Annotated in this window: 51 protein-coding genes (1 of these 51 running past the window's edge); 40 read left to right on the top strand and 11 right to left on the bottom strand. The window is 68.4% G+C overall.

Features of this window, described 5'->3' with window-relative positions:
- The 6 genes from VGC47_10635 to VGC47_10610 all read left to right on the top strand — a co-directional run.
- A protein-coding gene (locus VGC47_10635; protein HEX9855763.1) for a hypothetical protein crosses the window boundary here: on the top strand, positions 1 to 2,204 show its 3' portion. The gene continues 1,558 nt to the left of window position 1, outside the view; the window shows 2,204 of its 3,762 coding nt (coding positions 1,559-3,762); its start codon lies beyond the left edge, outside the window; its stop codon occupies positions 2,202 to 2,204.
- A gap of 2 nt (positions 2,205 to 2,206) precedes the next feature.
- Positions 2,207 to 6,700: a hypothetical protein gene (locus tag VGC47_10630; protein HEX9855762.1), complete on the top strand. Its 4,494-nt coding sequence runs from the start codon at positions 2,207 to 2,209 to the stop codon at positions 6,698 to 6,700.
- 219 nt (positions 6,701 to 6,919) lie between these two features.
- On the top strand, positions 6,920 to 8,707 hold the full coding sequence (locus VGC47_10625; GenBank protein ID HEX9855761.1) for an ABC transporter substrate-binding protein: 1,788 nt from the start codon (positions 6,920 to 6,922) through the stop codon (positions 8,705 to 8,707).
- 63 nt (positions 8,708 to 8,770) lie between these two features.
- Complete coding sequence (locus VGC47_10620; protein HEX9855760.1) at positions 8,771 to 9,724, top strand: ABC transporter permease; 954 nt, start codon at positions 8,771 to 8,773, stop codon at positions 9,722 to 9,724.
- Positions 9,721 to 10,569 (top strand): ABC transporter permease, encoded by an 849-nt coding sequence (locus VGC47_10615; protein HEX9855759.1) that lies wholly within the window; start codon positions 9,721 to 9,723, stop codon positions 10,567 to 10,569. Before VGC47_10620 ends, VGC47_10615 begins: the two co-directional genes overlap by 4 nt.
- A 7-nt stretch (positions 10,570 to 10,576) precedes the next feature.
- Positions 10,577 to 12,604 carry an ABC transporter ATP-binding protein gene (locus tag VGC47_10610; GenBank protein HEX9855758.1) on the top strand — a complete coding sequence of 676 codons (2,028 nt, stop codon included), beginning with the start codon at positions 10,577 to 10,579 and terminating at the stop codon, positions 12,602 to 12,604.
- 36 nt (positions 12,605 to 12,640) lie between these two features.
- On the opposite strand, the gene VGC47_10605 is transcribed toward VGC47_10610, so the two are convergent.
- The 3 genes from VGC47_10605 to VGC47_10595 all read right to left on the bottom strand — a co-directional run bounded on the left by VGC47_10605 (position 12,641) and on the right by VGC47_10595 (position 16,284).
- Complete coding sequence (locus VGC47_10605) at positions 12,641 to 14,182, bottom strand: trimethylamine methyltransferase family protein (protein ID HEX9855757.1); 1,542 nt, start codon at positions 14,180 to 14,182, stop codon at positions 12,641 to 12,643.
- A gap of 177 nt (positions 14,183 to 14,359) precedes the next feature.
- Positions 14,360 to 15,814, bottom strand: a complete 1,455-nt coding sequence (locus tag VGC47_10600; protein HEX9855756.1) for a DUF4349 domain-containing protein — start codon at positions 15,812 to 15,814, stop codon at positions 14,360 to 14,362.
- Entirely contained in the window at positions 15,811 to 16,284 is a 474-nt protein-coding gene (locus VGC47_10595) for a sigma-70 family RNA polymerase sigma factor (protein ID HEX9855755.1), read from the bottom strand. Before VGC47_10595 ends, VGC47_10600 begins: the two co-directional genes overlap by 4 nt.
- Before the next feature lie 226 nt (positions 16,285 to 16,510).
- Here VGC47_10595 and VGC47_10590 point away from each other — a divergent pair, with 226 nt between their 5' ends.
- From VGC47_10590 to VGC47_10575, 4 genes are all read left to right on the top strand, one after another.
- Positions 16,511 to 17,353 carry an extradiol ring-cleavage dioxygenase gene (locus VGC47_10590; GenBank protein ID HEX9855754.1) on the top strand — a complete coding sequence of 281 codons (843 nt, stop codon included), beginning with the start codon at positions 16,511 to 16,513 and terminating at the stop codon, positions 17,351 to 17,353.
- Positions 17,350 to 17,691 (top strand): hypothetical protein, encoded by a 342-nt coding sequence (locus VGC47_10585; GenBank protein ID HEX9855753.1) that lies wholly within the window; start codon positions 17,350 to 17,352, stop codon positions 17,689 to 17,691. Before VGC47_10590 ends, VGC47_10585 begins: the two co-directional genes overlap by 4 nt.
- Positions 17,692 to 17,790: 99 nt before the next feature.
- The gene (locus tag VGC47_10580; GenBank protein ID HEX9855752.1) at positions 17,791 to 18,093 is read left to right on the top strand and encodes a hypothetical protein; all 303 of its coding nucleotides are present in this window, start codon (positions 17,791 to 17,793) and stop codon (positions 18,091 to 18,093) included.
- Between the two features lie 146 nt (positions 18,094 to 18,239).
- The gene (locus VGC47_10575) at positions 18,240 to 18,944 is read left to right on the top strand and encodes a GNAT family protein (GenBank protein ID HEX9855751.1); all 705 of its coding nucleotides are present in this window, start codon (positions 18,240 to 18,242) and stop codon (positions 18,942 to 18,944) included.
- Positions 18,945 to 18,950: 6 nt separating this feature from the next.
- Here the strand turns inward: VGC47_10575 and VGC47_10570 are convergent, their stop codons facing one another.
- Entirely contained in the window at positions 18,951 to 19,916 is a 966-nt protein-coding gene (locus VGC47_10570; GenBank protein ID HEX9855750.1) for a pirin family protein, read from the bottom strand.
- A 25-nt stretch (positions 19,917 to 19,941) separates the two neighbouring features.
- Positions 19,942 to 20,337, bottom strand: a complete 396-nt coding sequence (locus VGC47_10565; GenBank protein HEX9855749.1) for a TIGR03618 family F420-dependent PPOX class oxidoreductase — start codon at positions 20,335 to 20,337, stop codon at positions 19,942 to 19,944.
- Between the two features lie 170 nt (positions 20,338 to 20,507).
- Here VGC47_10565 and VGC47_10560 point away from each other — a divergent pair, with 170 nt between their 5' ends.
- Positions 20,508 to 21,410: an acyl-CoA thioester hydrolase/BAAT C-terminal domain-containing protein gene (locus VGC47_10560; GenBank protein ID HEX9855748.1), complete on the top strand. Its 903-nt coding sequence runs from the start codon at positions 20,508 to 20,510 to the stop codon at positions 21,408 to 21,410.
- A 44-nt stretch (positions 21,411 to 21,454) separates the two neighbouring features.
- Here the strand turns inward: VGC47_10560 and VGC47_10555 are convergent, their stop codons facing one another.
- Entirely contained in the window at positions 21,455 to 22,564 is a 1,110-nt protein-coding gene (locus VGC47_10555; protein HEX9855747.1) for an acyltransferase, read from the bottom strand.
- Positions 22,565 to 22,647: 83 nt separating this feature from the next.
- On the opposite strand from VGC47_10555, the gene VGC47_10550 reads away from it, so the two are divergent.
- The gene (locus VGC47_10550; GenBank protein HEX9855746.1) at positions 22,648 to 23,805 is read left to right on the top strand and encodes a hypothetical protein; all 1,158 of its coding nucleotides are present in this window, start codon (positions 22,648 to 22,650) and stop codon (positions 23,803 to 23,805) included.
- Between the two features lie 94 nt (positions 23,806 to 23,899).
- Positions 23,900 to 25,261: a TrpB-like pyridoxal phosphate-dependent enzyme gene (locus VGC47_10545; GenBank protein HEX9855745.1), complete on the top strand. Its 1,362-nt coding sequence runs from the start codon at positions 23,900 to 23,902 to the stop codon at positions 25,259 to 25,261.
- 37 nt (positions 25,262 to 25,298) lie between these two features.
- Here the strand turns inward: VGC47_10545 and VGC47_10540 are convergent, their stop codons facing one another.
- On the bottom strand, positions 25,299 to 25,484 hold the full coding sequence (locus VGC47_10540; protein ID HEX9855744.1) for a Flp family type IVb pilin: 186 nt from the start codon (positions 25,482 to 25,484) through the stop codon (positions 25,299 to 25,301).
- A gap of 269 nt (positions 25,485 to 25,753) precedes the next feature.
- Here VGC47_10540 and VGC47_10535 point away from each other — a divergent pair, with 269 nt between their 5' ends.
- The gene (locus VGC47_10535) at positions 25,754 to 26,473 is read left to right on the top strand and encodes a DivIVA domain-containing protein (protein HEX9855743.1); all 720 of its coding nucleotides are present in this window, start codon (positions 25,754 to 25,756) and stop codon (positions 26,471 to 26,473) included.
- A 2-nt stretch (positions 26,474 to 26,475) separates the two neighbouring features.
- On the opposite strand, the gene VGC47_10530 is transcribed toward VGC47_10535, so the two are convergent.
- Positions 26,476 to 27,432, bottom strand: coding sequence for a patatin-like phospholipase family protein (locus VGC47_10530; protein HEX9855742.1), 957 nt, complete (start codon positions 27,430 to 27,432; stop codon positions 26,476 to 26,478).
- A 164-nt stretch (positions 27,433 to 27,596) separates the two neighbouring features.
- Between VGC47_10530 and mshD the strand changes: the two genes are divergently transcribed.
- Entirely contained in the window at positions 27,597 to 28,466 is an 870-nt protein-coding gene (mshD, locus tag VGC47_10525; protein HEX9855741.1) for a mycothiol synthase, read from the top strand.
- 37 nt (positions 28,467 to 28,503) lie between these two features.
- Here mshD and VGC47_10520 read toward each other — a convergent pair whose 3' ends face one another.
- On the bottom strand, positions 28,504 to 28,701 hold the full coding sequence (locus VGC47_10520; protein HEX9855740.1) for a hypothetical protein: 198 nt from the start codon (positions 28,699 to 28,701) through the stop codon (positions 28,504 to 28,506).
- A gap of 89 nt (positions 28,702 to 28,790) precedes the next feature.
- The gene (locus VGC47_10515; protein HEX9855739.1) at positions 28,791 to 29,651 is read right to left on the bottom strand and encodes an aminoglycoside phosphotransferase family protein; all 861 of its coding nucleotides are present in this window, start codon (positions 29,649 to 29,651) and stop codon (positions 28,791 to 28,793) included.
- Positions 29,652 to 29,835: 184 nt separating this feature from the next.
- On the opposite strand from VGC47_10515, the gene thrS reads away from it, so the two are divergent.
- The 3 genes from thrS (at position 29,836) to VGC47_10500 (ending at position 35,052) form a co-directional block, all read left to right on the top strand.
- Positions 29,836 to 31,764 carry a threonine--tRNA ligase gene (gene thrS, locus VGC47_10510; GenBank protein ID HEX9855738.1) on the top strand — a complete coding sequence of 643 codons (1,929 nt, stop codon included), beginning with the start codon at positions 29,836 to 29,838 and terminating at the stop codon, positions 31,762 to 31,764.
- 67 nt (positions 31,765 to 31,831) lie between these two features.
- Positions 31,832 to 34,558, top strand: coding sequence for an MMPL family transporter (locus VGC47_10505; protein ID HEX9855737.1), 2,727 nt, complete (start codon positions 31,832 to 31,834; stop codon positions 34,556 to 34,558).
- Entirely contained in the window at positions 34,555 to 35,052 is a 498-nt protein-coding gene (locus VGC47_10500) for a hypothetical protein (protein ID HEX9855736.1), read from the top strand. The genes VGC47_10505 and VGC47_10500 overlap by 4 nt, the downstream gene beginning before the upstream one ends.
- A gap of 13 nt (positions 35,053 to 35,065) precedes the next feature.
- On the opposite strand, the gene VGC47_10495 is transcribed toward VGC47_10500, so the two are convergent.
- Complete coding sequence (locus VGC47_10495; GenBank protein ID HEX9855735.1) at positions 35,066 to 36,358, bottom strand: citrate synthase; 1,293 nt, start codon at positions 36,356 to 36,358, stop codon at positions 35,066 to 35,068.
- A gap of 164 nt (positions 36,359 to 36,522) precedes the next feature.
- Here VGC47_10495 and VGC47_10490 point away from each other — a divergent pair, with 164 nt between their 5' ends.
- The 22 genes from VGC47_10490 to VGC47_10385 form a co-directional block, all read left to right on the top strand.
- Positions 36,523 to 37,110 carry a CDP-alcohol phosphatidyltransferase family protein gene (locus tag VGC47_10490; protein HEX9855734.1) on the top strand — a complete coding sequence of 196 codons (588 nt, stop codon included), beginning with the start codon at positions 36,523 to 36,525 and terminating at the stop codon, positions 37,108 to 37,110.
- Entirely contained in the window at positions 37,107 to 37,991 is an 885-nt protein-coding gene (locus VGC47_10485; GenBank protein ID HEX9855733.1) for a phosphatidylinositol mannoside acyltransferase, read from the top strand. The genes VGC47_10490 and VGC47_10485 overlap by 4 nt, the downstream gene beginning before the upstream one ends.
- Positions 37,988 to 39,022 carry a glycosyltransferase family 4 protein gene (locus VGC47_10480; protein HEX9855732.1) on the top strand — a complete coding sequence of 345 codons (1,035 nt, stop codon included), beginning with the start codon at positions 37,988 to 37,990 and terminating at the stop codon, positions 39,020 to 39,022. The genes VGC47_10485 and VGC47_10480 overlap by 4 nt, the downstream gene beginning before the upstream one ends.
- A 56-nt stretch (positions 39,023 to 39,078) precedes the next feature.
- Complete coding sequence (locus VGC47_10475) at positions 39,079 to 39,855, top strand: enoyl-CoA hydratase (GenBank protein ID HEX9855731.1); 777 nt, start codon at positions 39,079 to 39,081, stop codon at positions 39,853 to 39,855.
- Positions 39,856 to 39,930: 75 nt separating this feature from the next.
- On the top strand, positions 39,931 to 40,824 hold the full coding sequence (gene pdxS / locus VGC47_10470) for a pyridoxal 5'-phosphate synthase lyase subunit PdxS (GenBank protein ID HEX9855730.1): 894 nt from the start codon (positions 39,931 to 39,933) through the stop codon (positions 40,822 to 40,824).
- Positions 40,814 to 41,410, top strand: a complete 597-nt coding sequence (gene pdxT / locus VGC47_10465) for a pyridoxal 5'-phosphate synthase glutaminase subunit PdxT (GenBank protein HEX9855729.1) — start codon at positions 40,814 to 40,816, stop codon at positions 41,408 to 41,410. Before pdxS ends, pdxT begins: the two co-directional genes overlap by 11 nt.
- Before the next feature lie 2 nt (positions 41,411 to 41,412).
- Positions 41,413 to 42,150, top strand: coding sequence for a YebC/PmpR family DNA-binding transcriptional regulator (locus VGC47_10460; GenBank protein HEX9855728.1), 738 nt, complete (start codon positions 41,413 to 41,415; stop codon positions 42,148 to 42,150).
- Between the two features lie 188 nt (positions 42,151 to 42,338).
- A complete protein-coding gene (locus VGC47_10455) occupies positions 42,339 to 44,363 on the top strand; it encodes a response regulator (protein HEX9855727.1) in 2,025 nt (674 codons plus the stop codon).
- Positions 44,364 to 44,447: 84 nt separating this feature from the next.
- Entirely contained in the window at positions 44,448 to 44,945 is a 498-nt protein-coding gene (ruvC, locus tag VGC47_10450; GenBank protein ID HEX9855726.1) for a crossover junction endodeoxyribonuclease RuvC, read from the top strand.
- Positions 44,942 to 45,526 (top strand): Holliday junction branch migration protein RuvA, encoded by a 585-nt coding sequence (gene ruvA, locus VGC47_10445; protein ID HEX9855725.1) that lies wholly within the window; start codon positions 44,942 to 44,944, stop codon positions 45,524 to 45,526. The genes ruvC and ruvA overlap by 4 nt, the downstream gene beginning before the upstream one ends.
- Positions 45,523 to 46,551: a Holliday junction branch migration DNA helicase RuvB gene (ruvB, locus tag VGC47_10440; protein HEX9855724.1), complete on the top strand. Its 1,029-nt coding sequence runs from the start codon at positions 45,523 to 45,525 to the stop codon at positions 46,549 to 46,551. Before ruvA ends, ruvB begins: the two co-directional genes overlap by 4 nt.
- 54 nt (positions 46,552 to 46,605) lie before the next feature.
- Entirely contained in the window at positions 46,606 to 47,649 is a 1,044-nt protein-coding gene (gene queA, locus VGC47_10435) for a tRNA preQ1(34) S-adenosylmethionine ribosyltransferase-isomerase QueA (protein HEX9855723.1), read from the top strand.
- Positions 47,646 to 48,770, top strand: a complete 1,125-nt coding sequence (gene tgt / locus VGC47_10430; protein ID HEX9855722.1) for a tRNA guanosine(34) transglycosylase Tgt — start codon at positions 47,646 to 47,648, stop codon at positions 48,768 to 48,770. Before queA ends, tgt begins: the two co-directional genes overlap by 4 nt.
- A 47-nt stretch (positions 48,771 to 48,817) precedes the next feature.
- Positions 48,818 to 49,138, top strand: coding sequence for a preprotein translocase subunit YajC (yajC, locus tag VGC47_10425; protein HEX9855721.1), 321 nt, complete (start codon positions 48,818 to 48,820; stop codon positions 49,136 to 49,138).
- Positions 49,135 to 50,856 carry a protein translocase subunit SecD gene (gene secD / locus VGC47_10420; GenBank protein ID HEX9855720.1) on the top strand — a complete coding sequence of 574 codons (1,722 nt, stop codon included), beginning with the start codon at positions 49,135 to 49,137 and terminating at the stop codon, positions 50,854 to 50,856. The genes yajC and secD overlap by 4 nt, the downstream gene beginning before the upstream one ends.
- Entirely contained in the window at positions 50,853 to 51,926 is a 1,074-nt protein-coding gene (gene secF / locus VGC47_10415; GenBank protein ID HEX9855719.1) for a protein translocase subunit SecF, read from the top strand. The genes secD and secF overlap by 4 nt, the downstream gene beginning before the upstream one ends.
- Positions 51,927 to 52,022: 96 nt before the next feature.
- On the top strand, positions 52,023 to 52,550 hold the full coding sequence (locus VGC47_10410; protein HEX9855718.1) for an adenine phosphoribosyltransferase: 528 nt from the start codon (positions 52,023 to 52,025) through the stop codon (positions 52,548 to 52,550).
- Entirely contained in the window at positions 52,537 to 54,723 is a 2,187-nt protein-coding gene (locus tag VGC47_10405) for a bifunctional (p)ppGpp synthetase/guanosine-3',5'-bis(diphosphate) 3'-pyrophosphohydrolase (protein ID HEX9855717.1), read from the top strand. Before VGC47_10410 ends, VGC47_10405 begins: the two co-directional genes overlap by 14 nt.
- Positions 54,724 to 54,829: 106 nt before the next feature.
- Complete coding sequence (locus tag VGC47_10400) at positions 54,830 to 55,393, top strand: type II secretion system protein (protein HEX9855716.1); 564 nt, start codon at positions 54,830 to 54,832, stop codon at positions 55,391 to 55,393.
- Positions 55,390 to 55,911, top strand: coding sequence for a hypothetical protein (locus tag VGC47_10395; GenBank protein ID HEX9855715.1), 522 nt, complete (start codon positions 55,390 to 55,392; stop codon positions 55,909 to 55,911). Before VGC47_10400 ends, VGC47_10395 begins: the two co-directional genes overlap by 4 nt.
- Entirely contained in the window at positions 55,908 to 57,305 is a 1,398-nt protein-coding gene (locus tag VGC47_10390; GenBank protein HEX9855714.1) for a hypothetical protein, read from the top strand. Before VGC47_10395 ends, VGC47_10390 begins: the two co-directional genes overlap by 4 nt.
- Positions 57,306 to 57,314: 9 nt before the next feature.
- On the top strand, positions 57,315 to 57,671 hold a 357-nt coding region (locus tag VGC47_10385), incomplete at its 3' end, for an MBL fold metallo-hydrolase (protein HEX9855713.1).

The following is a 57,671-nucleotide window of genomic DNA, read 5'->3' as shown; positions in this document are numbered from 1 at the left end:
CGCTGGTCACACCGACCCTGTTCCCCGATCCCGGAGCGGGGCAGAACAAGCACTTCTTCCCGATGGTCGCCAACCAGCGCTTCCACTTCGTGCTCCACTGCACCGACTGGGAAGGACGCAAGGTGCGGCTGCGCGCCCAGCTCATGTGGGTGTCCGACTCGTACCACGACTACGCCGACATCGACGGGACCTACGCGACGGACCCGGCTCGATTCGTCGCCGCCAGTGGACAGGACGTCGCATACGCCGAGCCGACGAAGAGCGGAGACACGACCGTCCCGACGAACCAGATCCAGCTCGGAGGCGCCGCCAGGAACCACGGCTCCAACCCGAAGCTCGTCGACGCCGTCGTCGAACTGCCTGCCGTCCAGCAACTCTCGGCGGTCGGTCCCGTGACGATCAAGTACCCGGACGCCTTCACCGGGTTCGGAGGAGGCAACGTCGGCGAGGTGTGGGCCGAGGTGAAGGACGCCGGCAAGGAGCTGGCGTTCGGCGGCAACGGGGCCGGGTCCGACAAGGCCGGCGGGTTCATCCAGCCGAACCTCAAGATCGGCGGCTTGTCGCGGGTCAAGGGTGTCATCGGCGATCCCGTTCAGGCGGCGCTGGGCGCCTTCGATCCAACCGACATCCTGGCGAGCATCGCCCTCCCGAAGCTGTTCGGCATCGTCGAGCTCACCGACATCCTCGAGGCCGTCGGTCTCGACGGCGCCCCCTCGGTCGTCTCCGAGGCGCTCGACAGGATCGAGTCCTTCATGCTCGACCTCGAGCGCCTCGAGCAGGTCGTCCAGGACGCCGTGGACGAGGCGATCGCCGAGGTGGAGCGGGCTCAGGCGAAGGTCGTGGACGGGGTCGGCCAGGAGCTGGTCGATGCGGCAGAGCAAGCCCGCGCCCAGGTAGAGGCCCTCCAGCAGCTCGTCGCCGGCAACCCTCCGGGGTCCGGAGCGGCCGGGGCGGTGATCGCCGCCATCGAGTCGCTCACGGCGTCGAGCGAGATCGCCGACGTGATCGACGCTCTCGATCAGCCGACCACCGACTTGTCGGCCGCGGCGGCACAGATCAAGACCGTTGCCCCGCTCCTCCCACCCCTCGTCCGCCAGCAACTCCTCTCGATGGCGGCCGTCCTGGATGAGCTGGCAACCGCAGTCGACCTGTTCGAGGACGTTCTGGCATTCGTCAAGGGGTTCGCCACCAGCGGGATCCAGGCGACGTACCGCTTCGAGTGGAAGCCGGAGATGAAGTCGTGGCCGAGCAACGCCACGCCCATCCTCCAGTTGGAGAAGGACAGCTTCGTGCTCGCCGTCGAGGGCAGGGCGGCGGGCAACGACGGGATGAAGGTCGACGTGCTGGCGGAGCTGCGCGACTTCGAGCTCCTGCTGCTCCCCGACGAGCCGCTCGTCCGCTTCCGTTTCGACCACATCTCGTTCCACGCCGGGTCGAGCGGCAAGCCGGAGGTCGACGTCGTCCTCCAGGACATCGAGTTCCTCGGGATCCTCGGCTTCATCGAGAGGCTCAAGGACCTCATCCCGTTCGACGGGTTCTCCGACCCGCCGTACCTCGACGTGTCGGCCGAGGGCATCACGGCCGGGTTCACCTTGGCACTCCCGAGCGTCGCCGTCGGGGTGTTCAACCTGTCGAACATCTCGCTCGGGGCGGACGTCAGGGTGCCGTTCCTCGGAGAGGCCGTCACTGTCGGTTTCAACTTCTGCACGAGGGAGCGCCCCTTCACCCTGGCAGTGCTGTTCATCGGTGGCGGCGGATGGTGCATGCTCCGTCTCTCCCCCGACGGGCTCGACCTGCTCGAGGTCGGCCTCGAGGCAGGGGCGGTGCTTTCCGTCGACTTCGGTGTCGCCTCCGGGTCCGTGTCGGCGATGCTCGGCATCTACATGCGCCTCGAAGGCGACGGCGGTTCTCTCGCCGGGTACTTCCGGCTGCGCGGCGAGGTCGACGTGCTCGGCCTCATCTCGGCGTCCATCGAGCTGTACCTGGAGCTGCTCTACGACTTCGCGACCGGGAAGATGGTCGGCAGCGCCTCGCTGACCGTCAAGGTCGAGGTGTTCATGTTCTCGATGTCCGTGACGATCCGTACCGAGCGCCGATTCGCCGGCTCGAACGGCGACCCCGACTTCGTCGACGTGATGGGCCTCGAGGCGGACGGCTCGTCGCCCGCCTGGTCCGAGTACTGCCTCGCATTCGCTGGAGCGTGACCATGGCAACCGAGATCTACACCGTGCTCGCCCTCCCGCACTCGCGAGCCCCCGGCGACGATTTCCACGTGTCGCTGTTCGTGGCGCCTGCCCTCACGCCCGACGGGGGAGAGGGACCCCTCAAGGCCTTCACGCTGTTCCCGCACTGGGCGGCTGGGCTGCTCGACGGCGCCGCCTTCGAGCTCGCCGACCAAGCCGGCACCGTCGAAGCCGACCCGATCCTCGATCCGATCGAGCCGGACACTTGGGACGCCGCCTTCCCGCCTGCGACGCCGGTGCGCGCTCCGAGCGGCCCGGCGTGGTCCGATCGGCATTGGCGGACGTTCAGGGCGAGGACGGTCCACGACGCAGGGAAGCTCCTGCACGTGGCGGCGATATTCGCTTCGCCGACTTCGCCTCCTGCGCCGAGCATGCACCCGCTCGGGCCGCTGATGCGCCGCCTCTCCGGGGGGTTCGACGACGTGCAGTGGAGCGAGGCCACGATGACACGCAGCCTCGACGCCCAGCTCGGAGAGAGCGGTTCGACCGGCGAGCCGGGCATGAGCCTGGCCGAGATCGAGAAGCGGATCGCGTCACAGCAGGACCCGTTCTCGCAGTTCACGCTGGAGCTCCATCGAGCCAGGCGCTTCTACGAGCGGCCCGAGTCGGCGAGGGCCTACGAGCGGCGGCCGGTGGAGGGCGCCGTTGCCGACGAGCTGCCGCGCCCTGCCCCGGACTTCCACGAGCGCTGCAGCCTGGCGGCGGACCACCCGACCTTGCAGCGGCGCCTGGGATTGGTCGTCGATCTGGTCGTCCGTGATCCGGCCCGGCTCGGCTCGAGCCAATGGCTCACCGGGTCGATCGTCGTCAACGGTGATACCGCAGCCTGCCGGACCGGGCGCGTGCTGTGTGCCACGGCCGGCGACCACCTCGTCACGGTCCCGAGCACCGAAGCCTGGCACGACGGGGCATTGCGGCTCGGGGACGCCGACCGCTTCGACGTGCTCGACATGGACCCGGACGGCACCGCCCTGAAGCTCGATCGCTACCTCTGGTCGTTCCCGCGTCTGCTGCACGTGGAGGACAACGGCGACGCCGTCCACGCTGCACCGACGGCGTTGCGCTCGATCGGCTTCACCGTGGTGCGCGACCAGAAGGGGATGGCGACCCAGGACCGCCTGGCGAGACAGGAGGGCCTCCTCGAGGAGCTCGATCAGGGGAAGACTCCGGAGCTCACGACGGAGGACGTGACCCAGGGCATGCGTGTCGACGTCTTCGACGACACCGCCGGCGGGTGGTTCAGCCTGCACGCCAGACGAATCGACGTCGAGGTCGACGGCCACGGCACCGTCGCCGACGACCTCCCGGAAGAGGGCTTCATCCAAGGCACGACCGCGACCGAGTCTGCGGGCGTCGAAGACGGGCCGGTGCACGTCCACGAGGCGCTCTTCGGCTGGGACGGTTGGAGCCTGGCTGCACCCCGCCCGGGCAAGCGAGTCCGGCACGTGAACGGCGACGAGGTGGTCGAGGACCCGAACGTCGATCCCGACCATGTGACCCCCATCGTCGTGGAGAACAAGGTCGAGCCCGGCTCACTCCCGAGACTGCGCTACGGCCGCTCGTACGCCTTTCGGGCCTGGGGGGTCGACCTGGCAGGCAACAGCAGGACCCGGCCTCTGGGGGCGTCTCCTGCAGGGCCGGAGGCCGAGTCGGCCGCGGCGGCCGGCCCGGCCGCCCCGGCCGGCCCGACGAGCCGGCTGGCAGCCATGCTGCGGGCCGAGACGGCCGCCGCGGTGATGCGAAGACGTCAAGAGCCGGCGACCACCCGGGCGCGCTTGTTCGACGCCCGGGACGCCGGGAACATCCCGGAAGATGTACTCGGGAGACTCCGCTCGCGGCGGCCGGACCGCTCCGGGAGGCGGCCGGTCGACCGTGCCGACATCGTTGGTCGCGCCTTCGGGGACGTCGCCCTCGACGACTCGCAGCCGTTCCTCGTCACGACTGCCGTCCGGGACGCCGCCACCCTCGCCCGCCTCATCGCCACCCCGGACGGTCCTCCGATGGGCGAGCTCGCCGACATCGTCACCGCCCTGCGGCCGTTCCTCCGGTGGGATCCGGTTCAGCCGCCGGCGGTCGTTGCGCGGCGTCGATTCACGGCTGGTGAGTCACTGCGCCATCTCGTCATCCGTTCCGGGGTCGAGCAGGACAGAGACACCCTGGCGATCACGGTCACGCCTCCCGACGACTACGCGGCAGGCTCGGTGCTCGGCTACCGGCCCACGTCGCAACGCCACCTGGCACCACCCAAGACGAGCCAGTCCGAGGCGGAGTTGTTCGGAGCGTTCGACAGGGCGATCGGCTCGACGAGCCAGGCACGTCACGACGCCATGCTGGCAGTTGCCGTGCGCGAGGCGGGGACGTGGTTCGACGTCGCCGTCCCTCGCCTCGACGACCCGAACGTGCTCGAGCCGCAAGAGAGCATTGCGCTCGAACACGACCCAGGTGTGCCCGCTTCGGCGCTCCAGGCCCTTCCGTTGGCACCGGGCGAGGCCCCGGCTCCGGGCCAATACGTCGTCCACGACGTCGACGAGCCCGTGGTTCCATATCTCCCCGACGTTGCCGCCCGAGGGATCTCCGTCGTGTTTCCCGAGGCGGGCGGCGACCGCTTCATCGTGTTCCCCTTCGGTGTCGAGGGCTTCACCGCCCGCTACCGGGGGCGGTGGCCGGGGCGCCGCCCGTTCCGGCTCGTCCTCGGGGGCGGAGACATCCTCGACGGGCGTCTGCGAGGCACGACCCTGCGCCTCCTGCTTCCTCCGGGAGACGTCCAGAGGTTCCGTCTTGCCTCGTCCCTCGCCAGGGACGACCTGGAGCGGTTCGGACTGTGGCGCATCCTGCCGCCCGTCCTACGCGACAACGAGGACGTCGTCGAGGCGGCCGTGGACGGCTGGCTGTGGGCACTGACCCCCTTCGACGAGGTGACGCTGGTGCATGCCGTGCCTCGCCCTCTCGAGGCTCCGCGTCCGACAGAGCTCGCCGTCGTGCGAGGAGGGGAAGGCTCGACGGACGCCTGGTTCTGGGGTGCGGTCGACGTCCACGGTCCGAGCACCGAGCAGCTCACGGCGGAGGCGAGGTGGTCCGACCCGATCGACGACTTGGCCAGCGACGGCCCGTCGACCGTGTCGGTGCGAGCCGTGGCGTTCACGACGTCGGTTCGCCAAGCCGAGGACCTCTCCGTCCTGTGGGGGCCGCTACCCGACACCGAAGTCGACGTCGAGGGCTTCGGCTCCGTCTGGGCGCACCGGGCGATCCACCCGATCGGCGACACCAGGCACCACACCATCGGCTATCGCTTTCGGGCGGCGACCCGCTTCCGGGAGTACTTCGACGCCTCCGAGCTGCAGCCGTCGGACCCCGTCGAAGGCCTGCCGGACGACGACGGCCAGAGCGTCGTCGGGCCCGAGATCACGAGATCCATCCCGAGCTCGGCACGGCCCGCCGCCCCGGTCGTCCACTCCGTCGTCCCCCTCTTCCGATGGGACGAGGGCACCGAACCGGAGCAGCCGGTCGCGGTGCGGAGGAGCCGGAGGGCGGGGGCGCGCATCTATCTGGAGCGGCCGTGGTACTCGTCGGGCGAGGGCGAGTTGCTCGGCGTGCTGATCGCGCCGTTCGGGGACGACGGGAACGTCGACGGCAAGGTCAGCCAATGGGGCGCCGATCCTGTCTGGGTTTCGGCGCCGGTCGAGAAGAGGGCGATGTCGTTGGAGCTCGACAACCTGCTGCACGCCTCGGGGCTCGACGACCGGCCGGGGGACGCCCGGCCCGAGACCCCCCCGACGATGCGGAGGCTCCCGGACGGCTCGACCGTCACGGTGCTGGGCTACCAGCCGAAGTACAACGCCACCCGAAAGCTCTGGTACGTCGACGTGGCCATCGATCCCGGCAACGCCTTCTGGCCGTTCGTGCGGCTGGCGGTTGCCCGCTACCAGCCGGACAGCATCGGCGAGCTTCACCTCTCGCCCCAGGTGCTGTGCGATTACGTGCAGCTCCCGGCCGAGCGCACCACGAGCGTGAGCCGCACGGACGTTCGCCACGTCCGGGTGGTGGTGAGCGGACCGGTCGGCATTCGCACCTTCGTGCAAGGAGGACCGCTCGAAGCGTATGCCGAGTCGATCACCGCCAACAGGCTGGTGTTCGCCAGGTTGCAGCGGCGTGACCGGGAGATCCCCACCGATCTCGGATGGGAGACGGTGGACGTGGCCCAGCTCGAGGTTCGTGGGACCGGGCGGGACGCCGGCTCGGGGCTGCCGGACATCGCCCAGGCAGCCTGGGTCGGCACGCTCGAGTCGCCTCGCAACATCGGCCTGCGGCGCCCCGGACACATCGCCAACTGGCGGGTGACCGTCGAGGAATGGGAGCGGCTCCCCGGTGATCCGGCGGACCTGGGCGCCATCGGCCTCGCTGCTCCGCCCCCCGTCTGGGAACAGCGCCTCGTGTACGCCGACGAGTTCGGCCTCTGACCGAGCGCGTAGTGGAGACGGCTCGCAGGGCAACCCTCGGCTCGGTCCCTGGCGGGATGCTCGGGCACCCTCTCGGCTGGCGGCGTGTCAGGGACCGGGGCGACCGCCGGGATGGGGTCGGGGTGCTTCCAACGAGAGCCTGTCCGTTGCAGCCTTCAGGGACGCGGTTCTATCGTGGACGAGCAGGCCCCGACGGTGGGCCGGGAAGGCAGTCCCCCAATGAACGACAAGCAGAGGCGGGTCGACGCGATCCGTCGGCGTTCGAGCCACATCGAGAATCACATCATCGACGAGTACTCCGCCGGCAAGATCAGCCGGCGGGACTTCATCCGGCGGGGCACGATCATCGGCATGAGCCTGCCTGCTCTCGGATTCTTGGCGGCGGCGTGCGGAGGCGACGGAGAAGGAACCACCACCGTTGCTCCCGGAACCACGGGGGCGCCCGGAACGACGGGGGCGCCCGGAACCACGGGGGCGCCGGGCACCACGGCGGCACCAACCACGGCGCCGCCCGCGGGTCCCGCAACGGTGCGCATCGGAGTGGCCCCGGGACCTGCTGTCGGTATCGACCCGGTGCTCATCAACGACGAAGCGGGCCTCTCGCTGCTGGGCCAGACGGCCCAGTACCTGACGTTCTCCGACTCCGAGCTCAACGTGGTTCCCGTCCTCGCCGAGAGCTGGGAGTCCAACGACACGCTCGACGTGTGGACGTTCACGCTCCGTGAAGGGGTGACATTCCACGACGGCACGCCGCTCACGGCGGCCGACGTCGCTGCCACGTTCAACGGTCCCATCGGCACCGGGAATGCCGGCTCGGCCTACGAGACGTACGGGGTGGAGGCCGAGAACGCGGCAGTGGTCGTGGACGATCGCACGGTCCAGTTCACGCTTGCCAGGCCAAACGGTGCTTTCCCGTTCTTCGTCAGCTCCGACAACTACAACGCGGTCATCCTCCCGGCATCGTTCTGGGAGACGTACGACGCGGGTACCTACGAGCAGAGTTTCATCGGGACCGGCCCATGGCTGAACGAGAGCTACGAGCCCGGGGTCTCAGCGGTGTACACCAAGAACCCGAACTACTGGGGTGACAACTCGAACCAGCCCGATCGCATGGAAGTGGCCTTCTTCGGGGACGAGTCCGCCATGATCACCCAGTTCCAGGGTGGGCTCCTCGACGTGCTCTACCGGGTCAGCTTCTCGAACGCGGAGACCCTCGAGTCGGGCGGCGCCACCACCCAAAGCGTGCCGACAGCTCAGCATCGCCAGATCTACATGGATGCGAGCCAACCGCCGTTCGGTGACAAGCGGGTACGGCAGGCGATGGCACTCATGCTCGACCGTCCGCTGCTCGTCCAGGGCCTGCTCGGTGGGTTCGGCATCGTGGGCAACGACCATCCCATCTGGGAGGTCTTCCCGATGTTCGACCCTGCGGCGGTCACGCAGAGAGAAGCCGACCTCGCCACGGCGCAGTCGCTGCTGGAGGCGGCTGGTGTGGGCGGAGGGTTCAGCGCCGCACTGGACACCCTCCAGTTCGCCGAGATGGAGGACCTCGCCCAGCTCGTCCAGGCGTCGGCGGCTCAGCTCAACGTGGACCTCACGGTGGGGGTCTACGACAGCGGAACGTACTACCAGGACTACTGGTGCAGCTTCCCGTACGAGGGCCCGTGCACACCCGGTGGCGTGCAGTCGATGGGCATCGTGAACTACGGCCATCGAGGGGTTCCCAATGTGTACATGGGGGCGCCGCTCCTGAGCGATGGGCAGTGGAACGCGTCGCATTGGGTGAACAGCGACTACGACCAGCTGTTCGCCGATTTCACCGCGGCTCCCGATCTGGACGTCCAGCGTCAGCTGGCCGGCCAGATCCAGGCGATGCTGTGGGACGAAGTGCCGTTCATCGTGCCGTACTTCATCGACTTCATCTCGGTGACCGTGCCCAACTTCCAAGGGCTCCAGGTCACGGGGATGGGCCACTATGACATCACGAACGCGGGGTTCACTGGCTGATCCCACCGACGCCGGGCGGCCCGGGTTTCGAGCGGAGCTCGAGACCCGGCTTGCCTCCGCCTGATGCCGAGGTACGTCGTTCGTCGAATCGGCCTGGCTCTGATCACGCTGGTCCTGATCAGCCTCCTCGTCTTCGCGGGGACCCAGATGCTTCCAGGTGACGTGGCGCGTCGAATCCTCGGTCCGTTCGCCACGCAGGAGGCGATCGACGCGCTCGCCGCCCGGCTCGGCACCGACCAGCCCCTGTACGTGCAGTACTGGTCGTGGATCTCCAACGCCGTCACCGGCGACCTCGGCACGTCGGTCAGCCTGTCGCGACCGGTGTCGGAGCTGCTCGGGAGGGCCCTCGTCAACTCGGCGAAGCTGGCTTCCGTGGCCTTCGTGATCGTGGTGCCGATCTCGATCCTCGGTGGCGTGATGGCGGCCCTGCGGCGCGGCCAGCTCACCGACAGGATCATCACGGTCGGTGGTCTGTCCGCCACGGTGATCCCGGAGTTCGTCTCGGGAATCGTGTTGATCCTCGTGTTCGCGATCTGGCTCGGCTGGCTACCCGGGACGGCGGCGGCCCCGCCAGGATCGGGGCTCCTGACGCAGCTGCGCTACCTCATCCTCCCGGCAATACCGCTCGTCCTCGTGCTGTTCGGGTACATCGCCAAGATCACGAGAGCAGGCGTCGTCGAAGCACTCGACGCCGACTACACCCGAACCGCGATCCTCAAAGGGCTACCCCGCCGCCAGGTGATCCGGCGCGAGGTGCTGCGTAACGCCTTGCTGCCGACGATCGCGGTCATCGCCTCGCAGATCGGCTACCTCATCGGCGGCCTTGTCGTCGTCGAGGTGCTGTTCAACTACCAGGGCATCGGACGGCTGCTGTTCGACGCCGCCCAGAAGGCCGACTTCCCGCTGCTCGCCGGTGGGGTCCTCGTCGTGGCGACCGCTTTCCAAGTGGCGATGCTGCTCGCCGACCTGGCGTATTCGTGGCTCAACCCCCGCATCCGCCTCGGAGGGGAAGCATGACGACTCAGACGGTGCCGAGGTCGGAACAGTGGAAGGTGCTGCGGGGCTCGGCGACGTTCTGGGTCGGGGGGACCATAACGGTCATGTGGATCTTCTTCGCCGTCTTCGGCTCGAGCGTCGCCCCGTTCGATCCGCTGGGGACGCCCCAGGACGTCCTGAATCGCCTCCAGCCACCATCGGCGGCGAACTGGTTCGGCACCGACGAGTTGGGCAGGGACGTGCTCTCGAGGGTCTTGGCCGGATCGAGGCAGGTGCTCACGGTGTCGCTCTCGGCCACCGTGCTCGGCACCGTGCTCGGCACGGCCGTCGGGCTCGTCGTCGGCTACTTCGGAGGAATCGTCGATGACATCGTCGGCAGGATCCTGGACGCCTTCTTGTCGATCCCGCTCGTCATCACGGGCATGCTTGCCCTGGCGGCGCTCGGGCCGACCACGTTCGGTGTCATCATCGTCATCGGGCTCGTCTTCATGCCGCTCATCGCCAAGACGGTGCGGGCCGCGGTGCTCGCCGAACGTCAGCTCGACTATGTGACGGCCGCCCGACTGCGGCGCGAGAACGTCTTCTACACCTTGTTCGTCGAGATACTGCCGAACGTCAGCAGCGTCATCACAGTCGAGTTCACGGTGCGGCTCGGGTATGCCATATTCACGGTGCTGGCACTGTCGTTTCTCGGCTTCGGCGTCGAGCCCTCCGTCCCGGACTGGGGACTGGCGATCTCGCAGCACTACGGCTATCTCACAGGTGATGTGTGGTGGCCCGTGCTCTTCCCCGCCCTGGCGATCGCGTCGCTCGTCGTCGGGGTGAACCTCCTGGCGGACGGCATCTCACAGGCACTCGAGTCGTAGGGGGAAGATGGCAACGGACCACGCGCTCGAGGTCGAGAACCTGTCGATCGACTACCGGATGGGCACGAGGTGGAAGACGGCCGTGCTCGACGTCAACTTCGTGATCCCGCGCGGCGAGTCGTTTGGGCTCGTCGGTGAGTCGGGGTGCGGCAAGACGACCATCGCCATGGCGATCATGCGCTACCTGCCTCGCAACGGCCGTGTCAGCGGGGGCGCAATCAAGCTCGATGGGCGCGACATCACGACGCTGTCGAGCCGCGAGCTCCGCGAGCTGAGAGTCCGCCGCCTATCGATGGTGTACCAGAACCCGGCGACGGCATTGAACCCTTCGATCAGGGTCGGCCGCCAGGTCGCAGACGTGTTCGAGCTCATGGGGGTACCCGGCGACGAGATCGACGGCCGAGTCATCGACGTTCTCCAGAGGGTCAAGATCGCCGATCCGGGGCGTGTCGTGCGCCGCTACCCGCACCAACTCTCGGGCGGGATGCTGCAGCGGGTCGTCATCGCCATGGCGATCGCCTCCGAGCCGGACCTTCTCGTCCTGGATGAGCCGACGACGGGCCTCGACGCCACCGTAGAAGCCGAGGTGCTCGACCTCGTCTCGGGGCTACGCGAGGAGATGGGCACGTCTGTGCTCTTCATCAGCCACAGCCTGGCGGTGATCAGGCAGATGTGCGACAGGGTCGGCGTGCTCTACGCCGGGCGTCTCGTCGCCGAGGGCAAGGCCGAGGACGTGTTCACCAACCCGATGCACCCGTACACGGTCGGGCTGCTGCGGTGCCTGCCGACCGGCCAGACCAGCCGCGCCCGGGCGAAGCTGGACACGATCCCCGGCTTCCTCCCGCCGCTCGGCGCCGACATCGCCGGCTGCGTCTACGCCGACCGATGCGGGATCGCCCAGGACATCTGCCATACCGTCCCACCACCCCGTCAGATCCTCGAAGGTGATCGCCAGTCGCTGTGCCACTTTCCCGAACAGTCACAAGGAATGCCACGGACGGTCGCCCCCGACCCGGCGGCCCGAAGGACGGACGAGGCTCTCCTGCTCGAGATCAAGGGCGCCTCGAAGACGTTCCAGCAGGACGGGCATCCCGTGTTCGCCTTGGCCGACGTCGATCTGTCGATACGTTCGGGCGAGACGGTTGGGCTCGTCGGCGAGTCCGGTTCGGGGAAGAGCACGCTCGCAAGGCTCATCCTCGGCATCCACTCCCCGGATGAGGGCTCTGTCGTCGAGTTGGGCGGGGAGGCGCTCGGGGAGCGCGTCACGGATCGTGCCGTCGAGCAGGTGAGGGCGATTCAAATGGTGTTCCAGGACCCGGACAGCGCCCTCAATCGCCGCCACAGCGTCCGCAGGATCGTGAGCCGGGCAGTGGAGCGGCTCCTCGACCTGGGCAGGAAAGAGGTCGCGGCGCGAACCAGGCGGCTGATCACCGAGGTGAGGATGGGTGAGCAGCACCTGTCGTCCAAGCCGAGGCATCTCTCCGGCGGCCTCAAGCAACGCGTCGCCGTTGCCAGGGCGTTCGCCGGCTCGCCGAAGCTCGTCGTCTGTGACGAGCCGACGTCGGCGCTCGACGTCTCGGTGCAGGCGGCGATCATCAACCTGCTCGCCGATCTCCAGGCCGAAGAGGGGGTCGCCTACCTGTTCATCTCGCACGATCTCAGCGTCGTGCGGTACCTCGCAGATCGGGTCGCCGTCATGTACCTCGGCAGGCTCATGGAAGTCGGGACCGGCGAGCGCGTGTTCGGAGGACCGCATCACCCGTATACGGAGGCGCTGCTGTCTGCCGCCCCTTCCGTCGAGGGGGAGACGCGAGTGAGGATCAGACTCACCGGAGAGATCCCGAGCCCGTCGAACCCGCCGTCCGGGTGTGTGTTCCACACCAGGTGCCATCGGTTCATCCCGGGGACATGCGACGTGACGGAGCCTCCGCTCGTCGAGGCAGAACCCGGCTACCAGCTTCGGTGCCACATCCCCGTCGCCGAGCTCGGCGCTCTGCAGCGCGCCGAGGCATCCGATGCGGCGGCGACCGGGTAGCGGGCACATCCCTTCGGGCTGCCGGGAGTCGCCTCGTCAGACGTCCGAGTCCGGGAAGGACCCCTTCCGCACCGCGATCCACTCACGGAGCTCTTCGTCCTTGGCGTCGTCGAATGCCGGCATCTCGTAGTCGGCCAGGAGTTGGTTCTTGATCGCGTTCGCCCGCGTGACTGGGTCCCGGGAGCCCTCGAGCTCCCACTGCTCGAAGCTGTTGTTGTCCGCCAGTTGGGAACGCCAGAAGGCGGTCTCGAAGTTGGCGAGCGTGTGCGGATTCCCGAGGAAGTGCTGCCCGGGGCCCGACTGGAGCATGGCGTCGAGGGCCTGGCCGTTCTCGGTGATGTCGACACCCGTCACGAGGCGCTCGGCTGCACCAGCCTGGTCGGCGTCGAGCACGAACTTCTCGTACCCCATCGTCAGCCCGCCCTCGAGCCAGCCGGCCGTGTGGAGCACGAAGTTGACGCCTGCCAGGAGCGTCGGGACGAAGGTGGCGGCCGACTCGTAGGCCGCCTGGTAGTCGGGGACCTTCGATGCGGTCAGGTTTCCCCCGCTGCGGAATGGCACGCCGAGGCGTCTGGCGAGCGCCGCCACCGTGTACAGCATCAGGGCGGGCTCGGGGGTCCCGAACGTCGGCGCCCCGGACTGCATCGACATCGATGAGGCGAACGACCCGAACACCACCGGAGCGCCCGGGCGAACCATCTGGCAGAACGCCATACCGGCCATCGCCTCGGCCAAGGTCTGGGTGGCGGCCGCGGCCGCGGTCACCGGCGCCATCGCGCCCGCCAAGATGAACGGCGTCACCAGGGTCGCCTGGTTGTTCTCGGCGTACACCTTGGCGGACCCGAGCATGTTGAAGTCCCACGACATCGGGGAGTTGGCGTTCGCCAGGCTGAGGAGCACCGTGTTCTGGTCGACGAATTCGTCGCCGAAGACGATCTTGACCATGTCGATCGTGTCCTGGGCACGGCTCGGATGGGTGACCGAGCCCATGAACGGCCGGTCGTGGTACCGGATGTGCGCGTACACCATGTCGAAGTGCCGCTTGTTGACGGGGAGGTCGACGGGCTCGCAGAGCGTCCCTCCTCCGTGGTGGAGCTGGGGCGACATGTGCGTCAGCTTGGCGAAGCTCCGGAAGTCCTCGATGGTGGCGTAGCGGCGGCCGCCCTCGAGGTCGCGGACGAACGGCGACCCGTAGGCGGGAGCGAACACCAGGTGGGGGTCGCCGATCGTCACCGTGTTCTCCGGGTTGCGGGCGATTTGGGTGAACGACTTGGGGGCCGTGGCCTGGATGGTCGACCGGCACAGCCCGCGCGGGAATCGGACTCGCGTCCCCTCGACGTCGGCGCCGTGTGCCGCGTAGATCGTGAGAGCCTCGGGGTAGTTGCCGACCTCGATCCCGACCGTCTCGAGGAGCGTCTCGGCGTTGTCCTCGATGATGGCGAGCCCCTCGTCGCCGACCACCTCGACCGGCCGGAGCGTCCTGGTGAGGAAGGGGATCCGCTCGACGGCCTCGGCGGTCCTGGCGGCATGCCTGGCTGCCCTGCCTCCGGATCGCCGCGATGCACGGTCAGCCGTCACGGTTGCTGTCCTCGGTCGGTCTGTTCCACGATGCGGAACTGTTCTGTATCGCGGAACGGTAGTGGGCGGCTTTGGTGCTGTCGAACTGCCGAGCCGCCGCGGTGGCGCACGGGTGGCCGGTCGTACCAGGTACCCACCATCTCCGACCTCGCGGAGGGATTGCTGCGCTTCGGCTCGTCAGATCGGCCGAGCCTTGCGGCGACGCCAGACCATGGCGATGCCGACGAGCACGAATGCCCACGTGAAAGGAAGGAGTGCCCCGGCGACGAGCGAGGCGAACACGGCGGCGGACCGCAGTGCCCGCCCACCGGCCCCCAAGCCGGCTCGGAAGCCTGGCTGCACCTCGGGCTGATCGGTCATGACGACCGCGCTTGCCTGGCCAGAGATGCTCGATCCGGCGATCGCGTCGCCGGAGTCGGCGATCGGCGTCGCCGACATCCTCGACTGGGTTCGCAGCTCCCGATCGACCTCGATCTCAGCGGCCAGGAACACGGATTGGCCGGGGGGGAGCGGCCTTGCCGGATCGCCGGCGACGGAGATGAGGTCAGCCGTCTCCACCTCGAGCACCGTGTCGCTCACCCGGATGTCATCGATGGCGACGTCACCCCGGTTGCGCACCTCGAAGCAGACGGTGACGTCTTCTCCCTGCGTGACGCTGACGGTGTCGGAGCCGGGACACGATGCGCCCCGGTCGTGCCCGGGGTATGCCGTGACGACGAGGCGAGCGTCCGGGTTCACGAGCGCCCGGCGCAGCGTGACGGTGATCGAAGCCATCGAGACTTGGGCGTCGATGGTGCGCAGTCGGCCCCGCAGCCGCTCGAGCTCGGTTTCCCTGTCGAGGAGCTCCTCCTCCACCTTGGCGATGTCGGCGACGTCACCCGCGGTGCCCATCAGCTCGCGCAGGCGGAGAACGCTCGCCTCGGCGGTCGAGATGCGGCTCTGCAAGTCGACGACGGTGTCGGTGACGTCATCCGCAGAGCGGTTCTGCTCACGAAGCTCACCGATGGTGCCGAGGCCGGTGAGGGCGGCTTCGAACCGCTCGGGGAGGACGCGGAACGTCAGGACACTGGTCGGCTCGGGACCGCCTCTGGTCACCTCGCCGAACAGGACGCCGCCGAGGGACTCGACGACGGCCGTCGCCTCGGCGACGGCGGTCGGGACGTCGGCCACGGCGACAGACATGTCTGCGGTGTAGATGATCGAGCGATTGGCGGTCGGGGACGATCCACCGGGAGGCGGGGCAGTCGTGTCGGTCGACTCCTGTAACACTCCGTCCGGGCTCCCGCTCGAGCCCGGGTCCGCGGTCGTGCCGGGCGCCGACGTCGTCTCGGATGCTGCGGCCGTCGTCACCGGGCTCTCTGAGTCCGCACCGTCCAGAAACGACGAGATCCGGGCGAAGTTGTTCGACACGGGCATCGATCCGAGCGTCGCGGCGAGCAGCGCCACCAGAACGACGGCGCCCGACGGAACCGCCCAGCGCAGCCAGCGCAGCCTGGGGCGCCGACTCGGCACGGCAGCGTCCGTCCTGGTGATCTCGGCGCGGTCCAGTGCCTCGTCGGCCGACACGTGATCGACGAGGCTCGTGAGGTGATCGCCGTAGGCGTCGAGTTGGCGTTCGAGGTCGACTGTCATGCCTCACCTCCGAGGGCGGCGCGCAATTTGGCGAGTCCCCGCTCGCAGTGCTTCTGGACGGTGCCGTGGGAGAGGCCGGTCACCGCACTGATCTCGGCCTGGGTCCACCCGAACGAGTGAACGAGCAGGACGATGACCCGTTGCCGCTCGGGGAGGCTGGCGAGCGCCGCCGGGAGCGCCGGCTCGACCCACGGCATGCTGTCCGACGGTGGCGGCGGGAAGGCGGGTTGTCTGCGCCCGAAGAGGCGACGTGCCCTCGTTTGCGCCACCCGGTAGAGGTAACCGGCCGGGTTGTCCATGCTGGCGAGCTGCTCCCAGTGCTCCCACGCATATACGAGAGCCTCGGCCGTCGCCTCACGGGCGTCTTCGAGACCCCACGAGCCGATCAAGGCGGCATGGAGCCGCGGCTCGACGTCGGCGACGAAACCGATGAACGTCTCGCTGCGGGTGTCGTTCTGCAGCAGGGTCACTCCAGTCACTCGACCCATAGAGCATCGGCGGGCGGATTCCACGACATGGAATCTCCGCCGTCACGATATCCGCACGAGAGCGCTGCTCGGATGGCGGCGGCACCCCGGGGGGGCCGGCCGGGCCCGGCCCGTGGACACGCCCCAGATCGCTCGACACCTGCGCGCAGAGTCGACACAGACCAGGATGCGATCATGCGTGGCGTGATCGCCGACCTCGGATCGCTCGTTGGCTGAGATCGTGTGCGCCCTCGGCGCGCCGCACACACCTCTCCTCTGGAGGACGATGGTCGACCCGGTTCCGGGAGACCTCGCCGAGGTTGCCGCGGCGTTCGATCGATCGCGCCGGCGCCTGGCCGCCGCCGAGCCCGATGCCATCGTCTTCGTGGCTTCCGACCACTTCAGGCAGCTCGTCACGTCCAACATGCCCGCCTTCATGGTCGGGAAGGCCCCGTCGATGCGGGGTACCCACCCGAACGAGGTACGTGAGTTCGGACTGCCGGTCCGGGAGGTTCCCGGGGACCCCGACCTCGCCAGGGACCTGCTCGGCCGGCACCAGCTACCGGACGGCTTCGACTTCGCCTTCTCCGACGAGCCGTGGCTCGACCACGCCTTCATGGTCCCGCTCTTGTACCTGCGTCCCCAGCTCGACGTGCCGTTGGTGCCGATCTTCACGAACTGCAACGCCCCGCCGCTGCCCGGCGCCGCTCGTTTCGCAGCCCTCGGCGAGCACATCCGCACCACGATCCAGAGGTCGTCACTCGAACGGCGGGTCGCCGTCCTCGCCACCGGCCACCTCGCCTTCGAGCTCGGTGGACCCCGCCAGCTCTCGGGAGGCTCGCCGGGGCCCGACTTCGACGAGGAGGCCCTCGGCTGGATCAGAGCGGGCGACGTCGCCGGCGCGGTGGCCGGGTGCACGTACGAGCGTCTCCTCGATGCGGGGAACCTGACGTTCCAGTTCCTCAACTTCATCGCCCTCATGGCGGCGGCGGGTGCCGGGCCACCTGAGCTCGCCGAAGCGGTGCACTGCCGGTTCGGCCCCGAGCCGTTCATGACGTGGGGTTCGACGTGAGCCGCTACATGATCGACAAGCTGATGTGGGAGATCGATCGAAGCGACGAGGCGCTCGATTCCTTCGTCGAGGATCCGGCGGCGTTCGTCGCGGCGTGGGAAGGTGCCGCCTCGGCTCCCGAGCCTCCATACCCGCTGGGCGGCTCCCTCACGGGCGAGGAACGAGACGCCTTCGAGGCATGGGACTATGAGCGGTTGTACGCCCTCGGAGCCCACCCCTATCTGTTGTGGCACTTCGTCAGGGCGATCCACGGGCCCGGAGGGACGCCGGTCGGCGAGTTGAGCGAGGCGTTCAAGGCGGCCGTCGCTCCACACGGCTACCCGGAGTTCGCCACGTGACCTGTCGAGGCCCCCTTCACTGTCCCTCTTCACTGCGACCACTCATAGTGGTATGTTGAACGCGGTTGGTGACCGTGCGCGAGCGGAAAGGGACGCAACATGAGAGAGGCGCGCGCCGGGCGAATCGCCGTGGCCGTTCTCGGGACCGGGCTCTTGGTCGCCGCCATCGGCGGGGGAGCATTGGCGACATCGGCCGACGAGAACGGCGAGCACACCGTCCGGATCTGTCACGTCACCGAGTCGGACGGCAACCCGTACGTCGAGATGACGGTCGACGTCGCCGCATTCGACGGCGAGGGTTCGAGCGATCACACCCACCACGTCGCCAAGGACGGTCGGATGGATGTCCAACTCGCTGAGGGCGAGTCGTGCCCGACGGTCGGAGGCGGCGGATCGGGCTGAGCGTCAGCTCAGATCGAGCTCCCAGCTCTGGCCGACGAGGTCGTGGGCCGAAGCTGCGGTGAGGCTCCTCGTCGACGAGCGTGGCCGATGCCGAGCCGGCGTGCTCAGAGCGAGACGACCGGCCGCAACGTCTACCGTCAGCCGCCATGTCCGACGAGGACCGCATCAACGAGCTCGGCCAAGCGATCGGCCGGGAGGTGGCCGGGTGGACGCGGCGGCAGATGCCGCCGCGTCGCCCCATCGTCGGCCGGTACACGCTCGTCGATCCACTCGACCCGAGCCGGCACGGGGACGATCTCTTCGCGGCGTACTCGGAGGACGCCACCGGGGCGATGTGGACGTACATGGCCTACGGGCCCTTCGAGGATCGGGAGCAGTTCGACGAGTGGCTGCGACTGTGTGCCGCCGGCGACGACCCGCTGTTCCACTCGATCGTCGACGCTGCCACCGGCAGGGCACTCGGGCTGGCGTCCTACCTTCGCATCGACCCGGGCGGCGGGGTGATCGAAGTCGGCCACATCTCGTATTCCCCGGCCTTGCAGCGCACCAGGACGGCGACCGAGGCGATGTACCTGATGATGCGCCGGGTCTTCGACGAGCTCGGCTATCGCCGCTACGAGTGGAAGGCGGATGCGTTGAACCGGGCGTCGGCGTCGGCGGCGGCGCGTCTCGGCTTCACGTACGAGGGAACGTTCCGCCAGGCGACGATGTACAAGGGCCGCAACCGCGACACCGCCTGGTACTCGATGATCGACTCGGAATGGCCGGCGCGCCGCCAGGCGCTCGAAGCCTGGCTCGACCCTGGGAGCTTCGACGAGGACGGCAGGCAGCGATCGCCGCTGGGGCGTTGAAGGGTCCTACGTGCGACGGGCCTGCGGGGGAGGGATCCGGCCGAGCCTTCCGGCGTTGAAGTCCTCGAATGCCTGCACGAGCTCGTCTCTCGTGTTCATGACGAACGGCCCGTGCCAGGCGACCGGCTCGCCAATCGGCCTGCCGCCGAGCACGAGGACGTCCATGTCGGGGCTCCGTGACTCCTGGCGCCGGTTGGCCGTCACCGTGACCGAGTCGCCGGGGCCGAACGCGACGAGCTGGCCCGTTCCCGCCGGTCGGCCGTCGGGTCCGAACGTTCCACTGCCGTTGAGGACGTAGATCAGGGCGTTGAACTCGGGCCGCCACGGCAACCTCAGCCGCGAGCCGGCATTGAGGGTGGCGTGGATCATCGTGATCGGCGTGTGGGTGTCGCCCGGTCCGCGATGACCGGCGACGTCGCCCGCGATGAGCCGGACGAGGGCCCCGCCGTCCGGCGAGGTGAGCAGCACGACCTCGGCGCCCCTGAGGTCCTGGTAGCGGGGGGCGATGAACTTGTCCCGGGCGGGGAGGTTGACCCACAACTGGAACCCGTGAAACAGCCCTCCGCTCATCACGAGCGCCTCGGGCGGCGCCTCGATATGGAGCAGGCCGGAGCCTGCCGTCATCCATTGGGTGTCGCCGTTCGTGATGACGCCGCCGCCGCCTTCCGAGTCCTGGTGCTCGAAGGTGCCGTCGATCATGTAGGTGACGGTCTCGAACCCACGGTGCGGGTGCCACGGCGTCCCCTTCGGCTCACCGGGTGCGTAGTCCACCTCGCCCATCTGGTCGAGGTGGATGAAGGGATCGAGGTCTGCCATGTCGACGCCTGCGAACGCCCTGCGGACGGGGAATCCCTCGCCCTCGAAGCCCGAGGGGGCGGTCGTGATCGACTTGACGGGACGCTCGACGGCCTCCAGCCCTGGTTCGTCCACTCGGGGGAGTGTCAGTGTGCTCTCGACGGTGACGGCCGGCATTGCTGCTACCTCTCTCCTGTCCGCATCAGGCGGGTGGGAAGCTGAAGACCCGATCAGGCTCGATCACGAGGATCACTCGCTCCGACTGGATGGGGTTCGGGTAGTCGTCGACTCCCATGTACTTCTTGGCCAGCTTGTCGATGTGGGAGCGAGCCTCGGTCCCAGTGATCGTGTCGACGAGCTTGCCCCGCACCTCGACCCAATTCCAGTGGTTGTCGTGATCCATGATCGTGACGGTCACCATCGGATGCTTCTTCAAGTTCTTCATCTTCTGGCGGTGGATCTCGGTGTTCACGAGCACGTGCTCACCGTCCGAGTCGACCCAAACCGGCTGCGTCTGGATGTGACCGTTCGGCATGACGGTCGAGATCATTCCCAGGTTGGGCCCCGTCGCCAGCGCCACCGCCTTGTCGTTCAACATGCCGGCATCCTCCATATTCCGTCGGGCGCCCACCGGCGCGTCTCGGCCACAAGGTAGCCTGCAAACGTTGGCAACCAGGACGCGGCGGTCGCCGGCGATGGCACCGACGGTGGTACGCGGCCACGAGGCGACGTGGGCCGAATCGGGTCGATCGAGAGAGGAGGTCACCCATGGACGCGGCGAATGTGACCGTCACCGAGCCTGTCGCAGGCTCGGACGTCCCTGTGCGACTCGCCTACGTCGAGGTATGGGACGGGCTGTACGCACCGATCGGGCTTCGGGTCCCCGCCGAGGGTGGCCCGCATCCTGTCGTCGTGCTGGCGTCCGGCAACGGAGGCGGCGGGATGGCGTGGATTCGCGACGCCGTCGCCAACCGCGGATGGATCATGGAGCGCCTCCTCGAGGCCGGTATGGCGTGCGCCTGGATCCGCTACCGGACGGAGGTCGAGCTCGGCTACCACAACGGAGGCCCTCTGGTGCGCGACATGCGGCAGGGGAGAGGCCTGTTCAACCGCTCACCGCTCGAGTACGAGGACGAGATCGCCATCGTCGATCACCTCAAGTCGCTTCGAGAGATCGACGCAGACAGGGTCGGGCTCATCGGCATGAGCCACGGAGGGGAGATGGTGCTGAAGATCACCTCGGAGTACGACGGCGTGCGGGCCGCGGTCGCTTCCGAGCCCGCCGCCCATGAGTTCCTCGCCCTCACCCCGGACGACACGGCGTTCGTGAACCAGGAGACACGCCTGCGGAACATCGAGGACATGCAGATGGCAGAGGTCGACAAGGTCAGGCGAAGGATCGACATGGATATCGCCGCCAAGCGGATCGCCACCATCGACACTCCGATCCTCGTCATGGGCCGGGAGGAAGACCACCTGCAAGGCATCTTCCGCACGAGCTACGAGCTACTCGCCGAGGCGGGCAAGGACGTCGAGTGGGTGTCGTACGACCATCCGCTCCACGGCTACGTGTTCCCGATGCGGGGACCGGACGGAGCGTACGAGGTCGACGTCGTGCAGCACCAGGCCGTCGGCCACGTCATCGACTGGCTGGGAGCCAAGCTCGGCTAGTTGGCGCCGCCGGTCCGGCATGGCGGCGAACCCACTCCCCGAACCTACTCGAGCCGCTCGGAGGCGCCTTGGCGGGAGCCGAGCTTCCCGTAGAGAGCCAGGAAGGGGAGCGTCGCCAGCGCCGGCCCGATCAGCCACAACGGCCTCGTGAGCCACCAATGTGCGGTCGGCTGCGAAGGCGGCCGGTACCCGAAGGCCACGAAGGCGACTGCCACCACGGCGGCCATCGCCGTCGTGTGGAAGAGGTAGAGGGCGAGGGCGTTCGCATTCACCCAGGCTGCGGTCCGCTGCCAGGCGGCGCTCGTGGCCAGCCGCCCGAGCACCCACTCTCGAAGCAGCAGCACCAGTCCGACCTGGAGGAGGATCAAGGCGACGATCGCCAGCGTGGGTGGTCCCATGTTCGAGAAGCGCTCCCCGGGCACGCCCACCACCGAGCGGGGGTAGAAACCCATGTTCGTCAGCGCAACCAGCGCGAAGAACCCCGACCAGGCGAACATCCAGCCGACCCGGCGCGGGGCCGCGGCGAGCTTGTCGTAGAAGAACCCGAGCTGGTGGGCGAGGCCCCAGATCACGATGAAGTTGACCCACGCCGCCCACCCCTGCTCGTGGGCGAAGCGGAGCACGTCCAGCACGGCAGCGAGCCCGATGAGCCAGACGATCACCAGCTCACCCCACCGCCAGTGGGCTCGAACCGCCACCGGGGCGATCGCCACGAGCACGAGGTACACCACCAGGAACCACAGCGGGGAGAGCACGAGGATCACGGCCGGCCAGATCCACTGGCCCCCGACCAACATCCGGAGCAGGAAGCCGACGCCGATCCAGACGGCGACGAGCCCGAGGGCCGGTGCCAGGAGGCGCTGGATCCGCCGCTTCAGGAATCGCCGCGACGTCCCCGGCGTGTAGTGGTCGAAAGCCAGACGGTGGGTGAAGCCGCCGACGAAGAAGAAGACGGGCATCACCTGCAAGACCCAGGTGGCCGCCCACATCCCACGCGTGAAGCCGATCGGGTTCGAAGGCGACACGGTCGTCGGAGACACCTCGAGGATCGTGAATACCCAATGCCACACGACGACGATGACGAGCGAGAAGGCGCGCAGGAAGTCGACGTAAGCGTCGCGCCCGGTCGCCCGGATCGTCGTTTCGCTCGTCACGGAGATGCAGCCTCCTGGTGGTCGTCGCCGCCAGGTTGGTCACGACACGCCTTTCGCACAACGACTCGTGTTACGTTGGCCGTGTGACCTCGGACGGCAAGAGCGGCCTGCGCCGCGCCGCGACCCGGTTCTTCGACAGCCGAGCGGCCTACATGATGTTCGTCACGACGACGACGGAGAAGGCGACGGTGGCGGCGCGGGTTGGCGAAGAGCTCGACCACATCGGCCCTGGGCGCCACGGCCTGCGGGTCCTCGACGCCGGCATGGGCGACGCCTCCGTCCTCTCGTACGTGATGCGCGGCATGCACCGGCAGTTCACCCACATCCCTTGGCTCGTCGTCGGCAAGGAGATCAGCATCGAGGACGTTCGCCAGGCACTCGAACGCCTGCCCGACCGCCTCTACGAGCACCCTGAGATGGTGTTCGTGGTCACGAACATGAACTACGGCGAAGCCCCGTCCTTCACGCCGCGGGGCGAGAACCAGGGCCGCCCCGTGACGTGGCGGCACGTTCCACTCGAGGGTGGGACGACCCACGACTTCGCCGGTCAGATCAGGGCGTTGTATCCCACGTTGGCAGCCGACTGGAAGGTCGAGACGGACAGGGCGTCGGGGAATCCGAAGTACATGCAGCCGACCGTCGTCGTCCTGCACCGCCGGGACAGGCAGTTCATCCTCGACCCGCTGATCCCGAGGCCGGATCGAACCGAGGATGGCTACGACCTCGTCATCGCCTCGCATCCATACCGGGCGCGCACACCCCCAGACCGCAAGGCGCGCCTCGTCGTCGTGCCGATGGTGAGCGCCCTCGCACCGGGGGGCCGGCTGGTGACGGTGCACGCATACGGCCACGATCCGGGCCTCGAGATCATCAGGGGCGTGTGGCCCGACGAGAACCCGTTCGACAACGGGCGCAAGGAGATCATCGGAGCGGCTCGCCGGCTGCTCGGCAGCGAGGCAGCCGGCTACGAGTTCCACGACTCGACAGACGAGGAAGCGGTGTTCCGGTACGACCTCCATGCGATGCCTTCGGAGGCAGAGGAGCACATCGGGACGAGCTCGATCCTCGCTGCTTGGAACGCAGCCGCATACGTGGCCCAGATCGACGAGGTGCGCCTCGGAGAGGCGGTGTCCAGCGGGCGCTACATCGAGGCGACGAGGAATGTGATCGACAAGTATCGCGGCGTCTGGTTCTTCGACGAGGCGTATACGATCTCGCGCCGGGCCGAGCCGCCCGCCTGAGCGTCTCCGTCGGCGTGGATCCCGGTCCGGCACGTGGCGGGAGGACGGTGCCCTCCCGTAGTCTGGCCTCCCGCATCCGCTTGGAGGGCACCCGATGACCGAGCGCACGAAGATCCTGCTCGACGAGAGTGAGATGCCGACGCAGTGGTACAACATCGTGCCGGACCTGCCGGCGCCGCCGCCTCCTGTGCTGCACCCGGGAACGCTGCAGCCGGTTGGCCCTGATGACCTCGCTCCACTCTTCCCGATGGCGCTCATCCTCCAGGAGGTGAGCCCGGACCGCTTCGTCGACATCCCGGGCGAGGTGCTCGATGTGTACAGGCTGTGGAGGCCCTCGCCTCTGTACCGCGCCCACCGTCTGGAGCGGGCCCTCGATACCCCGGCGCGCATCTACTACAAGTACGAGGGTGTGAGCCCTGCCGGATCGCACAAGCCCAACACGGCGGTGCCGCAGGCGTTCTACAACGCTCGCGAAGGGGTGCGCAAGCTCACCACCGAGACCGGGGCGGGCCAGTGGGGGAGCGCCCTCGCCTTCGCCTGCGCCCTGTTCGGCCTCGAGTGCGAGGTCTGGCAGGTTGCCGCCTCGTACCAGCAGAAGCCGTACCGCAAGACGATGATGGAGGTCTGGGGCGCCACCGTTCACTCGAGCCCCTCGGACGTCACCGAGGCCGGCCGCAAGATCAGAGCGCTGGACCCGGAATCGCCCGGGAGCCTCGGTATCGCTATCAGCGAGGCCGTCGAGGCGGCGGTGATGGGCGAGGGCACGAAATATTCCCTCGGCAGCGTCCTCAACCATGTGCTCATGCACCAGACGATCATCGGCGAGGAGGCCTTGCTGCAGTTCGCAAAGGTGGGCGATACGCCGGACGTTCTCGTCGGATGCACCGGTGGCGGGTCGAACTTCGCGGGGCTGTCCTTCCCGTTCTTGCGCGAGAAGCTCGCCGGCAACATCGCCCCGACGATCCGCTGCGTCGAGCCGGCCGCCTGCCCCTCTCTGACGAGGGGCGAGTACCGGTACGACTTCGGCGACACGATGGGGATGACGCCGCTCGTGAAGATGCACACCCTCGGACACGATTTCATCCCGGATCCGATCCACGCCGGTGGACTCCGCTATCACGGGATGGCCCCCCTCGTCTCGCATCTGTACGAGCTCGGCCTCGTCGAGGCTGAGGCCATCCACCAGAACGAGTGTTTCGACGCCGCCGTTCGATTCGCCAGGACGGAGGGCATCCTGCCTGCCCCGGAGCCGTCCCATGCGATCGCGGCTGCCATTCGCGAGGCCGAGCGGGCACGGGAATCCGGGGAGGAGACCGTCATCCTGACGGCCATGTGCGGCCACGGCCATTTCGACCTGGCGGCGTACGAGGCCTATCTGGGTGGGGAGCTCGTGGACTACGACTACCCGGAGGCGAGGGTGGTCGAGGCGATGGCGAAGGTGCCCGTCGTCACATAGAGCCGAGCGGGGCGGGGGCCCTCTCGCCGGCGATCTCCTACCAGCCCGGCGCGGTCGCGATCGAGTTGTAGGAGTTGGAGAGTCGCTGGCCGAAGAAGGCCACGGCGACCACCGCGACGATGGCGATCAGGGCAACGAGGAATGCGTATTCGACGAGGCTCGCCCCGTCCTCAGCCCGCATCCGGGCCTGCAGAGTGCTGAAGAGTCGAGTTGCGAGGTTCATCTGGCCTGTTCCCTCACTGTGGGCAACGGGAGCCCACAACGGTTGCTTGTCGGCGGCTGGTGCCGCATCTCGAAGGTATCGGCAGAATCGACGATCCGGCAACGGGTCGGCCGACCCAATTTGGTCTATCGGACTTCCTCACCAGGGTTCACTCGCGGTCAACTATGTTTCGGTGACTATTGACGTGCCACGCAAAGTAGCCATACACTGACGCTCAGTCGGTAGGGCGCTGTTTGAGGCCGGGAAGGCGACGAAGACCGAGCGGCGGCGTGCTCGCCGCCTCCGACGACAGGAGAGCAGGCGTGGACGTGACCCCTTCCGACATCAGGCGCAAGCGCTTCGACGTCATGAAGAAGGGCGGTTACGACCCTGAGGCCGTCCACGCCTACCTGAACGAGGTCTCGTTCGTCATCGCCGACCAGCACCGCTCGCTCATGGAGGCGAGGGCACGGCTCAGTCGCGTCGAGAAGGAGCTCGAGGAGTTCCGCAGCTCCGGTGATCGCCTCGAGGAGGCGGTCCTCACGGCGTCGCGCTCCAGGAACGAGGCGGTCTCGAAGGCTCGGGAAGAGGCCGAGTTGATCGTCGGCCGTGCCAGGCGCGAGGCGCTGCAGCTACTCGACCAGTCGCGCAACGACGCCGAGGAGTTCCTCGACTCGGCCCGCGACGAGTACACCCGGATACAGCGGAGGGCTGAGCATCTGCGTGGCGTCGTGCGGCAGACCGAGGACGTGCTGCGCACGATGGCCCAGGGCGACCTCGCCCAGGCTCCAGTCGACGCAGGAGGAGTCAGGCTGCGCGACATGCTTGCCGACCCCGACTCCGTGATCGACACCGCCGCCACGGTGGAGGCCGACGCCATCGTGGAGCTCGACGAAGACCGGCATACGGTCAGGCTCGGCGGGGGAGCGAGGATGCCGCGAGGCATCGACATGGGGCAGGCCGTCGACCTGCTCCTCGACCAACTCCGCTCGGTCAAGGTGCCCGCGTAGGCTCAGCGCACCCGATCTCGGACCAGGTGGCGGCTGAGCACGTCCCAAGTTTCGGCTGAGCCGAGGTGGTCACGTAACGAGCGCAGCGTCCTCAGGAAAGCCGGGACGGCGGCGTCCAGTGACATCGGATTGGGCCGGGCCGCCGACAGGACGTGCTCATCCGGTCGCAGCACGACGATGTCCGTGTCCGGCCAGGCGGTCCTGATCTTCTCGAGCTCGGCGTCGAGCGCGGTCCTTCCGAGCCGATCGAAGACGTCCTCGTAGAACCGGGCGTGCGGTCGCGGCTCGAGGGCGGCCAGCGGGGCGATCACGAGGACGACGTCGAGCGGCTCCTGGCTGGCGAGCACCAAGTCGGCGCTCGTCCCGGTGGCGATGCCGCCGTCTGCGTACCAACGGCCATCGATGCGGACCGGCTCGAAGATGAATGGCACGGCCGCCGAGGCGGCAACCGCGATCTTCAGCGGGACCTCCGGGGCCCGTTCGGTGCCGAAGGGGACTCGCTTTCGTCCGTCGAGGTCGTAGGCGACGATGACGGTGGGAGCGCTCGGCCAGCCATCGGCGAGATCGCCCAAGGCGTGCTCGACCCATTCGACGAGGCCGTCCGTCGTGTACAACGCCGGGCAGCCGAGCACGATCCCGACGTCGGGTCGCACCATGCTCGGGAGCACGCCCTTGCGGAGCCAGCGGATGACGCCGCGCGGGCGTCCCCTGCGGTAGACGTAGCCTCTCAGGCGGTCCGAGACCTCCTGGCGAGTCGCCGCATTCCCGATGAGCGTGTCGAGGGTCAGCTGGCCGCCGCGCAGCATGGCAGCCGTGAACGCTCCCGACGAGGTACCGACGATGACGTCGGCGTGGGCAGGATCCCATCCGGTTGCCATCTCGATGGCGAGCAGCGCCCCGAAGTGATAGGAGGCACCGGTGATCCCACCGCCTCCGAGAACCAGCCCTACCTTGCTCACGAGGGCTCAGTGTACGTTGGCGTCGCGCCCGGGGCGCGCGTGATGGGGCGCCCGGGGCGCGCGTGATGGGGCGCCCGGGGCGCGCATGATGGGCGCCGGAGGCGCGCTTGGCGGAGGGCCATCGTCCGCCTCGGCGGCGCCGCGCCTCTCCTATCGTTGCGCCGGTGGAGTGGGAGGCCTATCAGCCGGTGCAGCACCGAACCGCTCTGGATGTGCTGCTGGCGGCGGTCGAGGCGAGGGACGGTTTGCCGGCCTTGACCGAGTACAAGTTGCTGCGTGTCGACAGGCCCGACAGGTCCAGGGGGTCGGTCGCCGTCGCAGGGGACGCAGTGGCGGCGTACGTCCAGGCGGCACCGCACCGCCAGTCGGACGGCGCCGAGCACTGGGCGATCGAGATCGCAGTCGCCCCGGGGGCCGAGCTCTTCCACGAGGCCCTCGAGGTCGCAGTGGCACAGGTTCCCGGCGGCGCCAGGTACGTCGTGTGGGCGTGGACGAGCGAGGCCCAGCGTCTACTGGCAGCGGCCGGATTCACGGCCACGCGGACCTTGCACCGCTTGGAGCGTCCACTTCCGATCGGAGCCGGTCCGGACTGGCCTTCGCACATCACGCCATCGACGTTCCGTCCCGGGATCGACGAGGAGGCGTGGTTGGCCACGAACAACGCGGCGTTCGCAGGGCACGAGGAGAATGGGTCGATCGACCTGGCGGACCTGGCGCTGCGAACCGCCCAGCCATGGTTCGATCCCCGAGGTGTCGTGATGGCGTGGGACGGCGACGTCCTCGCAGGATCGTGTTGGACGAAGCTGCACGGCGACGGAGTCGGTGAGATCTACATCGTGGGCGTGCACCCGGAGGCGCGGGGAGGCGGGCTCGGGAGGGCGCTCGTGCTCGCCGGCCTTGCGGACCTCCACGACCGCCAGGGCGCCGAGGTCGGGATGCTCTACGTCGACGGCGCAAACGAGGCGGCCATGTGGCTGTACAGGGACCTCGGGTTCCGTGCGGTGTTCACGAACTGCATGTACGAGCGGGGTTGACGGCGCGCCCTGCCCCGCAGAGTTGCCGCCGCGTCGATCAGCCGAAGCGTTGCCCGCAGCTCGGGCAACGAGGATCGTCCTCGCGGGTCGCCGCGTTGCACCACGGGCACGGCAGATCGATCACGTCGGCGCCGCCGTGGAAGGTGTTGCGCGACACCTCGTTCGGCAAGCTGCGGCGGGCAACCGCGACCGCTCCTGCGGTCATGACCGCTCCAGCCAGGAGAACCTCGACCATCTCCACTCCGTTGCTCGTCCGGAGTCCCGAGGGTAGGGACGACAAGCTGGGTTTTCGCGGATTTCCGAGCCGCCCACAGGCGCGGATGCTCAGTCTGCGCTGGCCGCCGCGGTGACGGCCCGCTGCAGCTCGGCGAGCAGGTAGTCGAACTCGTCGAGGTCGGTGCGCATCGTGTTCTCGGCTTCGAACACGAGCATCATGCCGGCGTGATAGACCGTCCACCGGTCGAGCTGCTCCGGCTCGAGCGCCCGCCCGTAGCCCTCCTGGAGGCCACGCGACGCAGTCTGCCCCGACTTGAGGCCCGAGAGCCACATGGCTTTCGACAGGTCCCACTCCGGGGGCGCCAGAGTGGCCCACTCCCAGTTGATGAGCGTCACGTTGCCGTCGTCGTCCACCAGGAAGTTCTCGGGCACGGCGTTCGTGTGCGCCACCCGCGGTTCGGAGGCGTACGGCGGGCGCACCCGGCGCGCCTGCTCGATGAGGTCCATGGTGATCCCGATCTTGCCTCGGTAACGCTCGAGGCGGCGGAACGTCGACATGAAGTCGACGGTCACCCACTCCTGGTCGATCCCCCGTGACAGGTTCGACAGTGGAGCGGACTCCGACTCGTGGATCCTCGCCAAGATCTCGCCCGCCCTCCTGGCGATGCCGATGTTCTCGGGCAGTGACCCGATGTTCCACCGGCCGGCGTCCTCGAAGATGACCCATTGGAGGTCGCCTTCGGCGCCCCGGTCGAGCACGGTCGGCATACCGTCGAGGTGCCCGAGGGCATCCAAGGCGTGCCGTTCCCTGCGCTCCCGGGCAGGCGTGCCGTAGATCTTCACGATCCGGCTCTCCTGATCGGTCCACAGCCGGTAGATTCGATTCACTCCCAGGACGCGGTCGATGCTCGTCAGCTCCTGGACGCGTCCACCACCTGCGAGTCTGTCGGCGAGCTCCAACGGTTCCACGGAGTGAAGTCCCTCTCGTCGATTCCGTTTTCATTGTGTCACGGCCCGGTCGGGCGCGGCGGCATTTGTCCTGGGCGACTGCCGCCCCAACTAGCCTTGGCGAGACGGCTCGGCCGCACCGACGGAAGGGCTGTGAGCGACCCGGCCGCCGCCGACGCCTCACCGGAAGGATGAATTGTTGCCCGTGCACCTCACGTTCCCGGACGAATCCGTTCACGCCTTCGATGACGGTGTCACGGGTCTGACGGTGGCGCGCAGCATCGGCCCCCGCCTCGCCGATGCGGCCGTGGCGGTGTCCGTCGACGGCGCCCTGCTCGACCTCGCCGCAGAGATCGCTTCCGGCGGCCGATTCGAGGTGATCACCGAGTCCTCCGAAGAAGGCCGCCACGTCATCCGGCATTCGGCCGCGCATGTGCTGGCGCAGGCCGTGCTCGATCTTCATCCCGGCGCCAAGTTCGCCATCGGGCCGCCGATCACGGACGGGTTCTACTACGACTTCGACATCGGCCGCCCGTTCACACCCGAGGACGTCGAGGCGATCGAGGGTCGCATGGCCGAGATCATCGAGGAGGACCAGCCGTTCCACCGGCAGGTCCTTTCCAAGGACGAGGCCCTGGCGGTGTTCGCCGACCAGCCGTTCAAGACCGAGATCATCGAAGGCGTCGACGAGGACGAGGGCGCCGGAAGCTCCGAGGTCTCCGTGTACCGAAACCTCGGTTTCGTAGACCTCTGCCGGGGCCCGCACCTTCCGTCCACCGGACGCATCGAAGCCGTCAAGCTCTTGCGCACGGCCGGCGCCTACTGGCGAGGGGACGAGAACAAACCGCAACTGCAGCGCATCTATGGCACGGCCTGGGAGTCGCAAGCGGCCCTGGCCGACCACCTGGCCCGGCTCGAGGAAGCGGAGCGACGCGACCACAGGCGGATCGGCGTGGAGCAGGAGCTCTTCTCGTTCCCGGCCGAGCTCGGCGCAGGACTGGCCGTGTGGCATCCAAAGGGCGGGCTGCTGCGCAAGGCCGTCGAGGACTACAGCAGGCGGACCCACCTCGCTCACGGCTACCAGATCGTGGCGTCGCCCCACGTCGCCAAGGCCGAGCTGTGGAACACATCCCGCCACCTCGACTTCTACGCGGATGGCATGTACCCGGGGATGACGCTCGACGAGCAGACCGAGTACCGGATGAAGCCGATGAACTGCCCGTTCCACATCCTCATCTACCGGAGCCGCAGCAGGAGCTACCGCGAGTTGCCGCTCCGCCTCTTCGAGCTGGGCACCGTGTACCGCTACGAGCGCTCGGGTGTGCTCCACGGGCTGCTGCGGGCGCGCGGTTTCACCCAGGACGACGCCCACATCTTCGTCGAGGAGGCGCAGGTGCCGGACGAGCTCCAGAACCTCCTCGACTTCACGCTCATGGTGTTGCGGGACTTCGGCTTCAACCAATTCGAAGCCGACCTGTCGACTCGCGACCCGGACAAGTGGATGGGCGACCTGGCGATGTGGGACAGGGCAACCGAGGCTCTGCGCGAGTCGCTCGTCAAAGCCGACATCCCTCATGAGTTGGCCGAGGGCGAGGCGGCCTTCTACGGGCCGAAGATCGACGTTCACATCCGCGACGCCATCGGGCGGCGCTGGCAGCTCTCGACATTGCAGGTCGACTTCGGGCAGCCGGACAACTTCGACCTGCTGTACGCAACCGGCGAGAACTCGCGGGAGCGACCGGTGATGATCCACCGCGCCCTGATGGGGTCGCTGGAGCGCTTCATCGGGATCCTCATCGAGCACTATGCAGGCGCCCTCCCGGGCTGGCTCGCCCCCGTCCAGGCGACGATCGTCCCGGTCGCCGACCGCCACCACGGGTACGCCTCCGAGGTGGCCGCCGGGATGATCGACGCCGGGCTTCGCACCGAGGTCGACGAGTCGGACGAGACGGTCGGTGAGAAGATCCGCCGGGCCATCACCTCCAAGCACCCAGCCGTGATCGTCGTCGGCGACAGGGACGTCGAAGCGGGCACGGTGGGCGTTCGTGTGCGGGGCGACGACAGCGAGCGGCGTGGCGTTCCGCTCGACGAAGCCATCGCCGAGCTGACCGAGCTGTGCAAGCCGCCCCGGTGAGCCGGTAGACCCCGAGGCACCGTTAACCTGCCCGGCTCATCACCCGCTGAACCGGAGGAATCGACTCTTGAAGACGCTCGTCAACGGACTGGCCACGGCAGTGAGGAAGTTCCCCTGGATCGTCATCGCGGTGACGCTCGTGCTCACCGCCGTTCTCGGAGGCTTTGCAGGCCAGTTCCAGCCCGAAGAGGACTCGAACGACTCGTTCGCCCCCGATGCGCCGGAGTTGGCGGCCGTCGACCGGATCTCCGAGCTCTTCGGAGAGGATTCGTCGGTCGGGGTGATGCAGGTGATCGTCAGCGCACCCGACGGCGCCGACCTGTTCTCCACGGAGGGGTTCGCAACCGTTCGAGCGGTCCGAGAGGCAGTCGAATCCGGGCCGCTCGCCGAACACCTCGTGCAGGATCCGCAGCAGCCGGGAATCGTCAGCTTCCTCTCACCGGTCGAGCAGGCGATCGCCCAGGGGTCCCCGGCTCCGGAAAGCGATGACGAGTTGCGTGAGGCGTATCTGTCGGCAGTCGCAGAGCTGCCGGGTGAGCAGGCAGGGCTGATGACGCAGCTGCTCTCGGCATCCTCCGACCCCAGGGCGCCGACCGGCGACACGGGTCTCGTCCTCCTCTTCCACAACGCGGCAGCTCGCCTCGAGATCGAGCCGTTCGTGGACCTGTCGGCCGAGGTCGCCGCAGACATAGAGGCGGTGGAGGTCCCCGACGGCTTCTCCGCCCAGCCGTTCTCGTTCGAGTTGCTGTTCGCCGACGAGGACGAGTTCCAGACGGAGATCCTTCGGCTCTTCGCGACCGCCGCCCTCATCATCCTCCTCGTCCTCGCCCTCGTCTTCCTCGTGACGCCACGGCGGGCCCGCAACGTGTGGCTCATCAGGATCGGAATCGTCGCCATGGTGGCCGCCACCATCGTCTCGATCCTGCCGACGCTGGCGACGGTGCTCGACAGCGCATTCCCGGACGCATGGAAGGACTGGAACTCGAACGCCCTGCTCGGCTCCGTGGCGCTCATCGTCGTCGCCACGTTCATCGTGTGGTCGGTCGCCTCGAACCGCCTCCGTAGAACGGTCGCCGACACGGTGGTGACGTTCGTGACGATCGTGATCGCCATCCAGTGGATGAACGGCGTCGGTTATCTGATGTTCACGGACGCCAGCCCGATGACCCAGATCCTGCCGATCCTGCTCATCGGTCTCGGCGTCGACTACTCGATCCACGTCACGACCCGGTACCGGGACGAGGTATCGAGAGGGGCGTCGGTCGACGCCGCCATGTCCACCGCGGTGCGTACGGTCGGGGTGGCCCTGGTCCTTGCCACGATCACAACAGCCGTCGGCTTCCTCACGAACGTCGCCAACGACCTGCCGGCGCTCCGGGAGTTCGGGCTCCTGGCCGCAGTCGGGATCGTGTTCTCGTTCCTGCTCATGCTCACGTTCGTCCCGGCGGTCCGCCAGCTGCTCGACAGGCGTGCCGAGCGTGGCGACAGGCTCGACCGGGCCAGCCTCGTCGGCGGTGAGTCGAAGACCTTGCCGCGGGTCATCGGTAGCACGTCGGGGCTGGCGACCAGATTGGCAGTGCCGACGCTCGTCGTTGCCCTGGTCCTCGGGGTCATCGGGTCGTACGGGGTCACCCAGCTCGAGACGAGGTTCAGCTTCATCGACTTCATCCCGACCACGTCACCATTGCGGCAGACGTTCGAGGCCCTCCTCATCGACTTCGGGGGCGGCTTCGGCGAGAGCACCCAGGTCCTCGTCGAGGGCGACGTCGCGACGGTGGATGCCTGGAACGCCATGGTCGTCGCCAACGGCAACCTGCTCGACACCCCGAACGTCGTGACCTTCGGGGGACAGCCGGATGCGAGCTCGCCGCTGGCGGCGATCGCTCCGCTCGCCGCCGACGGATCCCCGACGTTCGACCAGGGCGTCGGCGCTGCGCTCGAGGCCGCCGGCGCCGGTGAGGACCTCACGGTCGGCGATGGGGCCGACGTGGCCGCGATATACGACGCGGCCTACACCGCGGCGCCCGACGGGATGGCTGCCGTGCTCAATCGCTCGGGAGACTCGTATGACGGGCTCCTCTTCGACGTCACCACACAGGCGGGGGAGGCCGGAGCCGGACAGTTGCGAGACGACGTGCTCGCAGACTTCGCTCCGATGTCCGGCGAGGGCCTCTCGGTCGTGGCGACGTCCGACGAGATCATCGGCGACGTCGTCGTCACCACGCTGCGGGACTCTCAGGTGTCGTCGCTGCTGCTCACCCTGTTGGCCGCCCTCGTGCTCCTCGTCGCCAACTTCTGGTACGAGGCCCGCAGGCCCATGCTGGGAGTGATCACGACGCTTCCCGTCGTGCTCGTCGTCGTCCTGTCGTTCACCCTCATGGTGCTGTTCGGCATCCCGTTCGGGCCGGTCACTGCCACGATCGCGGCGCTCGCCATCGGCATCGGCATCCCGTACATGATCCACATCACGCACCGCTACCTGGAGGAGCGGGTGCGGTTCGAGTCGTCGGCGGATGCGATCAAGTCGACGTTGACCCATACAGGCGGGGCGCTCGCCGGGTCGGCGGTCACGACCATCGCCGGCTTCGGGATCCTGGTGACGTCGACGACGATCCCGTTCCGGCAGTTCGGGTTCGTCACCGCCTACACCATCCTGCTGGCGCTGCTCGCCGCCGTCCTGGTCCTGCCAGCCATGCTCTTCACATGGGACCGCTGGCACGAGAAGAAGGGCTCCCGCTCCTTCGACGAGGTCGCCTACCGCGAGGCGATGGAGCCCCAGCGAGAGGCGTCGTGACCGACAAGCGCATCCCGCGGCTCGAGATCCCGAACGACGTGGCGGCGGATGCCGCCGTGCCGGAGGATCTCGACTCGGACGTCTACGGACCGTACGCAGTCCCCGAGCCTGCCAGGAGGCGAAGCGCAGGCCTGGTGTACCTCGGGGCTGCTCTGCTCGTCGCGGTGGGGATCGCCGTGGGGCTCCCCGGCGGGATGGGGGTGGCAGCCGCCGGCCTCGGGGCCCTGGCGGCGTACCACGCGATCACCGCATGGCACCTCGCCGTGAGAGAGGACCGAGCGCTCGAGACGGCCAACCGGGCGACCGAGTTTCCTGTCGGGCATGCCTCGGCTGCGATGAGCTTCGAAGGCTGGCGAGCAAGACCGGTGTGGAACGTGCTCGTGTTCTCGGCGGACGATCCGCCGACGAAGCGGGGGCTGGTCCGCGTCGACGCCTTGTCGGGCGAGGTCGTCGAGACGTACACGGAGGCGATCGTCGAGCGAGCCGACGACTGACCGGCGCCGTCGGCTACCTGTCCGCGATCGGAACGAAGTCCCGCTGCACAGGCCCGGTGTACACCTGGCGGGGACGGCCGATGCGGTTGCCCGGGTTGGCGCTCATCTCCTTCCAGTTGGCGATCCAGCCGGGGAGTCTCCCGATGGCGAAGAGCACCGTGAACATGCGCATCGGGAAGCCGAGCGCCCGAAAGATGAGACCCGAGTAGAAGTCGACGTTCGGGTAGAGGTTCCGCTCGTGGAAGTACTCGTCCTCGAGTGCTGTCGACTCGAGCTTCTTGGCGATCTCGAGGAGCGGGTCGTCTTCGCCGACGGTGGCGAGCACGTCGTCGGCGAACTTCTTGAGGATCTTCGCCCTCGGGTCGTAGTTCTTGTAGACCCTGTGACCGAAGCCCATCAGGCGGAACGGGTCGTCCTTGTCCTTGGCCCGGGTGATGGCGCTCTCGACCGTGGCGGCGGGGTCGAGGTGGATCTCTTCGAGCATCTCGACGACGGCTTGGTTGGCGCCGCCATGGAGCGGTCCCCACAAGGCGTTCATGCCCGCCGCGACCGAGGCGAACAGGTTCGCCTGGCTCGACCCTACGAACCGCACCGTCGCGGTCGAGCAGTTCTGGCCATGATCGGCGTGCAGGATGAGCAGGACGTTGAGGGCCTTGGCGACGACCGGGTCGACCTTGAAGTCTTCGACGGGGAGGGCGAACATCATGTGGAGGAAGTTCTCGACGTACGTCAGGTCGTTGCGCGGATAGACGTACGGCTGGCCGATCGACTTCTTGTATGCCCAGGCTGCGATCGTCGGCATCTTGGCGATGAGGCGCTTGGCGCTCTCACCCACGCCGTCGGGATTCTTCGGGTCGTGGTACGACTCGTAGAACGTCGAGATGGCGTTCGTCGCCGACGACAGGATCGCCATCGGGTGGGCGCTCCGCGGGAAAGCATCGAAGAAGCGCTTCATCTCCTCGGAGAGGAGCGTGTGGCTGCGGATGCTCCTCGTCCACTCGTCGAGCTGCGCCCGGTTCGGCAGCTCGCCGAACAGGAGCAGATACGCCACCTCCAGGAAGGTGCAGCTCACCGCCAGGTCTTCGATCTCGTAGCCGCGGTGCCGAAGCGTCCCGGCGTCGCCGTCCACGTACGTGATCGAGCTGAGGGTCTCCGCCGTGTTGGCGAAGCCCGGGTCGTAGGTGATGAGGCCCGTGTCCGAGCGCAACCGCGAGATGTCGATGGCGTCACTGCCCACGGAGGCCTCGACGACGGGGAGGTCGTGTTCGCCGTCAGGGAGCTGCAACGTGACCTTTGCCTGATCCATCGCCGGGTGACGCTCCCTCCAGCTCGACAACGTGCTGAGCCGATTGTATACACGGCGGTCGCGCGGGACTGCGGGGAGCCTGCCCGAATCGGGCGCCGGCGGGCGGGTCGGGCGAAGGCGCCTGGTGCGCCCGTGGTAGGTTTCCGCCTCGGAAGGAGGGCCGTGTGCTCGACCTGAGGGGCCGCAGCCGGCTCGCACCGATACTCGATCCCGTCGCTTCCTGGCTGGCAAGGGCCAAGCTCACCCCGACCATGGTGACGTTCGCCGGCCTCATCGTGGCCGTCTCGGGGGCGGTCCTCATCGCGGCCGGGCGGTTCTTCTCAGGGGCGATCGTGGCCGGCGTCGGGACTCTGCTCGACGCCCTCGACGGCCCGCTGGCCAGGCTCCAAGGGACGGCATCGATCCGGGGGGCGTTCGTGGACACGATGTCCGACCGCTTCGGCGAGACCGCCATCTGGACCGGCCTGGCGTTCTCGCAGCGAACGGACGAGACGGCGCTCATGCTCACCATGTTCGCCTTGGCCTTCTCGCTCCTCACCCCGTACGTTCGCGCCAAAGCTGAGAGCTGGGGCGCCGAAGGCCGGGGCGGTTGGATGGGCCGGGCGGAGCGCATGATCCTGGCTCTTGTCGGCATCGGGCTCTTCGGCCTCGATGTGCCCGTGCTCCTGCCGATGCTGTGGATCTTCGCGGTGCTCTCTGCGTTCACCGTCGCCCAACGGGTCATCCACACCTGGCAGCAGCTCTCGTCGTGAGCGATCTTCCCGGCTACCTGGCGTACCGTGCGATCGCCGGCGTGTTCAGCAGGCTGCCGGAGCCCGCCATGCGCAGGAGCGGCGAGGCCCTCGGACGGCTGCTGTGGCATCTCGCCCCGAAACGGAGAGCGCTCGTGCAACGCCACCTGAGGCGCGTCGTCGGCGAGTCGGCGGACGTCGTCGCGCTGTCGAGGCGCATGTTCGCCAGCTACGGGAGGTATTGGGCCGAGCTGTTCTGGATCACTCCTCGGCGCAAGGCGGAGTTCGTCGAGCACGCCGACGTCGAGGGCGTCGAGCACGCCACGGCCGCCAGAGACGCCGGCCGCGGCGTCATCTTCGCCTTGCCGCACATCGGCAACTGGGAGGCGGCAGGGGCCAAGGCAGAGGCGATCGGCTTCCCGGTCCTCGCCGCCGCCGAAGCTCTCTCGAACCAGCGGATCGTCGACTGGTTCGTGGAGTGCAGGAGGGCCGTCGGCATCGACGTCGTGGTGGCATCGACCGGCGCCAAGGTCACCGCAGCCCTCATGCGGCGCCTCGGTGACGGAGGGACGGTGGCTCTCGTCGCCGATCGCGACGTGACGGGTAGAGGGGTCGAGGTCGAGTTCTTCGGCGAGAAGACCACCATGCCGGCCGGGCCGGTGGCGCTCGCCGAGCGGACCGGTGCGGCGCTGTTTCCCGTCGGGTCGTACTTCAAGGAGGGCAAGGGCCACGATTTCGTGATCCACGAGCCGATCGTGATACCGGACGCCCCGACCCGAGAGGAGCGGATCGCCGGCGGTGTCAAGGCGTTCGCCTCAGCGCTCGAGGGCATCATCCGGGTCGCCCCGGAGCAGTGGCATCTCTTCGTGCCGAACTGGCCGAGCGACGAGGAGCCTGGATGAGGGTCGCCGTGGTGTGCCCGTACGACCTCGGGAGGCCGGGGGGCGTCCAGGACCAAGCGATCAAGCTCGTGGCGTGGCTCGAGGAAGCGGGCCACCATGCGTGGCTCGTCGGACCCGGCGTCGAGGGCCCCAACGATGCGCGGCTCGTGGGGAGGACGCTGCCGGTGCGCGCCAACGGATCCATCGCCCCCATCGCCATCGACCCGAGGGTCGTCGCCGCCGTGCGGGAGGCGGTCGCCGGCGCCGACGTCGTCCACGTGCACGAGCCGTTCATGCCGGTCGTCGGCCTGGCGGCGGTCCGAGCATCCGGCCGCGTCGTGGGCACGTTCCACGCCGACCCGTCCCGCCTCGTGAGGCGGGCGCTCAGACTGTCGGGCAGGGCACTGCGAGCGACCGCCGGGCGCATCGACGTCGCCACGGCCGTGAGTGACCTGGCCGCGGAGGCCGTGGCGTCGCTCATCGCCGCCGAGATCATCCCGAACGCCATCGACGTCGCGGCGTATCGCTCAGGACGCGTCGAGCGGCACGCCGCCAGGGTGGTGTTCCTCGGGAGGGACGAGCCGCGCAAGGGCCTGGGGGTCCTGCTCGAGGCGTGGCCGATCGTGCGAAGCACGGTCCCCGATGCGGAGCTCGTCGTGGCAGGCGCGTCGGGGAACGACGCGGAGGGCGTGCAGTTCCTCGGCAGGATCGGCGAGGACGAGAAGCGGGAGGTGCTCCGGTCGGCTGCCGTGATGGCGCTGCCGAACCTCGGAGGAGAGAGCTTCGGCATCACCGTCGCCGAAGGAATGGCCGCCGGCTGCGCCGTCGTCGCCTCCGGGCTGCGCGCCTTCGTGGCCGTCGCCCGCGACGGCGCCCAGTTCGTCCCTCCCGGCGATGCCGGGGCGCTCGGCCGGGCGATCGCCCGGCTGCTCACCGACGATGCCGCTGCGGCGGCATTGCGTGCCAGGGCGGCATCCACGGTCGCCGCCTACGACCGGCCGGTCGTGCTCTTCCGCTACCTCGATGCGTACCAGCGAGCGAGGTCGGCCTGACCGGGCGTGCACCTTCCTTTCGGTACACTCGGCCGGCACGGCGCGAGGGGCATCTCATGGACCATGTGATCGTCGAGATCCAGGACCCGGTCGGCCGGGTCGTCCTCAACCGGCCGGAGCGCCGCAACGCCATGAGCCTGGCAATGCTCGAGGAGATCGAAGCGGCGCTGGCGGCGCTCGCCTCCGACAGCCGGGTGCGGGCCATCGTCGTCGAGGGCGCAGGAAAGGCGTTCTCGGCCGGCCACGACTTGGCAGAGATGCTCGATCGAACCCCGCAGTTCTACGACGAGCTGTTCCGAGCGTGCACCAGGGCGATGCAGGCCATCCATCGGACGCCGCAGCCGGTCATAGCACAGGTGCACGGGGTCGCCACGGCAGCAGGATGCCAGCTGGCGGCGTCGTGCGACCTCGTCGTCGCCGCCGACGACGCCCGTTTCGGGACACCGGGCGTCAAGATCGGCCTGTTCTGCACGACGCCGATGGTGCCGGTCACTCGGGCGATCGGCCGCAAGCGGGCGATGGAGATGCTCCTCACCGGCGACACGATCGACGCGCCGACCGCCATGGCGTGGGGGCTCGTCAACCGGGTGTCCCCGGCCGGCGAGTTGCGTGAGGCGGTGCTCGATCTCGTCGACTCGATCACTCGTTACAGCGGAGCCGTCATCGCCGACGGCAAGCACGCATTCTATCGGCAGGTCGGGCTGGACGAAGACGAGGCGTACCAGGTCACAGAACCTTTGATGGCGACCGCGGCGGCGACGCCACACGCCCAGGAAGGCTTCGCCGCCTTCCTGGAGAAGCGCCGGCCGGTCTGGTCGGACGGGGTGTCGTGAGGCGGCACGCCGCCAGGCGCACCCGGCCTGGGCTCTAGACTCCGTCTCATCCCGCTCGACCCCAGGAGTCCGCACATGGGCGACACCGAAAGACGCACCGGCACCGACACCGTGAAGCGCGGCCTCGCAGAGATGTTGAAGGGCGGCGTCATCATGGATGTCGTCACCGCCGATCAGGCGAAGATCGCCGAGGCCGCCGGCGCCGTGGCCGTGATGGCACTCGAGCGGGTCCCCGCCGACATCCGCGCCCACGGCGGAGTCGCCCGCATGGCGGATCCGGCCCGGGTCGAGGAGATCGTCGGCGCCGTGTCGATCCCGGTGATGGCGAAGGCGCGCATCGGCCACTTCGTCGAGGCCCAAGTCCTCGAGTCGCTCGGCGTCGACTACATCGACGAGAGCGAGGTGCTCACTCCCGTCGACGAGCACCACATCGACAAGCGGGCGTTCACGGTCCCCTTCGTGTGCGGCGCCAAGGACCTGGGGGAGGCGCTGCGCCGCATCGGCGAGGGCGCCGCCATGATCAGGACGAAAGGAGAGCCGGGAACCGGCAACGTCGTGGAGGCCGTGCGGCACATGAGGAAGATGAACCGCCAGATCCGAGAGCTGACGACGAAGTCGCCCGACGAGCTCATGGTGGCCGCCAAGGAGCTGCGGGCACCGTACGATCTCGTGCTCGAGGTTGCCGACACCGGCAAGCTCCCCGTGGTCAACTTCGCGGCGGGCGGCATCGCCACGCCGGCAGACGCAGCCCTCATGATGCAGCTCGGGTGCGACGGCGTCTTCGTCGGCTCGGGGATCTTCAAGTCGGGCAATCCGGACGTTCGAGCCCGTGCCATCGTCGAGGCAACGACCTTCTACAGGGATCCCGAGAAGATCGCCAAGGTGTCCCGCAACCTCGGGGAGGCCATGGTCGGTATCAACATCCCCGACATCCCGGCTCCCGAACGCATGCAGGACCGTGGCGACTGAGCCGACGATCGGGGTGCTCGCCCTGCAGGGTGACTTCCGCGAGCACCTTGCCGTCGTCCGGTCTCTCGGCCTCGATGGCCGGGAAGTGCGCACCCCGCAAGAGCTCTCCTCGGTCGACGCCCTCATCGTCCCGGGAGGCGAGTCCACGACCATCGGGAAGCTCGCCAGCATCTACGGGCTCATCGACCCGATCCGTGAAGCCGTCGAAGGCGGCCTACCCGTGCTCGGGACCTGCGCAGGCATGATCTTCTTGGGGGCGGCCACCACCGGCGACGAGCAGCCGCAGGTCGGCGTGCTCGACGTCGTCGTCGAGAGAAACGCCTTCGGCAGGCAGGTCGACTCGTTCGAGGCGGACCTCGATGTCGCCGGCTTCGGCGAGCCCGTCCACGCCGTGTTCATAAGGGCACCGTGGATCGAGAAGGTGGGTGCGGGCGTCGACGTGCTCGCCGAGGTGACGCAGCCGGGGACGGAGGTGCGCCATCCCGTGTTCGTGCGGCAGGGCACCGTCATCGCCGTCTCCTTCCACCCCGAGCTCACGGCCGAGACCAGGATCCATGAGATGTTGGCCGACATGGCGAGGGCGTGACCATGGCGGGTCACTCGAAATGGGCGAACATCAAGCACCGCAAAGGGCGCCAGGACTCCAAGCGCGGCAAGCTGTTCGCCAAGCTGATCAGGGCGATCGAGGCAGCCGCTCGCAACGGCGGGTCCGATCCTGCCGCCAACGCCACCCTCGCCACTGCGATCCAGAAGGCGAGGGATGCCTCCGTTCCCAAGGACACCATCGACCGGGCGGTCGCCCGAGGAGCCGGAGAGATCGATGGGGTCGACTACGAGGAGGTCTTCTATGAGGGCTACGCGCCCGGCGGGGTGGCGCTGCTCGTTCACGTGCTGACCGACAACCGCAATCGGGCAGCCGCCGACGTGCGGGCCGCCTTCAACAAGCACAACGGCAGCCTCGGCGAGCCGGGCAGCGTCAGCTACCTCTTCGAGCAGAAGGGCTACGTCTTGGCCGAGGGTGACGAGGACGCCGTCATGCTCGCCGCCATCGAGGCCGGCGCCGAGGATGTCAGGCCCGCCGACGGCATGTGGGAGATCATCTCGGAGGCCGGCGACGTCGCCGCCGTTCGGCGAGCCCTCGATGCCGCCGGCATCTCGGTCGAACAGGCCGAGGTGACGCAACTGCCGATGACCACCGTCCCCGTCGCCGATGAGAACGCCAGGAAGGTGCTGAGATTGGTCGATGCCCTCGAGGACCTCGAAGACGTCCAAGAGGTGTTCGCCAACTTCGACATCCCGGACGAGGTCATGGCCGAAGCAGGCTGAGTTGGCCTCCGGATCCATCTCGACCGGAGCGACGGGCGCTCGACACGCCGCGGGAGCGACCCGAGGAGTGACTACCCCGGTCGATTCCAAGATGACTACTCAAGACGCGAGGGCCTGGGGCCGATCTAGTGGATGTATTGGGGGTCGGGCCATTCTCGGCCCACGGCGACTCGAACAACGGGAGATTCATGGTGGCCGCGGCGACGCTGCGTGTGTTGCTCGTCGAGAACGACAGAGACGACTACGAGAACACAGCCGGGCTGCTGAAGAGCCGCGAGAAGCCTGAATACGAGATCACCTGGGTCGCCACCTACGACGAAGCGCTCGAGGAGCTGCTCCACCGCGACCACGACGTGGCGCTCGTCGCCTCCGGGCTGGGGACCCGATCGGGCATCGAGTTGGTTCACGAGGCCACTGCCGCCGGCACTGCGACGCCGATCATCCTGCTGACGGACCACGAAGACGGCGCCGAGGAGGCGGCCATGGCCGCCGGCGCCGTCGATTACCTGACGACGGGACACTTCGACGTCGAGACCCTCCATCGAGCGGTTCGGTATGCCGTCGGTCGGGCCAGGGTCGTCGACGAGCTGGTCGCCTCGAACAGGACTGCCGAGTCGGCGACGGTCGCCAAATCGCTCTTCCTGGCGAACATGAGCCACGAGATCCGCACCCCGATGAGCGCCATCATCGGCATGACCGAGCTGGCACTCGGAACCGACCTCGACGTCGAGCAGCGCGAGTACCTGGAGATCATCGAGATCTCCGCCCAGGCACTCCTCACCTTGGTGAACGACATCCTCGACCTGTCGAAGATCGAGGCCGGGAGGATGGAGCTCGACGAGGCGGCGTTCAGCGTGCGCGACCTCGTCAGCGACGTGGTGCGGTCCTTCACGAGCAGCGCGTCCGAGAAGGGCGTCGACATCAGCCACGAGGTGCCGCTCTCGATTCCGGAGACGCTGGTCGGGGATCCCGGCCGGCTCCGCCAGGTTCTCACGAACCTCGTGGGGAACGCCGTCAAGTTCACGTCGCAGGGCACCATCAGGATCAGCATCTCGCCGGAGTCGGTGGGCGACGACTCCGTCGTGCTCCGATTCGCGGTGGCCGATACGGGGATCGGTATCCCGCCTGATCAGCAGGCCGTGATCTTCAGCAAGTTCACACAGGCGGACGGGACGTCGACGAGGAGGCACGGCGGGACGGGGCTCGGACTCGCCATCGCCTCGGAGATCGTGGCGCTCATGGATGGCAGGATGTGGGTGAGCAGCGAGATCGGCGAGGGCAGCACGTTCCACTTCACCGCCACCCTCGGGGTGCTGGCCGACGAGCCTGAGCTCCAGGCGACCGTGGACGACGTGTCGCCGCGTCCCGTGCTCGTCATCGCGGCGACCACCCAGGACCGACAGCGCCTCTCCGAGCTGCTGCAGCAGGTCGACCTCGCCCCGATCACCATGGCCGACGCAGGGCTGGCGGCCGCCACCGTCACGTTCGCACAGGAGCGTGGCGCCAAGCCGCAAGCGATGGTCATCGCAGATGACGTCGACCGGTTCGCCATCGCCGAGCGGCTCATCGAGGAGACCGGCAACGAGATCCCAGTGATCCTCGTCGTACGCTCCGGCCAGCGAGGCGACGCCGCGCAATGCAGGAGGATCGGCGTCGCCGGCTATCTGACCGAGCCTTACACGGCCGCCGACCTCCATGACGTCATGAGGACCGTCCTGGCCCCGGAGTCGAGCGCCGCCCAGCAGGACACGGTGATCACCCGGCACTGGCTGAGGGAGCGCCGCAGGGCGCTGCACGTCCTCGTTGCCGACGACAACCCGACGAATCGCCAGGTTGCGCTGCGCCTCCTCGAGCGCAGGGGGCACACCGCAGTCGGCGTCGAGAACGGCAGGGACGCCGTGACGGCGGCGCAGGAGGCCCGGTACGACGTGATCCTCATGGACGTCCAGATGCCCGTGATGGACGGCCTGCAGGCGACCGGGCACATCCGCTCGCACGAGGCGGTCCATGGCATCCACACACCGATCGTTGCCCTGACCGCCCACGCCATGGACAGCGACAGGGCACGGTGCCTCAACGCGGGCATGGACGAGTATCTCGCCAAGCCGTTCCGCCCCGAGAAGCTCTACGAGACGATCGAGACGCTCGCAGGTCTGGGGCAGGTCGAGGTGGAGGACGAGGCGTCCGAACCGGAGTACGAGCGCGTTCCCTGACGCCGAGCCTGGTCCGCTGCCACGCTCGACGGAACCTCCCGATCCGCGGTCGCAGCCCCGAGTTGGGCTACCCTCCCCAAACACATGTTCGTACTCGGAATCGACCCCGGCTTGTCCGTCACGGGTTACGGCGTCGTTTGCGACGGTCGGGCCGGCCCGCAGGCGATCGCTGCCGGAGTGATCCGCACGTCGCCGAGCGATCCCGTCGCCACGAGGCTCGACGAGCTGCATCGAGACTTGGTGGCGGTCATCGGGGAGCACGGCCCTGACGCCGTCGCCATCGAGCAGGTCTTCGTGAACCGCAACCTGCAGACGGCGACATCCGTGGCGCGGGCCTCCGGAGTCGCCTTGCTGGCGGCGGCCCAGGCCGGCGTCGAAGTCTTCGAGTACACCCCGTCGGCGGTCAAGATGGCGCTCACTGGGTACGGTGACGCCGTCAAGCAGCAGGTGCAGAGGGTGGTGGCCATGAGGTTCAGCATGGAGGGGCTTCCCGAGCCGCCGGACGCAGCAGACGCGCTCGCGATCGCCCTGTGCCATCTGCAGTCGCACCGGATGAGGGCCTTGGCGGGGGAGATCGGGTGATCGGCCGGCTGCGCGGAACGCTCGTCGTCAAGTCGATCGATCGAGTCGTGCTCGAAGTGAGCGGTGTCGGGTACGAGATCGCGGTGTCGGCGCGCGACCTCGCGGCGCTCCCCGGCATCGGCGACGAGGCAGTGCTCCACACCCACACATACGTACGCGAAGACGCGCTGGCGTTGTACGGGTTCGCCTCGGAGGATCAGCGCGAGCTGTTCCGGCTCCTCCTCGGGGTTGCCGGTGTCGGACCGAAGGTGGCCCTCGCCATCCTCTCGACGATGTCGCCGGACGAGCTGCGGCGCGCCGTCGTGTCCGAGGACGCAGACGCCCTCACCGCCGTGCCGGGGATCGGCAAACGGAGCGCTCAGAAGCTGCTCCTCGAGTTGCGGCCCAGGCTCGAGCTCCCGGATGGTGAGCTGCTCCACAGCGGCAGCCCGGCGGCCGAGGTCAGGCTCGCCCTCGAAGGCCTCGGCTACCAGGCTGCCGAGATCCGCGAAGCGCTCGCCGGGCTCCCGCAGGAAGGCGAGGTGGAGGACCTGCTCAGGGAGTCGCTGCGTGAGCTCGGCCGGAAAGCGAGAGGTCGATGAGGGAAGAGGGGATGCTCACCCGATCGCCGCTTCCCGAGGAGATCCAGCTCGAAGTCGGCCTCCGACCGAAGCGGATGGACGAGTTCATCGGCCAAGACGACCTCAAGGAGCGTCTGGCCATCCTGGTGGACGCCGCCCGCCATCGCGGCGAGCCCGTCGACCACATCCTCTTCAGCGGTCCCCCGGGCCTCGGGAAGACATCGCTCGCCGGGATCGTCGCCGCCGAGATGGACGCCAGGATGCAGACCACCTCCGGCCCGGCGCTGGAGAGGCCGGGCGACCTGGCCGCCGTGCTCACGAACCTCGACGCATCCGACGTGCTCTTCATCGACGAGATCCATCGGCTGCCGCGTCAGGTCGAAGAGGTGCTCTACCCGGCGATGGAAGATCGCAGGCTCGACATCGTCGTCGGCAAGGGACCGGCCGCCAGGTCGATCCGGCTCGAGCTCCCCTCCTTCACGCTGATCGGGGCGACGACGCGGGTGGGGCGGGTCGCTCCTCCGTTGCGCGATCGCTTCGGATACGTCGCTCGCATCGACTACTACTCGTCGCAAGACCTACGGGCGATCGTCGAACGCTCCGCCGTGATACTCGAGGTCGAGGTGGGAGACGGAGGAGCCGAGGCGATCGCCTCGAGGAGCAGGGGCACGCCCCGGATCGCCAATCGCTTGCTGAGGCGCGTCAGAGACTTCGCCGCGGTCAGGGCGGACAACATCGTCGACGAGGCGACCGCCGTTGAGGCGCTCACGGTGTTCGAGGTGGACGACCTCGGGCTCGACAAGGTCGACCGGGCGATCCTCAGCGCCGTGGTGGAGAAGTTCGGAGGGGGGCCGGTCGGCCTCTCGACCTTGGCGATCGCCGTTGCCGAGGAGCCCGAGACCGTGGAGGACGCCTACGAGCCGTACCTCCTCCAAGAGGGCCTCCTGCAGCGGACCCCGCGCGGCCGCATCGCCACACGCAGGGCCTACGACCATCTCGGCCTGCTCCCGCCCGAGCCGGGCGGGGGGCAGACGTCTCTGATCTGACCGGTGGCGCGGTGACACGGACGGTTCCGCCGGTGCGCTCGGTACTGTCGCCCGGTGCGGCTCGCAGACTTCGACTACGACCTGCCCGCCGAGGCGATCGCTCAGGAGGCCATCGAGCCTCGCGACTCGGCGCGCCTGCTCGTCACGGACACGCTCCGCGATGCGCGGTTTCACGACCTGCCCGGCCTCTTGACCCCAGGCGACCTGGTCGTCGTGAACAGGACGAGGGTTCGCTCCGCTCGAGTCGTCGGAACCAGGCGAGACACCGGGGGCACAGTCGAGCTCTTGTTGCTCCGGCCCATCGGTGGGGGGCGGTGGACGGCACTGGCTCGCCCGGCGCGCCGGCTGCGACACGGAGTCGAGATCGTCTTCGAAGGGCTCACGGCGACGATCGACGGTGAGGTACGGGAAGGCGTCGTCACGGTGGCCGTGGCCGATGACGGCGTCGTCGACCTCGACGCCAACGTCATCGTCGACGTTGACGACATCCTGCCGACGATCGGCTCCGTTCCTCTCCCACCCTATTTCCGGGGGAGGCTCGTCTCCGACGAGAGGTACCAGACGATGTTCGCCAAGAGCGTCGGCTCGGCCGCGGCGCCCACGGCCGGGCTCCACTTCACCTCGGCGATCGTCGCCGGACTGCGCGACCGGGGTATCGCCATCGCAGAGGTCGAGTTGGACGTCGGGCTCGACACGTTTCGCCCCATCACCGCGGAGGACGTCGAGGGGCACGTCATCCATCGTGAGCGGTTCGAGGTCCCGGCAGCCACCTGGGAGGCGGTGGAAGCGACCAGGTCGCGGGGAGGCCGCGTCGTGGCGGTCGGCACCACCGTCGTTCGGGCACTGGAAACGGCGGCCGAGCTCTGGGACGGGCCGGGCGAGGGTGAGAGTGACCTATTCATCGTGCCGGGCCGCGACCTGAACGTCACCGACGCCCTTGTCACGAACTTCCACGCGCCCCGTACGACGCTCATCGTCCTCGTCGCATCCATCCTCGGGTCCCGATGGCGAGACGTCTACGAGACGGCGTTGCTGCGCGGGTACCGATTCCTTTCCTTCGGTGACGCCATGCTCATCCCGAGAACCGGCAGGTCGTGAGCCAAGCGGTCACCTGGACGGGCACGGCGCACGACGCCGGGGCGCGTGCAGGCGTGCTGACGACGCCGCACGGCGATGTGGCCACGCCGGCCTTCATGCCGGTCGGCACCCGGGGATTCGTGAAGCTCGTCGACGCCGTCGACCTGGAGCGGAGCGGTGCCCAGATCCTGCTGGCGAACACGTATCACCTCATGTTGCGGCCCGGGGCAGACACGATCGCCTCGCTCGGGGGCCTCCAGCGCTTCATGGCGTGGCGCGGACCGGTGTTGACCGACTCGGGGGGATACCAGGTGTGGTCGCTGGGCGCCGCCCTCGACGAGGACGGTGTCTCCTTCAAGTCGACCTATGACGGAACGCTCGTGCGCCTCACGCCGGAGCGCGCCGTCGCCATCCAGGAGACCCTCGGAGCCGACATCGCCATGGTGCTCGACGTCCTGATCGGGTTGCCGAGCCCGCGCCATCAAGTCGCCGAGGCGATGGAGCGAACGCTGCGGTGGTCGCAGAGGGCGATCGCAGCCAAGCGCCGCGACGACCGCGCCCTGTTCGGGATCGTCCAGGGGGGCGTCGACCCCGAGCTGCGGGCACGGTCCGCCGAGCTCACAGCCGGGCTGGACGTGTCCGGATTCGGCATCGGAGGCCTGTCCGTCGGGGAAGGGTCGGCTGAGCGCAATGACGCCATCGAGATCACGACGGCGGCCTTGCCGCCGGACAAGCCTCGATACGTCATGGGCCTCGGCGACACCGATGGCCTCGTCGACGCCATCGCCAGGGGGGTCGACATGTTCGATTGCGTGCTCCCGACCCGCCTGGCCCGGCACGGCAAGGCCCTCACCCGCGTGGGGGATTTCTCGATGAAGCGGGCCGAGTGGGCGGCAGACGGCGCCCCGATCGACGAGGAATGCCCCTGCCCGACGTGCGCCAGGTACACGAGAGGGCACATCAGGCATCTGCTCACCACGGGCGAGGCTCTCGGCATGCGGCTGCTGACGCTGCACAACCTCCGATACACGCTCGACCTGGTGGCACGCCTACGGGCCGCCATCCACGAGGGGACGTTCGCATCTGTCGCCGCCGCCATCAGGGCGGGGCGCGGGTTCTCCGAATCGAGCGGCCACAACTAATCTCGCCCCATCACCGACCCGCGGTGACGCGTCCCACTGGAGGATCCGTGTTCCCGATCGCCCCACAGGACCTGCTACTTGCGCAGGAGTCCACCGGCGGCTCCCCGGCGAGCCTGCTCGTGACCTTCCTCGTGCTCGGGGTCTTCATGTATCTCTTCTTCATCGCACCGCAGCGCAGGCGCATGAAGGCCGCCGAGACGATGCGCACCTCGATCGCCGTCGGTGACGACGTGAGGACGATCGGCGGCATCTTCGGAACGGTGCGCCAGCTCGACGCAGACGAGGTGCACCTCGACGTCGGGGGTGGTACCACTCTGCGGGTCGCCAAGCGGGCGATCGCCGAGCGGCTCACGTCGGGGGATGCATGAGCCGCGGTCGGATGCTCGTCATGCTCCTCGTGACGATGGCGATCGCATTCGGATCACTCGGATCGTCTCTGGCGGTCGGCTGGACCCCGAAGCTCGGACTCGACCTCCAGGGCGGCTTCGCCGTCACATTGAAGGCTCCGGAGGGAGCAGACGCCGAGGTGCTCGAGGTGGCGGTCGAGATCATGCGGCGCCGCATCGAGAACCTGGGCAGCGTCCAGGAGCCCGAGATCTCTGTGCAGGGCTCCGACCGGATCCTCGTCCAGCTGCCGGGTGTCCAGGACCGTCAGCGGGCGCTCGAGGCTGTCGGGACGACGGGGATCCTGTCGTTCCGTCCCGTCATCGACCGCAACTTCATCTCGCCGGCGTTCACCGACGGGACGCTCGAGCCGCCGGAGGAGCTCCAGCCGGACGACACCACGACCACGACGGGGACACCGGACGAGGTGTCGGGATCGACGACCACGACCGTTGACGGTGCGACCACGACCGGCGCCCCCGACGATTCGACGACGACCACAGGGGTCACGACGACGACCACAGGGGTCACGACGACGACGACAGGGGCCACGACGACGACGACAGGGGCCACGACGACGACGGCGGCACCGGGCGATTCCACGACGACGACGACGGTGCCGGCGCCTCCGCCCGAGAACATCGACCCGGATACGGGGATCACGATCGAGGACTCGCCCGACCTCGAAGCTGCCTACCTCGCAGCCGAGGACGGGTTCATCTACAAGGTGGGGCCCGCCTTCCTGACGGGCGCCGACATCACCGGGGCCGACGCCGGCTTCATCGGCGGCAGCCTCGGCGGCGGCAGCGGTTGGGTGGTCGATCCGACGTTCACAGGCCCCGGCGGCGACAAGTTCCGCGACGCCACTGCCCTGCTGTCCACCTACTCGACGGCGGACCCGAGGCGATCCATGGCGATCGTCGTGGACGGAGTGGTCAACTCCGCACCCCAGGTCGCCGACGACGTGGCGGCCGGTGAAGGGCTCGAACCCGACGAGGTGTTCATCACGATCGGCTCGTCGGAGAACGCCCAGGCGGAGGCCGAGGACCTGGCGACGATCCTGCGCTATGGCGCTCTGCCGACGGTGTTCGAGAGGGAGCGGGTCGAGTCGGTCTCGGCGACCCTCGGCGACGACTCGCTGCGTGCCGGCCTCATCGCCGGGATCGGCGGCCTCGCCCTGGTCGCACTCGCCCTCGTCCTCTACTACCGGGTGCTCGGGCTCGTCGCCGTCGTCGGCCTGGCTGTCTTCGGCTCGCTGCTGCTGCTGATGATCACCCTGCTCAGCCGGTACCAGGGGACGACGCTGACGCTCGCCGGGGTCACCGGCGTGATCGTGTCCGTCGGGATCACGAGCGACTCGTACATCGTCTTCTTCGAGAGGATCAAGGAGGAGCACAGGCGCGGCAAGGCGTTGCGGCCATCCGTCGACACGGGGTTCAAGCGCGCCTTCCACACGATCATCACGGCGGACACGGTGACGTTCGCCGGTTCGATCCTCTTGTGGCTGCTCGCCATCGGCCCCGTCAAGGGCTTCGCGGTCACGCTCGGCGTGGCCACCGTCGTCGACGTGCTCGTCGCCTACTTCTACACCAGGCCCGCCGTCACGCTGCTCGTGCGGACGGGGTTCGGCGAGGGCGGGGCCATCTCGATGCGTGGCGCCATGGGCAGAGACCGCCACTCGGTGACCGAGGCCACCGCGTGAGCGTCCTCGGCACCCTATACAGGGGAGAGACCGGCTATGACTTCGTGGGCAGGCGGCGGACGTTCTTCGTCATCTCGGGCGTCCTCATCGCCATCTCGATCATCTCGCTGGCCACCCGAAAGCTCGACGGGTCCGTCGACTTCACAGGCGGCACGATCGTCGAGGCGCCGAACGAGGCCGGGGTCACGATCGGCGAAGTGCGCAGCGCCCTCTCGGCGATCGGCGAGGGCGGTGCGCGAGTTCAGCTCGTCGGCGACAACGACGACCTCATCCTGGTGCAGACACGGGCGCTCTCGGTTCAGCACCAAGACGAGCTCGTCTCCGCAGTGGCGGCGATCGCCGGGGCGTCCGTGGACGACACCAACGTCGATGCCGTCGGTCCGACGTTCGGCGCCGAGATCACCAGAAGAGCCGTCGAGGCGCTCGTCATCTTCCTCGGCGTCGTCGCCCTGTTCATCACCTGGCGGTTCGAGTGGAAGATGGCCATGGCGGCGATGGCGGCTCTCTTCCACGACCTGTTGATCACGGCGGGCTTCTACTCGGTCGTCGGCTTCGAGGTGACGCCGTCGACCGTCATCGCCGTGCTCACGATCCTCGGATACAGCCTCTACGACACGGTCGTCGTGTTCGACAAGATCATCGAGAACGCTCGCGAGCTCGCCAACAAGCAGACGTACGGCGAGATCGCCAACCTCTCGATGAACCAGGTCCTGATGCGCTCGATCAACACGTCGCTCACGACGCTCCTCCCGATCGGAAGCCTGCTCTTCGTCGGCTCATACGCTCTCGGTGCCGACACCCTGCGGGAGTTCGCCCTCGCCCTGTTCGTCGGGGTCGCCGCCGGGACCTACTCGTCGATCTTCATCGCGACGCCCCTGCTCACGCTCTGGAAGGAGCGGGAGCCTCAGTGGCGGCGCATGGAGCGCCGTGCCGAGCGGCGGGTACCCGAGCTGTTGGAGCAGGCCGCAGTCGCATCCCCGGCACGCCAGGACGTCGCCGTCGAGCCGCGGTCGCCGGCGGCGTCCGGCGCCGTCCCGCGGCCGCCCCGGCAGCGCAAGAAGCGCCGTTGAGCAGCCGCCGGCGACCCGCAAGTCGTCGGCTTCGTCGCGGGAAGGGCCTACGAGAACGTATGCCCTGCACCATTGGCTCTCTAAGCTCGTCGCGACATGGGTTTCGACTTCGCGTCCCTCATCCGTGACGTCGCCGACTTTCCGGAGGCAGGCATCGTCTTCAAGGACATCACGCCACTCCTCGCCGATCCCGAGGGCCTGGAGGCGGCGCTCGACGAGCTGACGGGCCCTTTCCACGACACCGGCGTCACCAAGGTCGTCGGGATCGAAGCCCGGGGGTTCATCTTCGGGGCTCCGGCCGCCGACCGCCTCGGGGCCGGCTTCGTTCCGGTTCGCAAGCCGGGGAAGCTCCCGTGGATCGTCGAGACGCAGACCTACAGCCTCGAGTACGGAAGTGGGACACTCGAGGTGCATCGCGACTCGGTTCAGGCAGGCGACAGCGTGCTCATCGTCGACGACGTGCTGGCGACCGGGGGTACCGCCAGGGCGACCGTCGACCTGGTTCGCAAACTCGGCGCCGGGGTGGCGGGCGTCGCCGTGCTCATCGAGCTCGGGTTCCTCAACGGCCGGTCGAGGCTCGACGGGGTCGAGGTGCACACGGTGGTGCACTATGGCGGCGACTGAGTCGGCGGTAGCCCGGTCGCCCGAGGAGATCCTCGAGTCGATCCTCACGATGTATCGCGCCAACTACCCGGAGGCGGACACGGCCCGGATCATCGAGGCCTTCGGCGTGGCCAGGTCGGGCCATCAAGGTCAGACGCGACAGACGGGCGAGGACTTCATCATCCACCCGCTCATCGTCACCGAGATCCTGGCCGGATACGGGATGGACGAGGCGACGCTCATCGCCGCCCTGCTTCACGACCTCGTCGAAGACACGGAGGTGGCGCTCGAGGCACTCGAAGCGCAGTTCGGCGCCGAGGTCGCCGGGCTCATCGACGGCGTGACGAAGCTCGACCGCATCCGCTTCTCGTCGCGTGAGGAGCAGCACGCCGCCACCATCAGGAAGATGGCGATCGCGATGGCCAAGGACATCCGCGTGCTGTTGCTCAAGCTGGCCGACCGGCTCCACAATGTCAGGACGCTCGGCCCGCTCTCCGACGAGAAGCGCCAGCGAGTCGCCGCCGAGACTCTGGAGATCTACGCGCCGCTCGCCCATCGGCTCGGCGTGCAGGAGATCAAGCACGAGATGGAGGAGCGCTGCTTCGCCGCCCTCTACCCGAAGCCGAACGCCGAGCTCGAGGAGCTGGTCAGGCGGCGCACAGGCGAGCGCGAGAGCTATCTCGAGAAGGTCACCGCCGAGGTCGACACAGCGCTCTCCGATGCCGGCATCGCAGCCGAAGTCACCGGCCGCCCGAAGCACCTGTACTCGATCTACAAGAAGATGGTGACCAGCGGGCTCAACTTCGACGACATCCACGACCTCATCGGCATCAGGGTGCTCGTGAACGACGTACGCGACTGCTACGCCGTCCTCGGACTGGTGCACACGATGTGGCCGCCGATCCACGGCCGCTTCAAGGACTACATCGCCATGCCCAAGTTCAACCTCTACCAGAGCCTGCACACGACCGTCGTCGGCCCCGACGGGAAGGCCCTCGAGGTGCAGATCAGGACGTATGAGATGCACGAGCGAGCCGAGTTCGGCATCGCAGCTCATTGGCGGTACAAGGAGGGCGTCGGGCCGGCAGACATCCCATTCATCGCCGACCTCCGCTTCCTGCAGGAGGAGGCGACGGACCCTGCCGAGTTCCTCGCCAACCTGAAGCTCGATCTCTACCAGGACGAGGTCTTCGCCCTCACCCCGCGCGGCGACGTGATCACCTTGCCGCGCGGCTCGACACCGGTCGACTTCGCCTACCGGATACACACCGACGTCGGGCACCGCTGCGTCGGGGCCAAGGTCAACGCCAGACTCGTGCCGCTGGCGACCGAGCTCGAGTCGGGAGACATCGTCGAGATCATCACATCGCGGGCTCAGGACGCCCACCCGAGTCGCGATTGGCTCGACTTCGTCAAGTCGAGCAGGGCGGCAGCCAAGATCCGGCAGTGGTACACCAAGGAGCGGCGTGACATCGCCCTCTCCGACGGCCGGGATCTCGTCATCAAGTCGATGAGACGCGAGTCGCTCGGGGGCGGCTCGACGGGTCGCGACAAGATGCTCGCCCAAGTGGCGACCGACTTGGGCTACGAGGACGTCGAGGCGATGTACGTCGCCGTCGGCGACAGCAGGTTGAGCCCCCAGACCGTGACGAACAGGCTCGCCAGGCTGCTCTCGCCCGACACCGATGAGGACGAGCAGGACCTCCTCGAACCTCCCGCCGTCCCGGGGAGCAGGCGCCCGACGCGCGGCATCATGGTCGAGGGGATGGGCGACATGATGGTTCGCATCGCCAGGTGCTGCGCTCCGGTGCCGGGTGACGACATCGTCGGTTTCGTCACCGTCGGTCGCGGTGTGTCCGTGCATCGCGACGACTGCGCCAACATCGGGGCGCTCGGCGCCAAGGCAGAGCGCATGGTCGACGTGAGCTGGGCGGACGGCAACGTCGGCTCGTTCTTCGTCTGGCTCCAGGTCGAGGCCCTCGACAGGCCGCGGCTGCTGCGGGACGTGACCTCCGCCCTCTCGGATCTGGGCGCCAACATCCACGCCTCCTCGTCGGCCACCGGAAGGGACCGCATCGCCATCCTGCGCTACGAGGTCGAGCTGTCCGACCCGAAGCTGCTCGACAGGGCGATCGGGGACCTGAGGGCCGTCGACGGCGTGTTCGACGCCTACCGCCTGGTTCCGCAGGGCTGAGCGCCGTTCCATCCGGTTGGCGGGCGTGCGCCGTCCGGCGACTCAAGCCCTGAGCCCGGTCGGTCGATACCAGCCGAGGCGGCACGCGACCGTCCGGGAGACGACGATGGGCAAGACGAAGCCGACCACTGGTGGCTCGGCGGAAGTTCCGCGCTGGTCCGGCGAGGGCGGGTTCACGATCGTCGAGTCGATCGTCGGCCTGGTCATCTTCGTGCTCCTCTTCGTGACCGCGGCGACCACGATGCAGCTCTCGATTCGCAATCAGCGCGACGTGCGGGCCCGCCAGCAGGCCGTCGCCATCGCCACTCAGGCACTCGAAGACGCTCGCGGGTTGATGTGGACCGAGGTCGAGCTGACGACGGCGCCCGCTCCCGATGGGGTCCGCACGGATGGATCGCTGGTCTACGCGAGCGCCTTCAACCTGCCGAACGGAGACGAGCAGCTCGTCGTGGATCCCGGTACCTACACGGCTGAAGACCCGGACCCCGGCCAGATCGATCCGTTCGTCGCCGGCGCTGAAGTGGTCGACGCCCAGTCGTTCGACGTGAGGCAGTTCGTCACGGACGCGGGCACCGACCTCAGACGGGTCATCGTCGTGATCGAATGGACGACGTACAGGACGGCGCACTCGTACGTGGCTTCTACGCAAGTCGCCGAGGTTGCGCAATGAGAGGAGCCCTCCGGCGCATCGTGGGCGGCGAACGAGGGATATCGCTTGCCGAGCTGCTCATGGGAGCGTCGATTGCCGTTGCCACCCTGGCGCTCGTGGTCACGTGGATCTCGACGACGAGTGGCGTCGACATGAACCAGGAGGCCGACTTCGACGCGTTGAACGAGCTTCGCTTCGCCAAGTCGCAGATCGAGCGGGAGTTGCGATTCGCCGACGGCCTGCTCACCGCGGCGAGCCCCAACAGCGTCGAGGTGTGGATCGATCTCGATGGCAACGGCGCCGGCCCGGACTCGGCGGGCGAGCGGGTCACCTGGAGCATCGTGTCGAGCCAGCTGCAGCGATACGTCGACGGCGCCAGTGCCTCGGCACAGATCCTGCTCGACGACGTCGACGAGGCGGCTTCCGAGCTGTCCGTGGCGGGCTCCACCGTCACCATCACGCTGACGGTGGGCGTCGACCAGGGCCGGACGACGTCGACGCGCACGCTGAAGACACGGGTGAACGTGAGGAACGCATGAGACGCCGTCGCCTCCGAGAGGCACTGGGCGACGAATCCGGGTTCGCCCTCGCCAGCGTGGTGTTCCTCGGGGCAGTGATGATCATGCTGACCGCCCTGATCGTCTTCAGGAGCTCGTCGCAAGCGTCGCTCACGGCCTCCGCCACGGGATCGGACACCGCCCTGTTCGTCGCCGAGGGAGGCTTGGACGAGTATCTCTCTGAGCTCGCTCTCGAGCCGGACCCGGACGCCATCGACACCGGCCACTCCGCCGCGGCGCTCGCCGATCGCCAATCGATCATCGATGCCGCCAGGAGCTACGCGGCGTCGGCACCGGTGACGAGCCCGGCCACGGTGCGCCCGCAGCCGGACGGCGAGGCCGTCATCCTGAAGCCGGTCGGGACCAAGGTCGTCTACTCGGTCGGGTTCTACGAATCGGCGGCGGCCGTTCCGGTTCGGGCACGGGTGCTGTCCGTCGCATACGAGGGCGCCGCGGGTGGCGGGGTTGTGACGTGGACCGCCGATGAGGGAGTCCTGGCCGGCGGAGACTTCGTGACCGGCAACAACTCCGCCGTGTCGCACCTCCCGCCCGCCACTCAGGGAGACCTGCACGCCAACGGCTCGGTCGATCAGGCGATCTCGCTGAGCATCACCGGATGCGCCACCGAGTCGGTCGACTCCGGGTACACCCAGCCCAATCCGCCCGGTTGCGTCTCCCCGACACCGGTGGAGCCGCTCCCCGTCGTCGACGCCACCCGGATGCACGATCTCAGCTGGTACGACCTGTGTCCTCTCGCCCAAGGGGGGGCGCACTACGGTCCGGGGCATCCGGTCACGCCGAGCGGGACGACGGGCGTGCCGTGCTCCGGCAACCCGGTGGGGGGAGACCCGCCGGGGTGGCGGCGCGTCAGCGCCACGCTGTGGCGCACGACGGCGGCGGTCACGGGGGTTTTCTATGCCTTCGACATGGACGCCACGGTCCGCCACAACAGCGCAGGCGCCTCGGTGATCATGGACAGCAGCGCCGTCGATCCGACGAACGCCCTCAACTGTGTCGCCTTCAACGGTGGCGGCGACCTGCTTCAGCTCACGGCCGACGTGGCCGTGGTTGCGGCTCCATCGACGATCACCGCCTTCGGGGGCACCGGCATCGTCCTCGTCTCCGAGGGGGAGGTCCAACTGGGCAACCGCGCCGTCGCCACCGGGCTGGCTCTGGCCCGTGAGATCTTCGACCCCGCCAACGATGCCAGCGTCGTAGGGCCGATCGCCGCAGTCGACGTGTGCGGGGATGGCCTCGACTACGCCAACAGGTTCACGTCGTACTACCCCGGCCCGGTCGACACCCCGTTCGAAGAGAACGGCGGGCCGGGCGCCGCCTTCGAGGTTCTGGCGAAGGACGAGGTCGAGGGGAGTTAGCCTCGACGGGTGCCTCTCATCGTGCACTCGGTGCCGCTGTGGGCCGCAGCGACCAACTGTTACGTGATCGCCCGCGGCCCCGGCGGGCCTGCCGTCGTGATCGACGCCCCCCCGGACGCAGCAGGCACTGCCCGCCTCCTCGCCGACATCGGCTGCTACCCGGAAGCACTGCTCGTCACACACGGACACATCGACCACGTCGGCGGGGCGGGTCGGCTGGTGAGCGACACGTCGGTGACCGCCTACCTGCATCCCGACGACCTGTGGCTCGCCATGGACCCGGAGTCGCAGTTGAGGAGCCTCTTCGGCACGAGCGCCGTGCCGGGGGACTTCGCGCCTCCCGAGCGCTTCGGCGACCTCGGACAC

It is taken from the genome of Acidimicrobiia bacterium (assembly GCA_036396535.1).
Classification (GTDB): Bacteria; Actinomycetota; Acidimicrobiia; order Spongiisociales; family UBA5794; genus DASWKR01.
The sequence above is the reverse complement of the archived record's forward strand: the minus strand, read 5'-3'. Positions and strand labels throughout refer to the sequence as shown.

What these genes read in the sequence shown, in the direction of transcription:
- VGC47_10630 (HEX9855762.1), top strand. Translation starts at nt 2,207, where the DNA reads ATGGCAACCGAGATCTACACCGTGCTCGCCCTCCCGCACTCGCGAGCC.
- VGC47_10625 (HEX9855761.1), top strand. Translation starts at nt 6,920, where the DNA reads ATGAACGACAAGCAGAGGCGGGTCGACGCGATCCGTCGGCGTTCGAGC.
- VGC47_10620 (HEX9855760.1), top strand. Translation starts at nt 8,771, where the DNA reads ATGCCGAGGTACGTCGTTCGTCGAATCGGCCTGGCTCTGATCACGCTG.
- VGC47_10615 (HEX9855759.1), top strand. Translation starts at nt 9,721, where the DNA reads ATGACGACTCAGACGGTGCCGAGGTCGGAACAGTGGAAGGTGCTGCGG.
- VGC47_10610 (HEX9855758.1), top strand. Translation starts at nt 10,577, where the DNA reads ATGGCAACGGACCACGCGCTCGAGGTCGAGAACCTGTCGATCGACTAC.
- VGC47_10600 (HEX9855756.1), bottom strand. Translation starts at nt 15,814, where the DNA reads ATGACAGTCGACCTCGAACGCCAACTCGACGCCTACGGCGATCACCTC.
- VGC47_10580 (HEX9855752.1), top strand. Translation starts at nt 17,791, where the DNA reads ATGAGAGAGGCGCGCGCCGGGCGAATCGCCGTGGCCGTTCTCGGGACC.
- VGC47_10575 (HEX9855751.1), top strand. Translation starts at nt 18,240, where the DNA reads ATGTCCGACGAGGACCGCATCAACGAGCTCGGCCAAGCGATCGGCCGG.
- VGC47_10570 (HEX9855750.1), bottom strand. Translation starts at nt 19,916, where the DNA reads ATGCCGGCCGTCACCGTCGAGAGCACACTGACACTCCCCCGAGTGGAC.
- VGC47_10565 (HEX9855749.1), bottom strand. Translation starts at nt 20,337, where the DNA reads ATGTTGAACGACAAGGCGGTGGCGCTGGCGACGGGGCCCAACCTGGGA.
- VGC47_10560 (HEX9855748.1), top strand. Translation starts at nt 20,508, where the DNA reads ATGGACGCGGCGAATGTGACCGTCACCGAGCCTGTCGCAGGCTCGGAC.
- VGC47_10545 (HEX9855745.1), top strand. Translation starts at nt 23,900, where the DNA reads ATGACCGAGCGCACGAAGATCCTGCTCGACGAGAGTGAGATGCCGACG.
- VGC47_10540 (HEX9855744.1), bottom strand. Translation starts at nt 25,484, where the DNA reads ATGAACCTCGCAACTCGACTCTTCAGCACTCTGCAGGCCCGGATGCGG.
- VGC47_10520 (HEX9855740.1), bottom strand. Translation starts at nt 28,701, where the DNA reads ATGGTCGAGGTTCTCCTGGCTGGAGCGGTCATGACCGCAGGAGCGGTC.
- VGC47_10495 (HEX9855735.1), bottom strand. Translation starts at nt 36,358, where the DNA reads ATGGATCAGGCAAAGGTCACGTTGCAGCTCCCTGACGGCGAACACGAC.
- VGC47_10480 (HEX9855732.1), top strand. Translation starts at nt 37,988, where the DNA reads ATGAGGGTCGCCGTGGTGTGCCCGTACGACCTCGGGAGGCCGGGGGGC.
- VGC47_10475 (HEX9855731.1), top strand. Translation starts at nt 39,079, where the DNA reads ATGGACCATGTGATCGTCGAGATCCAGGACCCGGTCGGCCGGGTCGTC.
- pdxS (HEX9855730.1), top strand. Translation starts at nt 39,931, where the DNA reads ATGGGCGACACCGAAAGACGCACCGGCACCGACACCGTGAAGCGCGGC.
- VGC47_10460 (HEX9855728.1), top strand. Translation starts at nt 41,413, where the DNA reads ATGGCGGGTCACTCGAAATGGGCGAACATCAAGCACCGCAAAGGGCGC.
- VGC47_10455 (HEX9855727.1), top strand. Translation starts at nt 42,339, where the DNA reads ATGGTGGCCGCGGCGACGCTGCGTGTGTTGCTCGTCGAGAACGACAGA.
- ruvC (HEX9855726.1), top strand. Translation starts at nt 44,448, where the DNA reads ATGTTCGTACTCGGAATCGACCCCGGCTTGTCCGTCACGGGTTACGGC.
- ruvB (HEX9855724.1), top strand. Translation starts at nt 45,523, where the DNA reads ATGAGGGAAGAGGGGATGCTCACCCGATCGCCGCTTCCCGAGGAGATC.
- secD (HEX9855720.1), top strand. Translation starts at nt 49,135, where the DNA reads ATGAGCCGCGGTCGGATGCTCGTCATGCTCCTCGTGACGATGGCGATC.
- VGC47_10410 (HEX9855718.1), top strand. Translation starts at nt 52,023, where the DNA reads ATGGGTTTCGACTTCGCGTCCCTCATCCGTGACGTCGCCGACTTTCCG.
- VGC47_10405 (HEX9855717.1), top strand. Translation starts at nt 52,537, where the DNA reads ATGGCGGCGACTGAGTCGGCGGTAGCCCGGTCGCCCGAGGAGATCCTC.
- VGC47_10400 (HEX9855716.1), top strand. Translation starts at nt 54,830, where the DNA reads ATGGGCAAGACGAAGCCGACCACTGGTGGCTCGGCGGAAGTTCCGCGC.
- VGC47_10395 (HEX9855715.1), top strand. Translation starts at nt 55,390, where the DNA reads ATGAGAGGAGCCCTCCGGCGCATCGTGGGCGGCGAACGAGGGATATCG.
- VGC47_10390 (HEX9855714.1), top strand. Translation starts at nt 55,908, where the DNA reads ATGAGACGCCGTCGCCTCCGAGAGGCACTGGGCGACGAATCCGGGTTC.